Origin of the sequence: Paenibacillus sp. NPDC058071 (assembly GCF_042885235.1) — a bacterium.
In the GTDB taxonomy this organism is placed as follows: domain Bacteria; phylum Bacillota; class Bacilli; order Paenibacillales; family Paenibacillaceae; genus Pristimantibacillus.
Window position 1 is genome coordinate 115,344 of sequence record NZ_JBHVSK010000011.1, and the last position, 57,671, is coordinate 173,014.

Genomic DNA, 57,671 nt, shown 5'->3' on the forward strand with positions numbered 1-57,671 from the left:
GCCCGTTGCGATTCCGTAATATTTCACCTGCTCGAGCGGTTCGATCAGCTGCCGTTCGATGCCAGCTTCCGAGCCTATGTAAAGGGCGGTCCATCCCTCTTCGAGGAACCGGGGAATAAGGGCGAGATTGACCGTGACATGCCCTGCCGATCCGCCGCCTGTAAACATAATTTTACGCACGTCATTCACTCCTTGCTGTGCCTTGACTATCATCCCTATATTGTATGCCACCCTGCTCGCCTTTTTCCAGTCTTAATTGAAAAACGGTTTGGAGCTAGCGCTGTTGATGCTGTTGTTGGGGTTGGGGTTCACTCTGTGCTCACTCTAATGCTCGTGCCCATTCTGGTGTTCGTGCTCGTTCTGGTGCTCTTTCTGGTGCTCATGCTCGTTCTGATGCTCGTGCCCATTCTGATGCTCGTGCTCGTTCTGGTGCTCGTGTTCACTCTGGTACTCATGCTCGTTCTGATGCTCGTGCCCATTCTGATGCTCGTGCTCGTTCTGGTGCTCGTGTTCACTCTGGTACTCGTGCTCATTCTGATGCTCGTGCTCTTTCTGGTGCTCGTGTCCATTCTGATGCTGATGCTCGTTCTGGTGCTCGTGCTCGTTCTGGTGCTCGTGCTCGTTCTGGTGTTCGTGCTCATTTTGGTGCCGCCAACTCACTTCTGTAAGGTGCTTTCTGTACTTTCCTCGCAAACTTGGGGGATTATCCGCATCACCCTATCTCTCCGTTTGAGTAATAACTGCTTTTTTGCATTTATTTCGTATGGAAAAGCGGATTCTATCGAGAATAACTGCAAAAATGCAGTTATTCCGCCTAATTTTATCGATATTAGATCTTGGATAGAAAAATAAATGCTATTTGGCACTTATTTCATATAAACAGCAAAAAGCTGACCAAATAACTGCCAAAATGCAGTTATTTGCTCAGTGCATTTGGATGTGAAAGGCGAACGAGTCTCTTTCTTGTGACTCGTACTCAAACACTCGGCAACTCGCCTCATTTATTGGGTTGAGTTTACGTCACAAAAAGACATCCCGCCTCACTTATACCGTGAGACGGGATGTTTTCCTTGCTTTAATGTGGATAATCTCAATTCAAGCTAATCACAAAGCAGTCCTCTAGCTATCATCGCGATCGCGATGCGTTTCGGCAGGAGCGAGCTTCAGAGGAGGCGATTCCGTTGCCCGCTCCGGCCCTGCCGCATCAGCCGGCTCTTCCGCTTCCACGAAGCGTTTGAGCGCGTCCAGCTTATTTTCCCAGAAGCGTTCGTAGTACGCGAGCCAGCGCTTCAATTCACGCAGCGGCTCAGCGTCCAGCCGATAACGGGTTTCACGGCCAACCTTGCGTTCCTTCACCAGCCCAGCCTCGGCAAGCACTCGCAAATGCTTCGAAACGGCCGTGCGGCTCATCGGATAATTAACACTGATCGAATTGAGCGGCAGCTCCCGGTCCACGAGCAGCTCCAGAAGACTGCGCCTTGTCGGATCGGCAATTGCTTGAAAGACGTCATGCTTCGGCTCGCGGGCCGTTGGATCAAGCTTCGACATACTTTCGCAGCGCTTCCGGTAGTCTTGCCCAGCCTCCTGCCATTCTTTCGCGAACGATGCGGTGAGCTTCGCCAAATTCCGTAAACGAGTCTTCGTTCCAGCCGCCGTGAATGAGCGTAAACGCTGTTTTGCTGCCTTCCTCTTCCTTCAACTCGAACGTCAGCGTCCAATCCTTGCCCCAACTGAAAGATAAACGGTTCGGCGGATCAATGACCGTCACTTTGCATGGCGACTTGCCGAACGGCCCCGCCTCCAAATGAAACTCGTGTCCGACAACCGGCTCGAAATTGTTTGGCATAAACCAAGCTGAGATCCCTTCAGCGGTCGCCACCGCATTCCAAACCTTCTGAATCGGCGCATTCAGCACGATCGATTGGCGAATATCCGGCAATGCATTTGGTTGATTACTCATGGTGATGTTCCTCCCAGCTCTATTGAGAAACCAAAAGGTTTCCTTTTCACCACTCATTATAGGAAGCCTTTTGGTTTCATGTCAACCCAATAGCAGCAGTCTATCGTCGTCCTTACCCGGCGTACCGCGCCCGTCCGTATTATTTGTAATCACATACATTTTGCCGTTATGGATTTGTACGTCCCGCAGCCTGCCAACACCATCCAGAACCTTGTCTATTTTTCCCGTAGCAGGGTCAAATCGATACAAGCCTTCGCCGCGCAGCGCAGCAAACCAAATGCGTCCTTCATCATCAATCGCCATTCCAGAAGGAGCAAGCGCCGTCTCACCCGTTTGGTAGATTGGAGAAATCATGCCTTCCTTCTTTTCATCGCCAATAATATCCGGCCAGCCGTAATTGCCTCCCGGTACAATAAGGTTAATCTCGTCATGGCCGCCCGGGTCGCCGGAAGGCCCATGCTCCGTGCTATACATGACGCCCTGAGCGTTCCAGGCAATTCCTTGCGGATTGCGATGTCCATAAGAATAAACGTAAGAATCAGGGAATGGATTATCGGCCGGAACCGAGCCGTCCAGGTTCAAACGCAATATTTTCCCTGCCAGGCTGTCCAATTGCTGCGCCCTTTCCTCCACACCCGAATCGCCGGTAGTGGCATACAACTTCCCATCCGGGCCGATAGCGAGTCTTCCTCCATTATGGTATTGATAGCCTGGAATGCCTTCCAGCAGTGATTTGTCCTCGACCCATCCGCCCTTCGTCTGCTTCAGAACGACAATCCGGTTCAGCACTTGGTCGTTTTCCTTGTACGTATGGTAAGCGAAAGCTTTCGAGCTCGATTTGAAATCAGGCGTAAGCACCACGCCAAGCAGTCCGCCTTCCCCTTCTACATGCAGCGGCTTGTGCAGCTTCACGCTCTCCCTAGTTAATTTTCCTGTCGCATCTACTTTCACAATTGAACCTTCACGTTCGCTCATATAAATGTCGCCGTTATCGAAAGCGATTGACCATGGAATTTTCAAATCTTTAGCGATGACAGTGTAGGCCGGCGCACCGCCGTTCCCTTCGCTAATTGTCCCAGAGGTATGTTCATTCGCATTGTTCTTATCGCATGCAGCCAAAACAAGGAAACATACGAGGACCACAAGCATAAAAGCCTTCCGATTGTTTAACATCCTTTCAATCCGCCTCTCTAACTCAAATTATATGACTCTAGTATCGACGACGTCTCTTCCACATAAACGTTTCTACTAGAACTTTATACGAAATGCGGAACAAAAAGATGCTAGAACGCTCGAACGGCAGCCGCGAACCGAAAAAAACGGCTCCCGCACTTTGTAAGCGCGAGAGCCGTTACACTTTATTTTACTTATCCAACAATTCCAAATGCTGCAGAAGGCGCTTCAGGATGACAGCCGATTGCGCACGTGTCGAGTCCTGCTTCGGCGCAAAGCGGTTGCCTTCGATACCGTTAATGATGCCTGCCGCTACGGCCTGCTTCACCGCTTCCGTCGCCCATGCCGAGATCGACGCGGAGTCGCTGAACGATATCGTTCCTTCCGGTGCGCTGCCGAATTGCTTAAGTGCGTTGGATGCCATGACGGCCATCTCTTCGCGTGTAATGGTTTTGCTCGGACGGAAGGTACCGTCGCTGTAGCCCTTCAGCAATCCGTATTGAACGGCCAAGCGAACCGAAGGCGCGAACCACTCGTTGCCCTTCACGTCTTTAAACGTGCTTGCTCCAGCTGCCGCTGAATCCTCCGACAAACCGAGCGAACGAACGAGCATGGCTGCGAATTCAGCGCGCGTAACCGATTTGTCCGGAGCGAAGCTGTCTGGACCGGTTCCGTTAATGATTCGTTTCGCGGACAGCAGCTCAATATCCGCTTTCGCCCAATGCTTGGCAATGTCGCTAAAGGTTTTCGAGTAGGAAGCAACGACATAAATGCTATTGCTTGCGCTCTTAATCGTAGCGAGCGTTCCTTTATCATTGCTGCCGAACAATGCCGGTACGAAACGGAACTGCTTCGTTGCCGGATCATAAACGAGAGCGGTAGCTCCTGCACTCGTCAACGTGTCGCTTACTTGAATCGTACGCGTCACGAACGTCGTACCGAACTGGGTTACATTAATCGTTCGGCCGCCCGACGTGAGCACGATGGTAAAGTCGATCGGCGTGCCGTGGAGCGTCAGACCTTCTTCCGCTGCGCGTGTACGGATTTCATCCGCTTGTGCGCCTGTAACGGCACTCACTGCGAATGTCCATACCGCATCCGAGTCAGCTGCAACTCCTGCTTTTGTCAAAGCTGCGCTGACGAGAGCTACAGGGAAGCGGTATTCTGCGCTTCCATTTTGGATAACGAGCACTGCGTTTGGATGCGTTTTTGCCGCTTCGATAAGCGCTTTGACCGAGAACGACAGCTTGCCGTCCGCCGGCGTCGTAAACGAAGCTGTATCTCCCGCTTTCAGGGCGTCGCTCAGTTTAGCGTCGTTCGCCTTCGTATCGATTACTTCAGGCTTCGGCTGTTGCGGTGTGGAACCGCCGCCTGTTCCGCCTCCTTCACCAGGGCCGCTATCGATCACGATTGGCTTCACGGTGATCGTAAAGATTCGCGTCGCACCGCCGACCGAAATCGTCAGCGTCGTCGTACCTAACGTTTCACCTTTTATTTGATTGCCAGTGATGGAAGTAATCGTATTGTCTCCCAATTCTACGATTGCATCTGCTGTTGCATCGTCTCCATTGGCAAGCTGTACTTTTAACTCCGCTGTCGTGCCAGGAGCGATTGTAAATGGACTGTTTCCTTGATTACCCAATTGTACAAGGAATGGTTTTACCTTTGCAGCAAAACCTTCATTAATCTCATTAAAGCTAAAGCTAGCCGCAGTATTAGCAACGTCCTTCACTTTAGCATTACGGATAATCAAATTATCCACCTGAGCAAAGCCCGGAACTCCCCCAGCGACCTCTAAACCATTAGTTCCAGCGCCATCGATTACGTTATTTGATAGCTTAACGCCTTCGATTGAATAAGGAGCACCGTTCATTCGATAGAAGAGCAGTCCCGAATAGGTGCTATCCAGAATGATGTTATCTTGAACAATAATGTCGCCTCTCAAATCTTTGTTTTCAGCCATAATCCACAAGGCGCCAAGATTTTGTTCATAACCGCGATCGTAACTTCCCCCGCGGATAATCGTATTGCGTTCTACAATCGTCGTACCGCTGAACGGAACTGGGTTAAAGCGTGTAGAGACAGAGATACCGGAACCGTTCGTAACCGTATCTTTCGTTACATTATCTTGGATTTTATTGCCGTGGCCTCCAAATACGATAATGTTGTTTGCCAGCCATGGCAAAGTAACTGTGTTGAACCGAGCAGTATTATTGATGCTTGGGACAATGTTCGACCACATTGCAATGCCATCGTCGCCAGGATAACGAATATCGGTTTGCTCCATCATACTGTTCTGCGTACCTACGCAGAAGTTGATTCCGTCAGCCATTAAATTGCGCAAACGCAATCCGACCATATGCAAACCGTTCGTATACTCGTCGAAGTAATGATCACCTTCGCGAGAACGATCTTTCAACTTCGTCAGCCACAGTCCTGTTTTAGAATGCTCCACCCAAACGTTTTGAATAACTGATCCTTTGCCAAATGCGCCTTCAAATGCATGGGTAGAAGCTTCGTCATCCCGAACATTCAAATCGCCGTCGATCAGCAAATCGTACACTTGAATATTCGTTCCGAGACCAATAAAGCGCGCGCCGATTAAAGTCGTATGCCACATACCGGCTCCGCGAATGGTTACTTGATCAAGCGTAATATTGTCGCCAAGGAAATGGAACACGCCTTCTGGAATCCATACCCCTTTGTTTTGTGCTTTAGCTGCGTCGATAGCCGCATTCAAAGCGGTGGTATCATCGATTCCATCTCCGGAGAGCGCTCCAAAATCCGTTATGGAGAGATATCCGGCCGGTTGACTGAAGGCCAGTGCTACTTGCTCCATATCAACTAGATCAATCGTATAGTATTCTGAATTATCGCCCGCGTCTTTTTGCAATTTAATCTTAGCTCCTGCAGGCACATCTCCGATCAAGGCATGCGCTTCATCGAAGAAGCGATGAGGGCTTCCTTGCGCCGGATCGTTAGACCACGGATAGCTGCCATATTCCCAAGCATGTTTAGAAGTCAGTTGCAGTTTTTGCTTGAACTGTCCATTCACGTAAAGACTTAACGTTTCGTTGATTCCTTTACCGTCCGCGCTGTCCGGCATTGAGAAACGCAAGGTAAGCGCATTGGCCGGTTCGGCAAGCTCAAACTGAACGTAATCGCCTGTTTGTTCCAGCGTTACCGCTTGGCGTCCAGAGGCCTCAGCCGCTACATCCAAATATAAACGGGATGGTCCAATTAATGTTCCGTTGGTCGAGCTGTGCTCGGCCTCATATGTGATGTAAGGCAAAGTCGCACCGCGATAGGCTTTGGCAACGCTTGCTTTCACTTGCAGGAAGTCGATATCCGCTCCCCCAGATTCGTTGCTTACTTTCTGAAGGGTTACCGTATTGATTCCGGAACGAAGCTGCAGTTGCAGAGAAGCTGCTGACCATCCTGTCGCTTTCGAAAGCGAAATCGGAGCGCTCTGAAGACCGTTCACAGTTACATTATATACAAGCGTCTCCCCAGGATTACGATAATTCAGAAGAGCTTCATAGTTTCCTGCAGCTTGTGCGTTAACTGTAAATGTAATTTTGCTGTCGGCATTATCCAGACCGCTAACAAAACCCGAACCGGAGTAAGTTCCGCCTGTTGTGCTGACTGCCGCACCATCTGCAATAAACGCTTCTTCCGCTTCGTATTTCACATTGGAAACAATCGGCTTAAATTTCCATAACGAAGAATCGATACTGGAAACATCCCCGTACCCCGTTCCAAAAGCTGTATCGTACAGCTTACCTTCGGGTTGAATTGCGTTTTGAAGCGTTTTGTAACCAAGACGATCCTCGATTGTCCATTGTTGACTGTCGTCCCCTAGCGTCAAATCTGTAGTCTTCAATGCATCCGTTAAGTATCGTCCGGTACCGCGATTCTGGACAACCTTACGACCGTTAAAGTCCTGAATCAACCATTGTGCGCTAGGACTATCATCGCTTGCATGCATCGTGCTCACTGTGCCGCCTAACTCCACCAATTTTTCTCCCGTTTCTTTCGAAACGATCGTCACATAATTCGTGTCGCTGAACAGCGGCGTGGATGTATTATGGTTACGAGGCTCGCCCATTGCAGGTGTCTCGAAGTTTTCTGGGGCGACTTCCAACGCCCAGTGCAGCGATCTGTCCGTAACCGTGACCAATCCGCGTTCTACATAACCGCTCTTTCCTGCCACGTTGAGATACTCATCATTGAAGCTTGGATTTAACGTGCGAATCAAGTAGATATTTCCTGAAATATTCTCCAGTGCCCACTCGCTGGAAGGGCCGGCACCTGTTCCCGACGTAATATATTTATAGTCGTGAGGTGTCGTGAATGAATGACCTGTAACACGGTTTACAATCCGTTTCACACCATTAACATCTTCAATGGTCCAATGTGAATATCCGTTAGAAGCGTCTACCGGCCCATACATGACGACTCCGCTTTCGCTCTCATACAGGTATTGGCCGTTATCAGCATTCTTCAGCCGCACTGGCTCGCTAGGAATTGGCTGTTCTGGGCGATCGGTCGCTTCAACAGTAAATTTTGCAGAAGGAAGTGCCGCAACCTTATTGCTCATCTTTGTTATTCCGCCCCCGGCGGTATACAGGAAGTGCTCGCCAGTCCATCCACTTAGCAAATTAATCAATCCATCTGTATCGGATGGATTGAGCCTCCATAGAATTGATCCCCAGCTTGGATCAATATTACCTATAGTCTCCATCGGCTGAGTCGGTTCGTCCCCTGGATTTCCTCCTGTTGCTGCTGCAATATGTTCCATCGAGATGTAACGAGACGTAGCGGCATTTTTCAGCCTGAACGGACCGTTGGCAGCTTCCAAGTACCATACCGACGTCAAATCGGTTGCCGGAACATCTCCATATTTCACAAGCCCGACATTCGGATTATCGGTTGATTCATCGAGTAAATAACTGCCTGTTTCCTCGTTCTTCAAACGAATGAATTCAGGTCCTTCATCCCTAATAAGAGTGAACACCCATTTCGGGCTTGACCAGCCCGGATTAATAACTCCATATTCAGCATACTTAGTGAAATTCTGAGTATTGATGTATTTTTGCTGACCTTCGACATCATTTCGATCCTGTACATTATGAATCAATCGAATGCCGTTCTGGTCTTCAATAACCCATTTCGCTCCGATCCAATCAGCCGCCACATCGGATACAAGAATGCGGCTGCCGCCTTGCGGGTCCAAATTGATATAATGGCCGGTAGCGCGGTTCTTAATTCGCTTCCTGCCTTCATATCTCTCAATCTCCCACTGGCCTCTTTCATCTTTCGCTTTTACGTTTCCGTATTTTAAGAACCCATTTTCATCTTCATACAAAGACAACGTCTTCCAAAGATTTTGAATTTGATAGTACTGGGCTTCTCCAGATAAGTTAATCGTCAAGTCTTCAATAAGCCACTGCGCTTCATCGGTTTCTGGATTGTAATTTCCAGCAAGCACATCACCGCTGCCGGAAACCCCTCCCTTATAAGGATAGTAAACCGAGTCGACAACGCTTTTTATCGTTACGTAATCGTCATAAATAGTCGATTTTTCGATATTCCAACGAACTGGAGCTGTATCATCCACGTTGTTGATGGACTGCAATACGCCTCCTTGCGTGCCAGGCACAGCATATCGGCCAGTCTCCATATTGCGAAAACGCTTAGCTCCGTCAAAATCTTCCACAACCCACTGGTAGGCCAAATTGTTCAAATTTGAAGTACCCAACGGCCCGTACTTAACTGTTCCTTGGTCCTCGTACCAATAATCGACTCCCAACTTCTCCGTTGTAAAATTAACGATGCGAACCGGTCTGGTATCCGAAGCTTTAACTACCTTCCATTGAGCGCTTCCCCATTCTGGTTGAGCCCACTCGTTCGCTCTTATATTAACGTCATCAAACTGTGTATTTAGAACATTGGCAGGAGACTGTGCGGCTCTAAAAATTTTATTATTTGCATTAGTAGTGGCAGTCTCCAAGATCCATTCGCTATTAGCTCCACTGCTATCCGCGCTTGTGACCAGCGGTTTCCACACTTCGTCCGCTTGAACGATATAATGGCCGGTAGCGCGATTTCGCAGTCGAACAATGGAATTGCCGCCCGAGTCGTTGTCCTCTTCAATATACCACTGTGAATGCAAGTTTACAGCATCTGGATCATCGTTCGCTCCTGATGTAAAATGAATGGCTCCTTCTGCGGTTTCAAATAAATATTGCCCTGCTCTAAATTCATTAAAAATACGTACCGGTTCCTCAGCAGCTACGCTTTCCAGCGTCCATTGAGGGCTCTCGAAGCCTACAGGAATGTCTCTGCTCGCTTGCGCGAAGCCTAATTGATCCTCCACATGCAGAACATAGTTGCTCCCCATATCCGATGCGCTGCGGATAATCATAAAGCCGCTTCCCGCCATGTCGCTAATAATCCATTGATCGGTTAGTTTACTGTCAGTAATCGCACGACTCGTGACCGGATTGCGTCTTGCTCCTACCTCAGCCAGCGTCATATAATGTCCGGTTTGCCGATTTTTCAACCTTGTATTGCCGTTTTGATCCTCTAGTTGCCAATGAGAGGATTTATCTGAAATGTCCGTAAATCCGTAGCGGACAACTCCATTCGAATCCTCATACAAGTAATTTCTTTGCCACCTGCTCTTTAATCTGACATAGGTGCCGCTATCTGCCGCATTTATTTGCAGCAAACTGGCTGCAATCGCTTGATCATCATCCGTCCCGGCATTATCGGGCGGAACGCTGTCTGTCCCCGCCTCTTCAGGCTGGACGCTTTCCGTCCCCGCTTCCGTACCCGACTGGCCTGCTTCTGCGGCCGCGGCGTACAGCGGAACGCTGGTTAACAGCAGCATTACGACGAGCAAGCTCGACAACCATTTTATAGATGTCCTCCGCATGAACCGATCCCCCTCAAGGAATGAAATAATTGTCCTACCCTACCATGATAGGTTGCAACCGCTTTCAGGACGAGGTGTGTTTCTAAACGGACTAGGTGTATTTTTACGATGTTGACAATATGTAGCAACGTAAAAAAGACTCCTTTCTTGGCCTGTTTAGCACATAGCCTCGATTGGAGTCTTTCCTTGTCAAGAATGGTCGAATTAGCCCGCGGCGAACGGATACAGCTTTCCTTCGATGCTGAACGATGTTCTTCCCGTTTCTTCCGATACGACCAGTACGAGCGCGTCGCTCTGCTCTGTCATCCCGATTGCTGCGCGATGCCTCGTTCCGAGCTTCCGCTCTCCAGTTTCGACCGTCACCGCTCGCGCCAATGGCAGCACATTCCCTGCGGAGACGATTTTATCTTCCCTAATGTAGACCGCGCCGTCATGCAACGGTCCTCCAGGCACAAAAATCGTTTCGAGCAGGGAAGGCGTGAGCTCCGCGTTCAAATTAATGCCTTGCGTAATTAGCGGGAGTATTGGATCATTCCTCTGCACGACAAGCAGCGCCCCGTGCCTGCGCTGTGCCATATGCCGGATCGACATCGACAGCTCTGCAAATTTATCCGTATAGGAGGACAAGTAGCAGCGTAAGTAATAAGCGGCGGCCAGCGCTTCCGTCTCTGCGACCTTCTCTTTCACCTTCTCAAATTCCCCCAGCAAGCAGCTGTGATCGTCATCCAGCTTGTCCGACAAATGATTGACGGATTGCTTAATCATCTCAATCTCCGCCATCAATTCCTGCTTCAACGGCGAAAAATCGCAGCAGTTTTCAGGTATCATATAACGATCGCCATCTTTCCCATTCATTCCAGCATAATAATGCGTATTATATTGGTTCCCCACGAACGCCGCTTTTACCCGATTCGAAAAAAAAGGACTCCGCGAAGCCGCCGAACCGGTAACGGTTCGGAGCGCTGCTTGCGGAATCCAAACGGACGCAGACTGCGTCACGTAAGCCGTCATCTATCGCCTCCCAAGCGAGATGCACGCTGCCTGCCTTATATACTATGAAAGTTTAATAGAAAGGTTTGGACCGATTCTATGAATCTCGCTTCACGACGAGCCCGAACAATCCGGCGAAAGCCGCTGCCTGCAGCGGAGAAATAATGCAGCCCCGCAGATCGTCCAGCGTCGCCCCCAAGCTGTCAAATTCGCAATTGCTCAAATCGACTCCGTCCAGCTTCGTCTGGGAAAATTGCGCTTGATCCAGCTTTGTTTCGTCGAAATACATCTCGGTCATTTTGAACTGAAAAAAGTCCGCTTTCGCGAACGAGCCGCCCTCCAGCTTCACCCGTTTCGCATTTGCAAATCGGAAAACGGCATATTCCGCATAGCAATCAATAAACGCCGTATTTCGCAAGGTGCAGTCGGTCAAATCAATCCCGAGCAGCTTGCAGTCCTTGAACACAACGCGATGAAAAACCGACTGGTTTAGCCGCAAATTCGCTAGGTCGCAATTTTCAAAAATAATATCGATAAATTCGGCGCGGTTCAATACACTGCCCCGCAGATTGACATTTACGAACCGCATCCGTTCAAAACAAACCCGATCCGCCTCCTGTCCGCTCCAGTCGGCATCCTGAATCAAACAATCGCTGACGGATAATTCGTCCTCGATATACGCCGCCGTCACTTTTCCGAGGGATGCCGGCAATTTGGGCGAATCTAGCTTCTCTTTCGGCTTGGCCACTGCACTCACTCCATCCTATACTTTTTACCATTTTGGCTTTCTCTGCAACAATTTGATTCCTATGTTCGTTTTTAACTTTGTACCTGCTCGTACAGGACGGGCCGATTTCTGGAAACCGGCCAGCAGCATCTACCGTTATTTTACCAAAACAAACACCTGGGGGAACAAACATCATGAACAAAACAAAAACAAGTATCGCCGCACTTAGCCTCGCATTAACCCTCGCGTTAACCGCCTGCGGAAACTCCGCAGACAACGCCGGAACATCGAACAACACAAGCAACCAAGGTAATCAAAGCAATCAGAGCAACCAAAGCAACCAAAGCAACCAAAGCAATGAAAGCAACTCTTCGACCGACGGCAGCGCAAATAAAGAAGACAACACTCAGCCGCAAACGACGAAAGAAATGGTGGACAGCGTACTTGCCCAAATCGAGCAGCCTCGATTGATTGAAATGCAAAATGAGCAAGTAACCGACGCCTATCATTTCGATCCGGCACTGTTGGACGAATTCACCATTATGATGCCGATGATGAACGTTAAAACAAATGAAATCGCCGTGCTGAAGGTGAAAGACGCCAGCAACGTCGACGCGATCAAGAAAGGCGTCGAGCAGCGCGCCGCGGACGTTCAAAAGCAATTCGAGAGCTACCTGCCCGATCAATACGAAAATGCGAAAAACTTCAAGCTGATCGTAAAAGACTCTTATGTCATCTTTATCATTTCGGAAAATGCTGATGAACTAGAGAAAGCTTTCGAAGCCTTCTTCACGAAATAACCTGTCGTTATGGTTTTTAGCAGCCTGTTATTCCTATTTCTATTTTTGCCAGCTGTTCTGGCCATTTATTTCTTGTCGCCTTGGCGCATGAAAAATATGATCCTGTTCGCCTCGAGCCTGCTTTTTTACGCTTGGGGCGAACCGGTTTATATCGTTCTGATGCTGATATCTACAGTCACTGACTATGTATTTGGACTTTTGCTGAGTAAACCGGGGCTTTCGGAATGGAAACGGAAAATGATTGTCGCCAGCTCCATTTCGGTCAATATTGGCTTGCTGTCCTATTTCAAATATGCAGACTTTCTAATCGATAGTATAAATGCGCTGCTCGGCACGAGCATCCCGCTGACGGACTTGCCTTTGCCGATCGGTATCTCTTTCTATACGTTCCAGTCGATTTCCTATATCATCGATATTTATCGCGGAACGGCCAAAGCGCAGCGAAACTGGCTCGACTTTGCCACCTTCGTCGCCTTGTTTCCACAATTGGTGGCGGGACCAATCGTTCAATACAGTTCTGTTTCGGAGCAGATCCGCCATCGGACAGTAAGTCTTGAGCTGTTCGCCGAGGGGGTTAGGCGCTTCTCCGTCGGCCTTGCGAAGAAGGTGCTGCTCGCCAACAATATTGGTCTGCTGTGGGACAACATCTCGTCGGCCAACCCAGGCACGCTGCCCGTTCTTATGGCATGGATCGGTATTATCGCGTTTGCCTTCCAAATATATTTTGATTTCAGCGGCTATTCGGACATGGCGATCGGCCTCGGTCTGATGTTCGGCTTCCGCTTTAACGAGAACTTCAATCGGCCGTATGCGGCCAACAGCATAACCGACTTCTGGCGCCGCTGGCATATTTCGCTCGGGACATGGTTCCGGGATTATTTGTATATTCCGTTAGGCGGCAATCGGCGCGGCCTTGCCGTTCAACTCCGCAATATCGGGATCGTGTGGCTTTTGACGGGGATTTGGCACGGGGCGAGCTGGAACTTTCTGCTCTGGGGGCTCTACTTCGGAGTGATACTGGCGCTGGAAAAAACAGTGCTGCTCCGCTTGCTGCGGCGTCTGCCCGGCTGGATCGGACATCTTTATGCGTTGTTTTTCATTCTGATCGGCTGGGTGCTGTTCGCCTTCGAGGATCTGTCCGTCACAGGCTCTTTTTTCAAAGCGCTGTTTGGCTTCAACGGCCAGCCGCTCTGGGATCAAGAGACATTGTACCTGATGTACACCAATGCGGTTCTGCTCGTTATTCTCGTCTTTGCCTCTGTGATCAAAACGGGCAAAACCAACCTAGGACCACGAATGGCATTCATGAAGCTTGGCTGGCATGCCGCTTTATTGCTGCTGTCCGTCGCCTACCTCGTCGATGCCACATTTAATCCGTTTCTATATTTCAGATTTTAGCGGCTAAGGAGGAGAGAGTCTCTGCGATGAAAAACAAACTCGATTTCGCTTACGCCGCTGGATTCGCCGTCATCCTTTGCTCGCTCTCCTTCTTATTATTCGTGCTGCCGAAATCAAGCTTCTCCGATTTGGAGAATCGTCCTTTACAAGGAAAGCCCAAGTTGACGTGGGAAGCTCTCCGTTCAAAAAAGTTCGCCGAGCAAACGGAGCTCTTTATTTCCGATCATTTTCCGTTCCGCAACAGCTGGATCGCCGTCAAATCGGAATCAGAGCAGCTGAGGCTGCAGCAGGAGAACAACGGCATTTACCGGGGACGCGACGGCTACCTGTTCGAGAAATTCGATAAGCCGGACGAGGCTGCCTTGTCCCGCTATGCAGATGCAGCCGCCAAGCTGGCCTTCAATCACCCCGAAGCGAACATAACGTTCCTGCTCGCTCCGACTTCCGTTGGCCTGTACCCGGAGAAGCTGCCTTGGCTCGCTTACTCCTATCCGCAGCAAAACGTTAACCGGCTTATCGGTCAAACGGCCGAGAAGGCCGGCATTTCATTTATCGACGGATTCGATTTTCTTCGCCCGGCGAAAGTAACGGAGCAGGCTGACTCCAGCAGCAGACAGCTGTACTACCGTACCGACCATCACTGGACCACTTACGGCGCTTACTTGGCCTATCAAGCATATGCTGAGCAGATGGGCTGGCAGCCGCATGCCGAAACCGATTTTTCTATCCGCACTGTAACAGACCGGTTTTTAGGAAGCTTCCATACGCGCAGCCAGTTTGCCGGTTTAAAAGCTGAAGGCATTCAAGTTTACGAACCGGCCAAGCCGGTCGTCTCGGAGATTCGAATCGAGGATGACGGTTCCGTGATGAACGGACTGTACGATGAAAGCAGCTTGAACAAGAAAGACAAATACGCTTATTTTCTAGGCGGCGTTCACGCGGTCATGACGATTCATTCGAAGCTCGCTCCCGGCGAAACCGATATGAAAAAGCTGCTAGTCATCAAAGACTCCTATGCCCACAGCGTCCTGCCGTTTCTCACGCTGCATGTGCCGGAGATTCATGTCATAGATTTGCGTTATTACAACGGCAAAATCAGCGACTATATGGCAGAGAATGAGATCGGCGACGTTCTCTTGATGTTTAATACAGCCACGTTCGCCAGCACCCGAGACATGTTAAAGCTCGGCTACTGACGGTTTGAACGCTGTGCGACAAGGCCGTCCGTCGCCTTTCTTTTACTTGCCGTCCGCTCCATAGAATAGAAGATAATCCTCGATATGAGCCGCCCAATATTTGTTGTTATGGCCGCCTTGACCGGTGTGGAACTGATAGGGAACGCCTTGCCGGTCCAGTACAGCCTTCAGCGCATCGTTGCCTTCTGCAATCGCCGCATGCTCGCTTTGGCCATGATCGAGGTAAATTTGCAACCTGTCTGCATTCCCTTTGGCTGCTAGCCTAACGGGATCGACCTCGTCCTGCGAAATACCGCCTTCGTATAGCCAAGCCAAATAAGACGGCGTTTCCTTCCAGACCGCCGCGCTATGTCCGCCAACCCTGCTGAATTTATCCGGGTAGACAAAGGCAAGATGAAGCGCAGCGTAACCTCCCATTGAAATGCCGCCGATAAAACGGCCCTCTCTGCTTTTAACCGTATTGTAGTCCGCATCGATGGCCGGTATCAGATCCTGCATGACATAATCCTCATATCGGCCGAGCCTGTATTCCTTTTTTTCTTGTACCTGATCCGCTGAATTAACGCCGTAACTATTATCGAGCTGAGGCGAAACAATAAGCATCGGCTTTATTTTCCCTGCCGCCGCCAGCTTGTCCATTTTCCGGCCTATGTCGAGCCCGTTCGCGAAGAAACTGTTTTCGTTTCCGTTTTTGCCGTGAAGCACATAAAGCACCGGATAGGGCTCCGATCCGGAATAGCTTTTCGGTACATAGACATTTACCTTCATCGTTTTGCCAAGCGACCTGCTGTCGACGGACCAATGCTCCATATGCGAGCTATCCTTGGCGGCTGCTCCAGCGGACACGCTACCTGTTTCCCCACCCCCAAGCGGCGCTCGCGGAACCTCCGCTTTCCCGCAGCCTCCCAACATAAGCAGTGTGGCGCACAATACGGCAATCGCCGCCGTAATTTGTTTCAATCGGTTCCCCCCTTAATGGCATACCAAGATCGATAATAGACAATAAATTCCTTTCGTTATCAATATATAGACGCATAAAAAAGAGACCGGGTTGCAGGATTACGAATCTGCAATCGGTCTCTATTCGCTTGCTAGCGCATCTGCGCTTCGAACCATTCCCAACCTGTGCCTACCTGCTCTGGCTTATGCGAGTCCGAGCCGTATACGCATTCAATGCCTTGCTGCCGGCAAGCGGCAATAAACCATTCCGGCACGTACGGCTTGCCGCAAGTCGGTACGCGCAGACCGGCTGTATTGACGTCAACGCCGACGCCCGACTCAGCCAGCAGCGGAATAAGCCGCTCAAGACGGCGGCGAATTTGCGCCTCATCGATCGGCGGCAGCGCACTGGCGAATTTCTCGATCAGATTAATGTGGCCAATCCGTTTGCGCATGGGCAGCTTGGCGGCGTAGGCGATGGCGGCTTCCACATGATCGTAGTACTCGTCCGCAACCTTTTCCATCGTGCCGTAATAAGGCAGAATATGCTCCTTCAAATAGGCGGCTGAGAAATCGACGCAGCGCGTGCCGCCAATGCCGGGCAGAAAATGAACGGAGCATACGGCATCCTCCAGCTCTTCTCCCCACTGCTCTACCAGCTTATCGGTGAAATCGGTACGTCCCGGCAAGTAATCGAACTCCAGACCGACCGTTACCTCTATTCGGCCTGCGTATTTTCGCTTCATTTCTTTGGCGTAGGCAATATAAACCGGCAGCTCCTCAAGCGGCATTCCCAGCTCCTTGAACAGCGCTTCGTCCTCGATCCAGCCCGCCGGCAGCGGCGGATGCTCGCTCATTGTGTATCGTTCGAAGCCAAGCTCGATCGCACGGTCGATGTAGAGTTCCTCGGCCGCATCGCTCCCGTGATAACAATGCCGCGTATGCGTATGCCCGTCCCATTTCAATACCATGTCCACACTCTCCTCCGGCTTATAGCCATTCTCCATCCGATCCCATATCAAAGAAGCCGGCGCGGATTTCCCTCCGCAACTCCCGACATTAATAACACGCGGAAAAACCTATCGGCCGGTTACGCTTAATGCTGCTCAAAACAAATCCAACTGCTCGTAAGCCGGCGGCTTCGGCTCCTCCTTCGGTTCAAGCGGGTCGCCTCCGTCCGGACGCGACAGCCCGAGCAGCGCCATCATTTCCTTGGCATTGTCGGCCGCATCGCCCCCCGAATTGTTGTTGAAAACAACGCATACTCGCCGACTCTGCTGCTCCAATTGTTGAAGCATGTCCTTCCAATCCCGCAGTTCGTCGCCGCTATACCGGTACAAATAACGAACGTCCCGCCAATTCGGCGCACCGCTCTGATTCCAGCCCGCCGCATGACGGCCGTGAAAACGGACCATCGTCATCTCGGAATCGGTCGCTTGCAAGACGGTCGGCACGGAGCCCAATCCAACTTGCGGCTCATCGCAGACGCTATGTATCCAGCCCTCCGCCTTCATAAAAGCGAGCGTCTTCTCCCGGTACTCCGGCAAAAACCAGCTTTGGTGCCGAAACTCCAGTGCACACGGCACTCCATCCATAAGTCTTCTTGCTTCACGCAGAATGCCGACATTCTCGCGCGTGCAATCAAACCACGGCGGATATTGGAACAGCGCCGCCGCGAGCCGCCCCGCCTGCCGCGCCGGCTCGATCGATTCCCGAAACGCAGCGAACATCGCTTCCGTTTCCTGTTCCTTCGCCGCTGCAGGCCCGCGCTGATGTCCGGTCATGCCTTGATAAGCTTTCACAATAAAATGAAGGCTGTCTGGCGTCTCCGCCGTCCACTTCTCGAATCGCTCTTTCGGTTGAATGGCGTAAAAGCTGCTGTCCACCTCGACCAGCGGAAAATGTTTGGCATATTCTCGCAGCTTGTCCTTTGCCTTAACGCCTGGGCCATAAAGACGATCCTGATCGCCCCAGCCGGCGAGACCGATCTCGATCGGCATAAGCGGGGCACCTCCTTTCCGAACCTTCACCGCTCTATACTCGTATTTAGCATTATAGCACAAAAGCGCTTAACCTAAATGGGCCTATTCCTTCAACAAACAGTCCGTTTCCTGTCATTTGGAACAAACCGTACTCGCTCTCCCTTACCCTAATTCCGCCCCCCCTTTTTTGACCATTCTATTGCATTATGCTAGATTTAACAGAAATTACTATAAAGGAGTGTGACGATGCAAAATCCATCTCAGCCGTTAACGATTGAACTAAAAGACAAACGAAAGCTTGCCTATACCGAGTATGGAGCGGCAGACGGCTTCCCTGTTTTTATATTCCACGGAACCCCAGGCTCCAGACTTTGGTTTACAGAGGACGACGAGACGGCAGCCTCGCTTCAAATCCGGCTCATTAGTACGGACAGGCCTGGCTTCGGCGCCTCCGACAGGCTGCCCGGCAGGCGCGTGCTTGACTGGCCGAGCGATGTCGCGGCGCTGGCTGATGCCCTCGGCCTGGAACGGTTTGCGGTTCTCGGCGTTTCGGGAGGCGGCGTCTATGCAGCGGCATGCGCCTACGTAATACCTGAGCGGCTGACGAGCGCAACGATGGTCTCGAGCGCCGCTCCGTTTCCCGGAGGAAAACCGCCGAAATCGATGTCCGCAGCCAACCGTTTTGCCTTTACGTTAAGCAAAAGAGTGCCTTGGCTGCTGCGGCTCAGCTATAATGCGCAGAAAAAAATGATCGAGCAATCGCCCGATAAATTTCTGCGTTCGCTGCGCGGCGGCAACGGCCATCTGACGGATTGGGATCGCCAGTTCATGCAGACGGATGAGCATTTTAGCGAGTTCATGATGCATCTTGGCGAAGCTCTGCGCCAAGGGCCGGAGGAAGCTGCATCGGAGCCCGGACTGCTATCTCAGGACTGGGGCTTCGACCCGGCCGCTATTACCATCCCCGTTCTAATCTGGCATGGCGAAGCAGATCGCATGGCTCCTTTCGATGAGATCCGCAAGCTGGCCGCTAGAATGCCGACAAGCCGCCTGCAAACGCATAAAGAGGCAGGCCATTTTCTCTCCTCCGACGAGGCTAGCTGGAAAGAAATTTTGCAAGCTATTATCCAAAAGCCATCCTAAGCTAAATGAAATAGCAAAAAGGCAGCCTGCCAACAGCGAAGGAGTATGAACATTCTCCTTGCTATCGGCAGGCTGCCTTTCGATTTAAAGCTGACGGAGCCAGCGGTCCATTCGTTCCAGCGCCGCCTTCAAATTCGCTTCGGATGCCGCGTAGGAACAGCGGATGAACCCTTCGCCGCCGGGACCAAATACACTGCCCGGTACGGCAGCAACCTTCGCTTCGCGAAGCAGTCGCTCGGCAAACTCCTGCGAGCTTAATCCAGTCGAAGCGACCGACGGGAATACGTAGAAGGCTCCTTCCGGCTCATGGCAGGATAATCCGATGTCCCGCAGTCCTTGTACGAACATGCGACGGCGATGGTTGTAGGCATGCATCATTTCATCCTTCTCCGCCATGCCGTGGCGCAACGATTCGAGCGCGGCGATCTGTCCGAGTATAGGTGCGCAAATAATAGAATATTGATGAACCTTGCGCATTGCATCGATAAAATCGGGATGGCCGCAGACGTAACCGACCCGCCAGCCCGTCATCGCGAACGCCTTGGAGAAACCGCTGACAACAATTGTCCGATCCTTCATGCCGGGCAGCGAAGCAAGGCTCACATGTGTACGGCCGTAAGTGAGCTCGGCATATATTTCATCCGTTAGGACGATGAGGTCATGCTCTTCGACGACTTCCGCAATCGGCAGCCAATCCTCATACGTCATGATGCCTCCCGTCGGATTATTCGGATAGCTGACCATAAGCAGCTTGGAACGCGGCGTAATGCAGCTTCGGAGCGCTTCCGCCGTCAGCTTGAACCCGTCCTCAGCGTACGTCTCCACCTCGACCGCGCGGCCGCCGTTCAAATGGGTGATCGGTGAATAAGCGATATAAGTCGGAACAGGAACGATCACCTCGTCGCCCGGCGCGACCAGCACGCGAAGCGCCAAATCAATCGCCTCGCTTCCGCCGACCGTCACCAACACTTCGTCGACTGGATCATAACTGATCCCGAAGCTGCTGTCCAAATAAGAGGCGATCTCCTCACGCAGCTCCAATAAGCCTTCGTTAGGCGAATAAGTCGTCCGTCCTTTGTCGATCGCCTCTACGCAGGCTCGCCTCACCGCAAGCGGGGTAGTGAAGTCCGGCTCACCGACGCCTAAGGAAATAATATCCTTGCCGCCCGCCGCCGCGTTAAAAAACTTCCGGATGCCTGATGGTGGAATGTCGCGCGCTAGCGGCGACAGGTAATCGCTCTTCGTTATCATATCGCTTAACTCCTTACTTTTCTCGTTTTCTCTCCGTCAACGAATATTCAATAATACGGTCCAACAAATCACCGAACGAAATACCAGCTGCCGCCGCGCTTTTTGGCAGCAAGCTATTTTTAGTCAGCCCAGGCAGCGTGTTCGCTTCCAGCACATAGGGAACGCCGTCTTTAATAATCATATCGATGCGAGCGTAGACGCTGCATTTCAGCGCCTTGTAGGTGGCAAGGGCCGCTTGCTCGACGCGTGCGTGCACATCCGCCGGCAAGTCGATCACCCGTTCTTCCGCGCCGTTGTCGGCGTATTTGGACGTATAATCAAAAAATTCCGAATTGGCCTTAATAGCGACAACCGGCAGCATTTCGCCATTCAAAATGGCGCACGTAATTTCGTCGCCGCCGATAAACTGCTCGATCATAACGGACGCATCCCATTTCAAAGCGTCCTCAACAGCGGCTTCCAGCGCATCCTGCGATTTGACCAGCTGTGTTCCGATGCTGGAACCTCCGGAGTTCGGCTTTACGACGACCGGAAAACCGATACGACCTTCCACATCCGCCGCTGCCAGCTCTTCCATGCTGCCAACCTGCACCCAATCGCCAGTCGAAATGTTTTCGAAGCGCATCAGCTTCTTGGATAGCTCTTTATCCATGCTTACGCTGCTGGACAGCACTCCACAGCCGGTGTAGGGAACGCCTAGCGATTCCAACGTGCCTTGAACGGTTCCGTCCTCGCCGTATTTGCCGTGCAAAGCAAGCAGCGCAATATCGAGTCCTGCCGCTTTATCGATCAAATCGCGCTTGCTATTAATTTCAACGGGCACAACCTCGTATTTGGAGCGGTCCAAATTTTTGATCATCTCTTGTCCGGTCAACAGTGAAACTTCCCTCTCCGAAGATACTCCGCCCATAATAACGCCAACTTTCATTGTGCACGCTCCCATTCTTGTTTGTCTGTCGTATGATTCATTTCTCTTTAAACGGCGGCGGCTCCTCGCGGTCGCCTTAATAAAACAATTCCTTGGCCGTCTCGCCAATAATGCGAATGCCAGCCTCGATATCCTCGTCGGACACTCTGGAGAAGCCGAGCCTCATTGTATGTCCGCCTTGGCCTTCCTTTGTATAAAAAATATCGCCCGGCGTAAAAACGACGCCTTTCCGCTTGCAAGCCTCCAGCAGCTGCCGTGTATGAAACGTTTCCTCGAATGCAAGGAACAGATGCAATCCGCCGTCGCCCGATAGCGTTTGATACGGGACATGCGCTTTGATGCAGGCTGTAGCCAGCTCATACTTGCGCTTATACTCCGCTCTTGCTTTTTTCAAATATTTCTCGAAATTTCCGTTGCTCAAATATTGATAGAGAAGCGACTGATCGAGCGTCGACGTATGAATCGTGCGAGCCCGCTTCATGCTCTCCAGCAAGCCAATCAGCTCTTTGTCCGCCAAAATCCAGCCGACTCTCAGGCCGGGAAACAGAATTTTGGAGTAGCTGCCCAAATAGATAACGCCATTTCCTGCGCCGGCCGATGCGATGAGCGGAGCAACATGGGAACCGGAGTAGCGCAGCTCCTCGTTGAATCCGTCCTCGATAACTGGCACCTCATAGCCGGACAGCAGGCGAAGCGCTTCCGTTCTCTTCTCCGGCGCCATGACAATCCCGGTCGGATTATGATAGGAAGGGACAAGATAGGCGAGATCGAATGGCCTCGAGCCCAATTCCTTCTCCAACTGCCGCAGATCGAGTCCGTCTTTCTCCATGTCGACGCCGGTAATTCCGTAGCCGTGCAGCTTCATATTTTTGATCGCCGTTTGATGCGTCGGATTTTCACACAACGCGGCGCCGTAACGCTGACCGATCGCGGACAGCACCAGTTCGAATGCTTCCGTAAACCCGTTCGTAATGAGCAGATCCTTGCCTGTCAGATCGACGCCCTTGTTTTCCATATAGCGAAGCAAATAATCGATAAGGGGTTTATAGCCTTTAGCGTAGCCGTAATTGAGCAGCACTTCGCCTTCGATGGACATCCGATCGAGAAACGCACGTTTGACGTTTTGCAGATCGAACAGCTTCTCGTCGGGCGCAATGCTCGTGAATAAAATAGAGCCTTTTTCCGCGCGTATGCCATGCTTCATCAAATCCATCTGTTCCGCTTGGCGCGCGTAGTCGCTCGCACGCTGCCGCCAGTCCAGCCTTGCCGGCTCCCGTTCCGCTTGAACGCTCAACCGGTCGCTGGTTCCGCCTGCCGCTCCGGCAGCAACGAAGTTGCCTTTTCCGCGAACGGCGTATATAAAGCCTTCCTCTTCCAGCTCGGTATAGGCGGTAACGGCCGTATTTCGGCTAATATTCATGAGTACGCTTATTTCTCTGGTGGACGGAAGCTTCTGATCAGCCTGCAGCGCGCCCTTCCGGATCAGCTTTTTCATATAATCCTTCACTTGAATATAAACCGGACGGTCGCTTGCAAACGTAATATCCGAATACACTCCGTTCACCTCCTTGCCTTATCATGTCATATTTAGACGGTTAAAAAAAGAACCACTGCCTACGTTTTTGCGCAGGCATGTGGTTCCGTTAAAAAAAATCAGGCTTTAATGGCGATCGAAAGAACCCTCTGACCCGCAGCGCTTTCTCTCTCTTCAAGTCAAGCACTGCTTTCTCTTTTAATTTGAGCCCCCATTTTATTTAAAAACGTACCCATAATAACGCTCGGCATTGCGCAAACTAGCCCAAATGTCCGGACTCTCGCCGCCGATGTACCAATAAGCAGCTCCCGCAAGCTCTTGCGTAACGGCCACGCGGTATTTGCGGGCAAGCGACCGGCCGTCTTCCAGCCAAATTCGATGAGACGAGCCTCCACTGGCATAGTTGACCGTGTACTGGGCTAGCGGCTCGTTCCATAACGGCTTCAATTGACGCTTCAGCAGCAAATCATTTTGCTCCTGAAGCGAGAGTATACGCGACGACGTCGACTTTCCGCTTTCATCCAATATCCAATCCCGGTTATAGAACGGCAGCGCCAAAATCGTTTTGGAAGCTGGGACGCTCTCCAGCAGCTTGAACGTATAATCGTTAATATAAGGCCATGAAGCAACCGAGCCCGCAATCGGACTGCCGTCCCAATGCTCGTCGTATCCCATCAGCACAATATAATTAGCAAGCTTGCCCAGCTCTTTATAGTCGAAAGCCTCCGTCCAATCGCTATCCCGATCTGGGGAAACGTTGACGGAGAGGACGACTCCAAGCGGGCGAAGCTTCTCTGCCAGCGAACGGATGAATGCAGTCATGTCGTTCCGGTCCTTCGGAGCTACATTTTCGAAATCGATATTCAAGCCGTCGAGCTTATATTTGCGCGCTTGATCGGCGAGGTTTTGGACAAGCGTCTCGCGGTACTGCCGGTTAGAAAGCAGTTGATGCGTAAGCTCTTGGTTGGAGCGGTTACCGACCATCGCCCACACCGTTTTATGATTTGCTTTAGCCCATTGCAATAACGCCTGATCGGTGCCATCTTTAATTTTCCCTGCACTCTCGGTAAAATACCACCGCGGAGACAGCGTATTGACCGTCGACTGTTTGACGGAGCGTTCGAATTCGGCCGTTGATTGTCCGTACTGCCAGCCAAGCTGAATGCGCTGAGCCGGTTCCGTCGCAAGCTCCTCGGACCATTGCTTGTTCAACAATGCGCGGTCTAGCACTGCAGCGGTTTCCTGCCTGGTCAGCGAGTCCTTTGGACGGAAGCGTCCGTTACGGTCGCCTAGCATTAAACCCAGCTCCTGCATAGCTGCGACGGATGCTTCGGCCCATGACGCCAGCTCTTTACCATCGTTGTATGAAGCCGGTCCTTTCGCCGTTCCGTTCTGTTTGAGCGCCCGTCCGAGCAGCACCGCCGCTTCCTGTCTCGTCACAGGCTTGGACGGCGCAAACTGGTTTGGAGCGATTCCATCAGCCAAGCCTAACTGAACCGCAGCTTGCACCGATCCGTAGTACCACGCTTTCCGGTCAACGTCAGCAAACGGCGATACCGGACTGTTCGCTTGCTCGAGTCCTAGCATCCGGTTCAGCATCGTTACGAATTCCGCGCGCGTCACCGGTCTTGCAGGAGAAAACGTATTCGGCGATGTGCCAGCCAAAATCTGTTCTTGATAGAGTCGTAGAATCGAATCTTTGGCAAAGCTGCCTGCAATATCGTTAAAAGGCTGAGCCGCTCCCACTGCCGCGAACGCCTTCGGAATCGTCAGCGGTGCCGCAGACAGCACGGGCGTTGCCGTTGCCATTGTCGTCGCGGCGATTAAAATCGCCGACAGCGCGATAGTCACGGACTGCTTGTTTCTTTTCTTTTTCCACTTGCCTTGCATCGGATTGAGCCACTCCTTTAACTGGGTACACTCTCAATCCCTCTATCCTATCAAACGATTCGATAGACGGCATCGCAAAGATAATGGAAGGTTTTCATGCCACGGTACTCCTGGGACGGCTTATGACCACCACAAGAACAGCCATCTTTTTTTATAATCGACCGAAAACTCTTGAATAGGGAATACGTTCGATTCGTCCTCCTCGGCCTGCTGCATGGATGAATCCAACCGGACGCGAAGCTGCCCTGATTTCACTAAAGTTTGGCCGGCTTGTACTTTTTCATTCACGTCGATTCGATGATTGCCGGGCATCGCACTGCCCTGGAAATCCCCTTTGTATACCGGAATGACTTCCGTGATGAGCGCCGGTTTTTTACTGCGATTTACAATATCAATAGTGTAATTGATCGTTGCTTCCTTCTGTCCGTCTTCACCCTCCGCTCCTTCTTTCAGAGAAACAGACCAACCCGACACATAGACCTTGCCGTTCAACATTTGAAATTGTATGCCGTAAAAGCCGCCCAAGAGCATGGCTCCGATCAGCGCCACATTGAACCAAAGCATAAACCGTCTGACTTTGATTTTGAAAGTATGTTGGCGGAGCCACCGGGCGATGAAAAACAACAAAACGATGGCGAATAAAGAATAGTCCGAAAAAATAAAAAAGCTCAGCACAAAATAGACAAAACCGAAAACAACAAATGGATACAGCTTTATGAGCCATAACTTGGATGGTGACATAGCGAGCAAATTCCCCCTTCGGCAAGCGAATAAATCGATTCCAGCAATGATAGATGGAGAAGGTAACTACTATTTTTTACAATTGGATTCATTCTACCATATTCGCTATATCTCCCCAACCCAGGTCGGGGGCGCCGCACTATTCTATATGATAGACTAGTATGACAGAATCAAATTCGGGAGATTACTAGACTATGAATATACCGCCTAATCAAAATTGGCCGTCCGGCGATTCGTCCGTTTCACGAGGCTTGGTCCGCAGCAAACCGAAGAAAAGCCCTCTAATGACCTTTATTATTCTGATGCTGATGGCTCTCGTCATCTGGAGCGGCGTCGGCGGAGGGGCCGTATTGAACCGCCTGTTCCCTGATTTGCAGCGGGAGGAGAATGTGCCTGTTGTTGTGCAAGGCCTCCACCCCGTTGTCGAGGCGAAAAAAACCGAGCTTGTCGCCCGCGCGGCAGACAAAGGAATTCGGATACTAATTACAGACGGATTCCGATCGCATGAGGAGCAGAATGCATTATATGAGCAGGGCCGCAGCGCTGCCGGATCAATCGTCACGCATGCTAAGGGAGGCGATTCCTTTCACAATTATGGGCTGGCGATCGACTTCGCGATCAAAACCAAATCCGGCAAAGTTTTATGGGATTTGGAATACGACGGTAACGGCAACGGCAAATCAGACTGGATGGAAGTTGTAGAAATCGCCAAAAAGCTCGGATTCGCATGGGGAGGAGATTGGGAAGGCTTCCGCGATTATCCGCATTTTCAAATGGACTTTGGCTACACCATCCGAGAATTAAAAAGAGGCAAAATGCCCCCTGTCGATATCGACCTGACGCCGACCGGTTGAGCAGGCTTCGTATGCGAGAGATACGACGCAACGTTCGGCTAGAATTCAAACTGAGTAAGGCTATTGGTTACTATTGTTAGTCGAAGTGTAGGTTGGGCTCGTTGGTTGGTAACTAACGTTGGTTCGAGCGCTGACTGGGTTCGACGGATGATAACTAACTTTAGTCCGGCGCTGACTGAGCTCGACGGGTGATAACTAACTTTAGTCCAGTGCTGACTGAGCTCGACAGGTGACAACTAACTTTAGTCCAGTGCTGACTGAGCTCGACAGGTGACAACTAACTTTAGTCCGGCGCTGACTGAGCTCAACAGGTGACAACTAACTTTAGTCCGGCGTTGACTGAGCTCGACAGGTGATAACTAACTTTAGTCCGGCGCTGACTGAGCTCGACAGGTGATAACTAACTTTAGTCCGGCGCTGACTGAGCTCGACAGGTGACACTAACATTAGTCCGGCGCTGACTGAGCTCGTCGGGTGATAACTAACGTTGGTTCGGGCGCTAACTGGGTTCGACGGGTGATAACTAACTTTGGTTCGGGCGCTAACTGGGTTCGACGGATGGTTGCTGGGACGCAACAGGCTATCTACAATTTGTTTGTCAGTACGAATAACTGCGATTTTGCAGTTATTTTCTCGTTTAATTGCATCAAAAAGGGAAATAACTGCCGTTTGGCAGTTATTTCCCTTTTAAGCATATGGTTTGGCCCACTATAGGAGGAAATAACTGCATTTCAGCATTTATTTCTTCGTGAAGCGACTTTCGCTCTTGAAATAACTGCATAATAGCAGTTATTTCAAGAGCGACACATCAGATTGTCTTTGCTCGCCTCATCTAGTCTGCGTTATTGCGTTTTCGAAAGGCACCAACGTATCTAGTGAGTACATACCCCGTGTATATAATGACTAATCAGCTCGTCGACGTTCTAAGCAACTTCTGTGCGCCAAGTAAAAGCTCATAATAACCGCCGTAGCTTAACTCCGACAGTATACGAAGCAGCATCACACCAGCAGCTTATACCGACGAGACGCTCATACAAGTCGTCTTCATCCAAAGGCTCATTCCAAGCCGCTCACATGCGCGGCTTGAGCCGCGATTAACACTTCCAGCCGCCGCCAAGCCTCGCTCACCGCGCGACGGCGCTGTTCCACCGATCGGCGCTGCTCCGCGTGCCGTTCGCTTTGAACGCGCAGCGCCCGCTCCAGTTCAGTGCGCGCAGGACCGCCTGGCAAATCGCGGACCTGTACAAAATGGTCCGGGTCCAGCGCCTGCCGTAGCTCCGTCTCCGTAATTCGGAGCCTGTCGATTCCATTTGCTGCCGCCGCCTCACGCAAACGCTCCAGGCTCAACTCCGAAGGCGACCTGCCGCCCGCAGCCAATGCAGTCTCGACCAGCCTGCTAACGACAGCATGAGCCGTTCGGAAAGGCAAACCCTCTCGCCGTACAAGCGTATCCGCGAGCTCCGTTACGACAGCAAAGCTGTTCTCGGCGCGGCGGCGAAGCGTCTGCTCGTCGATTTCGAGCGTCGCAACTACGCGGGCGAGCAAACGATACACTGCCTCTAACGTGCCTAAGCTTCGCCACGCATAGGGCTGCATATCGTCTTCCGTATCGACGATGTCGCCGAACGGCGTATTGTGCATCATCGAAAGCACGGTCTGCGCGTCGCCTACGGCGCTGGACAGCAGCGACCGGGCATGCTCGACCGAGACCGGGTTTCGTTTTTGCGGCATGATGGAACTGACCTGCACATAAGGGGCTGCAACGCGGGCGACACCGAATTCTTGCATGCACCAGAGCAGCAGCTCCTGTACAAAACGTCCGAGACCGGTTGCGGCCAGCTGTACAGCCGATGCAGTCTCGCCGATATAATCGGAGCCGCTCACCGCATCGTAAGCATTCTCGATCAGCTCATCAAAACCAAGCAGATCCGCGATTCGTTCTCGGCTGATCGCAAAACCGGATGTCGTCAGCGCAGCCGCGCCCATGCTGCTCCGATTGCAGCCGTCATACGCAGCAAGCAACCGGCGTATATCGCGGGACAGCGAGTCGGCGACGGCGGCGATGTAATGACCGAGAGTAGTCGGCTGCGCCTGCTGCGTATGCGTATGGGCAATCATCAACGTCGAAACGTGCTTCTCTGCAAAAGAGCGGAGCGTCGCATGAAGCTCTAGGGCAGCGTCCAAAGCCGATAGCAGCTTCTCCCGCAGTACGATTCGGTAAATGGCAATGCCCATATCGTTGCGGCTGCGCGCCAAATGCAAATTGCCGGCCGCCGGGTCTAATTCGTACAACCGATGCTCTACTTCAAAAAATAAATCCTCGAATCGTCCGGTATACACACCTTCCTTCAATACCCGCAAGTTTAGCCGTTCCAATGCCGCTGCGATGCGTGCCGTCTCCTGTTCCCGAACAAGTCCTTGTTCGAACAACATAATCAAGTGCGCCTTGTGCACCGCCATCATCGGTTCCAACAGCTCGCGTTTCGCATTGTCGTACGCCGGCTGCAGAACAGCGGCTGCATAAACGGCGCCCGGAAACGACGTTTCCTCCGACAGCTCTGACCCGATTGACCTTCTCGCAGTCATCTCCGTCCACCTCCGATTTCTTTTTACTGTCCGCACCGTCAATCATGAACTATAAGTATCGTATTACAAGAAGCCGGACAGCGTTCTTCCCGTCCTCCCAACAAACAAAAAAGGCCGCAGACGATCGCTCCATAGCGATGGTCTCCGGCTGTCCGGCAGAACATGAAAGTATTAAAAAGAATAGCACGGGCAGCCGAAAATGTCCATTTCAGACGACAGCGCCGCAACATCTGTTTTTACTCCACTTACCTAGACTGGTATCGGGAACACAACGCTTCTCTTTCAGATAAATCCCATATAACTTTGAACCTACGTGCAAGCCATCACTCTCGCGATATATCCCAATCAATCTTGACGGCCCCTCGCAAGTTGTCCCCCCACAGCATAATGGAATACTCCCCCGACCGCTCCGCGCGAAAAGACAGCGAGCCGTCGCTATGCTCTTGCATGCTCACCGCTTTATCCCGTCCGTCTTTGACGCTCATTCCGTAGCCGCCATAGTTTCGATTCGTCCAGTTTATTTTAAAACGAATCGTCTCGCCTTCGCCTAGCTGAATCGGCACCGCGCGCTCTCCGCGGAAATATTCGAAGCTGGCTTCGTACCCTCGGTCCGTTTGCACTTCCGTCCAATTTTTCGTCAGCGACAAATCTGAGCCTGCCAGCACCAAATGCAAAGCAAGCAGCGTCAATCCAACCAATATTGAAAGCCGAAGACTCTTCCGCATAACCCCGTCCGCCACGGCGAAGAACAATGCGCAAATGCAGCCCAACGTTCCGAATATCACTACGAACGGAATAGAAACAATCGATTTATGGAAAAAGAAGAACGGAATATAGCCGCCCATGCCGTAGAGAGCATATCGAATGAAGGCTTTCGCCTTCGGCTCCGCCCGAATGAAGCGGACTACCACGTCCGCGGCCGCTGCATACGCAATGCCAAAGCCGTAGACCAAATACCAAATGAACAACGATTTGGCCGTACTCGACCATTCGTAAAGATCAAGCCCTGCGATGCACAGCAGAACCAACACATACAGACCGCCTGCCGCAGCAAGCTTGGCAAAGAAATAAGTGAGAACGGTCCTAACACCGTTTCGTAATCTCCCTCCGCCTTCCGGTTCCCCGAACTCATTGAGCGCTTTTTGCTCCGATACTGTCATCATCCGCCGCCACCTGCCCCGAAATGTTGATTGGAATGATCCTATCGTATCAAGACCGAAGGCAAGGCGGCAGTTCTAACTTTCTTAGTACCATTAAAGCGGCAGAGCTGCATAGAGTCAGGACGCAACACGATGACGACGACCGCATATCGTCTGCCCTACAAATAACGAAAATCGACAAACGCAGCAGCTTGACCGCAATAGTTCCCTTGCTCGTCGACCAAATTCCACACTGTTGCATTTACAATATAAAATCGCAGCCCCGACTTTGAAATTCGCACGCCCGTATAATTGTCGACATATCCGTCAGCGGTCACCCGTTCGAAAAAACGGTCCCGTTCCGCCCGCTCCATAGGCTCAGCAGTCAGCCTGGAAGGCGTGCTTGTCAGCTCGGTCCAGCTCATTTCCCATAGCCTTAGCGCCCGCTCATTTCCAAAATTCAGCACAGGATCGGTTTCCGTGCCATGCGACAATAGCACAAAAGGAGCAGCATTCAGTTTTTCTGCCAACTCCGCGTCCGAAGCGGCACAAGTCGCTCCTTCCGTACCGTAATCGCCGGCTAATGCAAGCAAATCCTGGCCTGTCCATCGTTTAAAGCTGTCTGCCAGCAAACGGCTGTGGGCTTCGCTGGCTCCCGTTCCCGTTCTTGCTGTTTCCGTCATGTCGACTCCTCCCCTCTATAAGCTCTGTCAAAAGTGGTCTGTCGCTAATCAGAGCAGCCCTGCCCCCTGCAAGCCTGCTGCAATACCTCATCTATACGCCTCGGTTGCACCTCGATCACAAAGAGCAGATCCAGCCCCCCATATTGCGGCCAAAACAGCGTCTCCGATTTAAATGGCGAAGTACCGCGCATCCGGGTGCGAAACGACAAATGCCGCTACCGATGCTTCCGGATCTAGCATGCAGCCTTCCGTAATTTCAATGCCGATATCCGCAGGCTGCAATAACGCATACAGCTGCTGCTGCCCATCCAAATTCGGACAAGCCGGGTAGCCAAACGAAAACCGTTGCCCCTTGTATTTCGCGGCAAACCGGTCCTGCATCGTCATTTCCATCGCATCGGGGTATCCGCAAAAATCGCGCATCATATGATGAATCCGCTCCATAAAAGCTTCCGCCGTCTCGATGGCGATCGCCTGCAGCGCATGACAGCGCAAGTAATCACCCTTCTCCTTCCACTCTTCGGCCAGCTCTCTTACACCAATTCCTGCCGTTACGATGCAGAAACCGATGCTGTCCATTTCCCCGCTTCCCACAGGCCGAATATAGTCGGCTATGCATCGATGCGGCGCTTCCTGCTGCCTCGGAAACGAAAACCGCTGCAGCACCTTCCCTTCCTCCGCAGGATCGTACACCAACACCTCATCGCCCGACGATTGCGCGGGAAAGAAGCGAAACATCCCGTTCGCTTGAATGATTCCGTCTCTTTTCGCTTCTGCGTACAATCCGTCAATCAGTTCCTGCAGCATGACCGCTTTCTCGTCGCCTTCCCGCAGGCGATCCGCCAGCTTGCTCCCAAGACCCATATGATAGCCGATCAGCGTCTGCATATTGACGTAAGGGTATAAATAATCGATCGGATAGTTACGAAATACATGCGGTTCGTAATCGACCGGTTTGCCTAGCGTCTTTATCTTCTCTAGCTCTATCTCCATGTTCATGAACAAACTCCCTTGCTGTCCGCGTTCCATTATTGGTTATTTGTCCATTTTACCCGGAAAAGGCCAGGTCGAACAGTCTCCCTTCAATAAACGACACGCCACTCTTCCGAGCATTCCGCCTCGACCTCGCCATGCCTACGGAAGTAATCGGCCACCAGCTCCGCCATTTCGACTGCAACTTCGCGCATGATCGGCTTGCCGCGAAACATGTCGTAGTCCCCGCCGCCGCCCGCGCGATAATTGTTCATGACCACCTCATACGACGAATCGTCCGTCACCGGCTTCCCATGCCGCTCCAGCTTCGTTACCCTTCTCCCGACTGGCATACGAATATCCAATTCGTACTCGATGCCGCTCCACATATCGTAGTTGTAATGTTGCGCTTTCGGCTCCGTATATGCCGGATCAATGCCCAGCTTGCCGTCCAGATGCAGCCGGAAATAACGGGCGCTCTGCTCCAGCGCCTCTCGGATATCGCGGCCGGAAAGCTTAAGTACCATAATCGTATTCGGGAACATGAAGTTGGCCAGCACGTCTCGCATTGTCACTACCGGTCCGAAGCCAGCGGTCCGCTCGCTCAACAGCGCCGCACACGAAAGCTGAGCTCCGCTTGCCTCCAATTGGACACGATGGACGAAGGAGATAAACGAATTGTCCCGGCTTCGGCAGGCAAGCGGATCTCCGACCGCCATGCCTCCTACAACCTTGCCGACCGGCAGATCGATCCAGCGCCCGGTCTCATCATGCACGGGACCCGCAGCTTCCTGAACGCGCTCGTCAGGCTGCGTAGCCGCCAGCGGATAGAGCAGCTCCGCTTCTCCCGCGCTTACGCTCCACTTGCTGTTCTCCGCTTCAACCAGCTCCAAAACAATTTTGCCAATCGCCATGCCATTGTTGCCGGGCTGAACGACCGGTATCCCGTAAATCCGGGTCGCCAGAAATCGGTGCTGATGTCCGGTAATAAGCGCGTCGATGCCAAGCTCCTTCGCCGCTTTGCAGATGGTGTATCCCTCATTTTCGCCCGTTTGCCGCTCCGCCTCCTCGCCGGTCTCCAAGTCTCGTTCGAAGCCGCCGTGATAGGCGACGATAAGTATATCGGGACGTTCCTCCCTATGGATATAGTCGGCCCAGTACGCCACGGCTTCCAACGCGCCGACAAATTGAAGACCTTCGATGTGCTCGGGACGCTCCCAATTCGGAATATAACCGGTCGTCGCACCGAGCACGGCCGCTTTGATCCGGCCGCCGTTCAACATCTTTATCTTATAAGGCTTGCCGAATGCAGGCACTCCCGACGCCTGTTCCACAACGCTCGCGGAGAGCCATGGAAAAGACGAATCGCGCACAGCCTTGCGAAGCAGTCCCATGCCGTAGTTGAATTCATGGTTGCCCGGCACCGCCGCGTCGTAGTCCAGTGCATTCATTGCCAAAACGACCGGATGCAGGCGCTCCGTATCCGTATTCTCTTCTCTGCCAAAAGCCGCAGCAGCATAATACGTCAAAGGGGTACCCTGCAGCGCATCGCCGTTATCGATCAGCAGCAGCTCTGGGCTCTCTGCTCGCTCCGCTCGGATCAGTGTCCCCAGCTTTGCCAGAGACGCGTCCTTCGGCTCCCCCGTTGCGTAATCGACCGGCATAATATGACCGTGCACGTCGCTTGTCGCCAGTATGACACAATGATAAGGATGCTCTCTATCTTTTCTTTCGCCAGCTCCCATTCTCGAATCCCTCTCTCCTCGCAAGCTGTTCAACAGTTCGCATTCTATCATTATAGTTTCATCTATAGTAACAGGTTATTATCCACTTTTTAACGAGAGGTTCCAATCTTTACAAAAGCTTATTTCTCCGTTAAAGAGGCGATAACATTCAATGCCTATATTGAACAAGCAAACAAAAATAGTAGTTTATGGAGGGTTTTAGGTTGAAAAAGATGACTGCACTTCTTCTGTCCCTGCTCGTTACCGTATCGATCGTCAGCGCATGCGGAGCGAAGACCGACAACTCGGCGAATGGCGGCTCGAACGGCAATGCCGGTTCCACGAATACGCCGGCCGAAACGAAAGCTCCAGCAACCGAAGAGCCAAAACCCGAAGGCTACGTACCGGAAAAGCTGACCGTACAATTCGTTCCTTCGCAAAACGCCGACACGCTCGAAGCGAAAGCAAAGCCGCTTGAGAAGCTGCTCGGAGACAAGCTGGGCATCCCGGTTCAAGTAAGCATCTCGACAGACTACAATACGATCATTGAAGCGATGGCTTCCAAAAAAGTCGACGTCGGCTTCCTCCCTCCTACCGCATATGTGCTCGCTAAAGAAAAAGGAGCAGCCGAAGTCATTCTCCAAGCGCAGCGCTTTGGCGTACAAGACGATACAGGCGCCCCGACGGACCAACTGGTCGATTTCTACAAATCGATGATTATCGTCAAAAACGATTCTCCAATTCAAAAGATCGAAGACTTGAAGGGCAAAAAAATCGCCTATCAAAACGTGACTTCCTCCGCCGGTTTCGTATGGCCAGCCGGCAAGCTGATGGAAGCAAGCCTCGATCCGCTGAAGGATGTTGTGCCGGTTACTGTAAAAGGCCACGATCAAGGCGTTATCTCGGTACTGAACGGCGACGTCGACGCGGCCGCTATTTTCCAGGACGCCCGCAATATCGTCAGCAAAGACTATCCGAACGTCTTCAAAGATACGCGTGTACTGACGTTTACGGAAAAAATTCCGAACGACACGATCTCCGTCCGTTCCGACATGAACCCAGAATGGTCGGCTAAACTCCAACAGGCGTTTATCGATATCGGCCAAGATCCGGAAGGCCATAAAATCATTAAAGAAATCTATTCCCATGAAGGCTACGTAAAATCGGAAGACAGCATTTTCAACATTGTTCGAGAGTATGGCGAGAAAGTAAAAACCGAGCAGGCCGCGTTCTAGCTTTATCTAACCTCATAGCGCGCGCATAGCAGGCTTTACCAGGCCAGTACGGCGATTTATCCGTACTGGCCGAAGCTGTTCTTATATCTTAAATCAAAGGAATGAATCGGCATGAGCATGATTGAAATCCGCAATGTGTCCAAAACGTATCCGAACCGGACGAAAGGCCTGAACGGCATCAACTTAACGATCGAGAAAGGCGAATTCATTGCGGTCGTCGGCTTGTCCGGCGCGGGCAAATCGACGCTGCTCCGTTCGATCAATCGGTTGCACGATATAACCGAAGGCGAGATTCAGATCGACGGCTCCTCTATTACAAGCGCCTCCGGCAAACGGCTGCGGATGATTCGCCGCGACATCGGCATGATTTTCCAAAGCTTCAATCTCGTCAAGCGCTCCACCGTTCTCCGCAATGTGCTTGCCGGCCGCGTTGGCTACTATTCCACGTTGCGAACCGTGCTCGGCCTATTTCCGAAAAAAGATATCGATCTTGCGTTTGAAGCGCTTAACCGCGTCGGCATCGTCGATAAAGCTTACGCCAGAGCCGATGAGCTGTCGGGCGGCCAGCAGCAGCGCGTTGCCATTGCTCGCGTACTGGCACAGGAGGCGAAAATTATTTTGGCTGACGAGCCGGTCGCTTCCCTCGACCCTTTGACGACAAAGCAGGTCATGGATGATTTGAAAAAAATCAATCAAGAGCTCGGCATTACGACGCTCGTCAATCTGCACTTTATTGATCTCGCCAGACAGTACGCGACGCGCATCATCGGCCTGCGCGCAGGCGAGGTTGTCTTCGACGGCCCGGTAGAAGAAGCGACGGACGAGAAGTTCGCAGAAATTTACGGCCGTCCGATTCACGCAGACGAATTGCTCGGGGAGCTGGCGGTATGAGCGGCAGCCTCTCTGCGAACGAAAAAGCCCGTCTCACGCAAAATCGGCCTCAGCCTCCAAGAAAGCTTAAATTATACTTCACGATTGCTTTGTTAGTCGCCCTGCTATGGGCAAGCGCGAAGGGCACCGACGCTTCCTTATCGGAGCTGATCGCCGGTCTTCCGAACATGCTCGATCTGTTGAAGGAAATGTTTCCGCCGAAGTGGAGCTATTTCGAAAAAATTACGGAAGCAATGCTAGACACGATCCGCATGGCGCTTGTCGGCACGACACTGGGGGCCATTCTTGCTATCCCGGTCGCGCTGCTCTGTGCCCGCAACATAATCGGCAGCGGCTGGATTTTTTATCCGGTTCGAATGCTGCTGAATTTGCTGCGAACGATTCCGGACCTGCTTCTCGCCGCCTTGTTCGTGGCGATCTTCGGCATCGGTCCTGTTCCAGGCATTTTCGCCCTGACGGTATTCTCGATCGGCTTGATTGCCAAGCTTGGCTACGAATCGCTGGAAACGATCGATCCCGGCCCGCTGGAGGCGATGACTGCCGTTGGCGCAAATGGCTTTCAGCGTATCGTCTATGGCGTCATTCCGCAGATCCGCGCTCATTTCATGTCCTTTACTTTATATACGTTCGAGATCAACGTACGGGCAGCAGCCGTACTTGGACTCGTCGGCGCAGGCGGCATCGGCCATTACTATGAGGTGACGCTCGGCTTTCTCCAGTACGACAAGACGAGCGTGATCATTTTGTTCACGCTGGCGATCGTTCTCGTTATTGATTACGCCGGCACGAAATTGAGGGAGAAGCTGTTATGACGACAAAAGCTTGGCATTCCATCGTTCCCAAACCGAAACGAAACCCGTATCGCTGGCTGATCTATGCAGCGCTGGCGGCTGTCTATCTATGGGCGTTCTCAGGCATCCCCTTTGAAGGCTTTAAAGAAACAGCGGGCCAAATTACAAAATCGATCTTCGCAGGAATCTTCTCTCCCGATTGGGATTATGTCTATTTGCCGGACGGCGAGGATTTGCTGAGGGGCTTGCTGGAGACGCTGGCTATCTCCATCGGGGGCACCTTCCTGTCAGCCGTCGTCTGCTTTCCCTTCGCCTTCTGGTCGGCAACCAATATGAGCCGTTACCGGGCCGTGTCTGGTTCCGGCAAGATGGCGTTAAGCTTCATCCGTACCTTCCCCGAGATCATTATGGCGATTCTGTTTATTAAAGCGGTCGGCCCAGGCTCTTTTGCCGGGATGCTCGCGCTCGGCCTCCATTCGGTCGGCATGCTCGGCAAGCTGTTCGCCGACGAGATTGAGAATATCGATCGCGGGCCAATTGAAGCTTTGACCGCAGCTGGCGCAAGCCGTCTGCAGCTATTGTGGTATGCCGTCATTCCGCAAGTACTGCCCGGTTTTCTGTCCTATACGCTTTACCGGTTTGAAATTAACATGCGTTCAGCGACCATTCTCGGCGTTATCGGCGCGGGCGGCATTGGAACGCCGCTTATTTTCGCGTTAAGCACGCGGAACTGGGATCGCGTCGGCATCATATTGCTCGGTATCGTCGTGATGATTGCCGCCATCGACATCCTGTCCGGACAAATTCGAAAACGGCTGGTTTAAAAGCTTTGTCCTTCGTCAGTCCTTCGTCAGCCCTTCGTCAGCAGTACTGTAGTCCTCCAATCGACCGGCGGTAAGCCGTTCAGGAGAAGGCTCTCGAAAGTGTGAAAAACGGATTGCTCCCCGCGCTTGGCAGTTCACCAACTGTGACCGCCGGTTCAACCAACCCGCAGATAAAAGCCGCCTACCCTATGCTTAAAGCATCGGATAGGCGGCTTTTCAGCTTTCTATTACTTCGTTACCTTCACAATGATCGTCTCGCTCAAGGTTACCCCTGCTGCATTCTCCAGCTCGCAGCGATAAACGTATTCGCCTGGTACTCGGCCCTCGACGGCAGTCGAAGCGCTTTGCGCGCTCGGCGTCTTGTCCGACAAGCTCTGCGAGTCGATTAGCGATCCGTTCTCATAGAGACGATACGCTGTTGCGTTTGTGCCCCACCACAAATTCATCGCTACGACATACCGGCCATCGCCATCCCAATTGTCATGGGAGAGAACTGGCTTGCCGGGAGCGGCGTCTGTAACTTTAACGGTCAGAGGAGCGCAGGCCGTCGTTCCGTAAATGTTTGTAAGTTCGCAAGTATACGTATAAACGCCGTTCTTCTTGCCGTTAATAATGGTTTTGGCCGTTTGAGCCGACGGCGAAGCGTCGGTCAAGCTTTGCTCGTCAACTAAAACGCCGTTCTCATACAGCTTGTACGAAGAAGCATTATTGCCCCACCACAGATTCATCGTTACCGTGTAGCTGCCTCCGCGCAACCCATTACCGTAGCCATTGTTATCCGATAGGACGCCCGCAGCGGGTGTACCCTTCGCATTCGGCTTCGAAGCTTCCTTCACATTGAAAGACGCTAGCCCTTCCACTTGATTGCCTGCCTGGTCTGCAACGGTATAGCTTACCATATGCCGGCCTACGCCCAGCTTGGACACATCAAGCAGCTGCCCGCTTGTAATCGGAGCGCCGTCCAGGCTCAGTCGTAAGCTGTTCCCGTCTACGCCGGATAACGCATCGGATCCCGTCAGTTCAAAGGAAAGCGATTCGGTAATCGCAATATCCTTCACCGGACCGCCGAATTGTGTCAGCTGTGGAACCGGAGCCGTCTTGTCCAGCTTCACGGTCAATGTCTTTGTCGCCTCGGCATTCCCTGCCGCATCGACTGCATGATAGCGCAGCTGACGAACACCCTCGCCGTTGATCGCAATCGGTCCGGCATATACATCGGCTGTTCCATCCAGCTCGTACCGGATAACCGGTTCGCCGGAGGAATCCTCGTCCTTCGCCGTCAGCGTGACCGTTACGTCGTGGTTCAACCAGCCGAACGCATTCGGTTCGGCCGACAACGCGGCCGTCGTTACCGGAGCAGCCGTATCCGTTCGTCCGGTAATATCCGCGATTCCTCGCGGCTTCAACTGATAAACGCCGCGAAAGATGGAGGCGACGCCCGTCACTTCCACTTTATCCCCTGCCTTGTATGGAAAAGATGCCTGCGTCAGACCCGTACGGGCGTCGACGCGAATATGCGTCGACCCGCCCGCCGCGCTCACCGCGTCGAACTCGAAGGAACCGGCAGGCGTCGCGCTGATCACATTCGCAATCGTGGCTTCGCCAAGACGTACAAGCTGCCCTTGATTTGCTTCGTTGACCGCTGGCGCAGCCGCAGGAAGCGGTAACTGCGCCGTACCTGTTTTCTCAATAGAGACAATATCGGCCAGCTCCAGCTCCGTGTTGTACACGGCAAGCGGGGCCGTTATCTTCACGCGGTCGCCCTGATGGAAGCCGCTTGACTGCTGAAAAACGTATATCCCGCCGGTCGCATCCTGCAAATAAAATGTTTGCCCGCCGAACGAACCCGGTTCGGTCGTAATAACGCCTTCGACCGTCACCTTCGTTCCTTCCGCCTTGCCGCGAGCTTCGGCGATCGGAATTAGAGCCGGAATCGGGTTCTCGATTTCCGGCAGCGGCTCCGCCGGCACGTTCGCAATCGTAACCGCGTTCGTAATCAGATTGTTGCCGTTTAATCGCAGCCGCAGACTGGCTGCGCCGCTAGTACCCGGCTTGATTCGAACGGTCAAGTCCTTGTACGCTTTGCCGTCGGCTCCTGCAGTTGCGCTGAAGTTAGCGCTGTAGCCATACGTTGTCGGCCAAGTGCCGTCCTCTTTCTGGAAGAGCGCGACCTGCGTTCCGCCCGCCAAATAGATGCCCGCTCCCAGTCCCGATACCGTTGTATTTGGCGCCAAATTGGCGACAACGACGCGGATTTTGAAGTCCTGCGCATTCGGCAGCTGCGCCTGATGAACGAAGCTGTAAGCCGGATTGGAGACAACGCCGGCAGCGCCGTACGAGCCTGGCTTGAACGTCGAACTGTCATACCATTTATAACCGGCCGCCGGAGCGGACCATGGCTCCGCCTGCGGCTCCGTCGACAGCGCCGGCGTTTCGAACGAGTGAAGCTGCGTCGCTTGATCGAGCTGCAGACCGCTTACTTGGTTCAATGCGGTATAGCTTTCCTTTTTGGACAGCCAGTTGACCACATTAACGAGCAAGACACCGTCGTCCTGTTCCTTGAAGCCGTCATAGGTCGTTTTCTTCGCGCCCGTTTCTTCGCGCAAATATTTCGGCGTCGCATCCTCGACCGGCGAAGAATCGCCGATGAAGGCCGCTTTGCCCGCACCCTTTTTAGCGACCGCTACATATGGACCTTCCGCAATTCCACCGCCATTGTAGACGCCCTGATCGACCGCGCTTCCCCAAGCTTCGTTCGTCTCAGGCAAGTAAACGATCCCTTTTGCTTTCGCTGGATCGGTAATCGCCAGGGTCGAGCCGGCATGCATCGCAACGGCCGATACGCCCTGCGTAATGCCGAGCGCTTGCGCCGGAGCAACAATCCGATTAGCCGTAATATCGCCAAGCGCGTTATACCGGAACCGGACGCCGAAGTTGTCGCTCAGCCAATCGGAGCTGGCAACGCCTTGCATCGCCGCCGAATTGCGCTCGTCAGCGCTCATTCCTTTCGCGGGATCGGTCCAGGCGCCACGGCGGTAGCCGTTGATTGCCTCCGAGCCGTCCCAGCGATTTTTATTGCGGTCAGCATTATAGTGATCTCCGATAAAGAAGATGCTTCCTCCGCCTTCCACATATTGCGCCATCGCCGCTTGCTCGCTTTGCTTGAACGGAATGTTCGGCTCCGCGATGACGAATACGTCGTAGCCGCTTAAGTCCGCCAGCGTGAAAGCCGTCGATTTGCGCAGTTCTTTTACATCATAACCGTTGTTCGCCAGCGCATTGCCAAAGTCGGAGAAGCCGCCGTCGATAACCCAGTCGGCCGCACCTGCCGTTTGCGCATGCGTGTTGTCAAAAAGCACCTTTTTGCCTGCGTTCTCATTGACGACCTTCGCCGCAATAAACGGAGCCGGGTCTGCCGGTCCTTCCGCGTTCACCGCGTTGTAGCCGTCGATCAAAGCCGTTTGAAGCAGTAGAGCGAATACCAGCATGATTGCAAGCTTCAGCTTGTTTCTCCTCAATCCTGCCAACCTTCTCATCAACTATCCCTCCATTGCAAGACTATGATTTCGCTATTAGCTTATCATGGAATTTTTTCTAGAAGTGATAGGGTTTTGTAAACTCTCTTGAAAGCCTCGAGCCGTGAGATTCAGTGAGATTCAAGTAGATAAAGCATCGAAACGCCTGTGGGCCTGTATAAAGCTCGAAGTGAGGGGAAGCGCTGCGTGGCAGAGGGTTCTTCCGATCGCCATTAAAGCCTGATTCCTTTAATAGATAGAGGTTTGCGGTAGGAATCAGGCTTTAAAAGCAACCACTACCGTTTCTCCAGAATCCCTCTGCCCCTTCGCTGCCCTCGTCTTTTCCGTCAAACTCTGATACTAAAAAAGGAAAAGCTTCAGCAAGCCCATATAGGCTTACTGAAGCTTTTGCAATCCTTCTTGAACGACGCGCAGCATATGCTCGCGGTGATCAGGGTGACAAGCGATTAAGTACGGCTCGTTCTTCATTCCTTCAAAAGGCTGGCCCTCGAAATCGATGACAACAGCTCCCGCTTCCTTCGCCATCAGCAAACCGGAATACAGATCGTCGCCTTCCGAGTTGTATAGAACAATAGCGTCCAGATCGCCTTTAGCCAACATGCACCATAGCAGCGTCGGCGCCCATAGTCGGAGCATCCGTTTAAAGCTCGCGTCGATATGCTGTCGCAGTTGTAGTGCTTGAACGTCCTTCCTCTGTACCACATGGCCTTGAATCCAGCCGACGTTTCCTCGCTCGATGCGGTCGGAGGCTCTTGTGTTAATCGCGATCCCGTTGCAAAAGGCGCCTTGCCCCTCCGTAGAGACGAACATCCTGTCCGTCATCGGCTCATATACGACGCCGAGAACAGGCCGACGATGATACATTAACGTAATGGAAACGGCAAATAGCGGCAGGCCGATCGCATAATTATTAGTTCCGTCAAGCGGGTCGATCAGCCATAGCCATTCGTCTGGATCTCCGCTGCCGATGCTGCCTGCTTCTTCGCTATGAATGGAATGGCTGGGAAAAGCTTCGCATATGCGGTCTAGAATCAGCTTCTCCGCCAAGTAGTCGACCTCCGTCACCACATCGCCGGAGTCGTCCTTCCATTCTACTCCCGCCGCACGGTCAAATCGCTCTTTAGCCAGATGACCGGCCTTACGAGCCGCTTCCGTTGCGACAGCCTTCGCTTTTTCCAAAATCGATATATCCATAATCCAGCCCCCTGTCCATATGTTTCGATTAAGTATGATTCGATTAATTGAAAGCACTATGATCTATCCGTTCATCCCGGCCGTTTCGTACTCTCGGCGCAGCATGGACATCACGATCAATGAATCGTACCCTTCTTCGGCAGCAATACATTCCCGAAGCAAGCCTTCGGTCACAAACCCGGCCGACTCGTAAAGCGAACGGGCGCGAACGTTATGCTCCTTCACGTCCAGCCACAGCCTGTGCGCTTGCAGCTGTTCGAACGCCAGCCGCTGCACAAGACGCACCGCTTCCCTTCCGTAGCCTGCGCCTTTCTTGGAAACGACGATCCTGACCAGTTCGACGCTTCGATGTTCGTTTTTCAATCCGGCTATAATTAGATAACCTACCCGCTTGCCGTCCGTTGTCTCAATCACAGCATGCAGCAATTCGCTGCTTTCCAGGACAGCAAGCTGCCTTTCCTTGGTCCAAGGGATAATAAACGGTCGGTTATCGGGATGATGCTCGGTCTCCCAGACGCAGTCGATATCTTCCCTGCTTGTCCGGCACAGCCGCAGCAGAGCAGACGAAAGTAAAATGCCATTATTCATGAACGGGCCGCTCCTTATCACAAGCGAATATTAAAGTCCCTGTCTTTCGATAAAACCGGCTATCTGAGCGGCATGATGCCGGTTATGCCATACAAATCGCTGCAGAGCCGTATCGAGCGTAATAATGCCAAGCGGCCCAGTCCGCAGCGTTCGCCGATAAGCGGCCGGCTCGAGTGCTCGCAATAGCGTTGCTAATCGGCTGTGCAGCAGCTCGAGCAACAATATCGATTGCTCCAGCGGCAGTTCCTTGTAATCGGCCATTTCCGCCCATAGATCTTCCCGGTAAGAAGATCCCGTCGGCTCGTCCTCCGTCAGCGCCCGTTTAAACCTCAAATACGCATTCATATCGTTATCGGCCATGTGATGAACGATTTGCGTGACGGTCCATCCGTCCGAACGATAAGGAATATGTACTTGGTCCGGCGCCAGCCGATTCAGCAAATGTCTAAGATGACCCGTCAAACCGACAAGGCAGTCGATTTCCGCTCGGCGAGCGGCCTCCGACAGTTTGGGCACGGCATCGAAAGAACCGATCGGAAACCGGATTGGATCGTTCATCACTAAACAGCCTCCTTTATCCGTTGGAGTCTGACAGCCACCCGAACTGCGGAAACTGCCATATCAATCGCTCGGAGTCGCATCTATTCCGGCTGACTGAACAGGCTGCCCTGCTTGATGACCTCCTCGATGGAGTAGTCATCCAGAAAGCTTTGAAATTGCTGCTCCGCCTTTGAAATCAACAGCGAAATAAAGGGCTCGGTACCGGTGGAAGGCACCGACCAGAAAGGCGTGCTGTGCGAGCTGCCGAGCACCCGATACACTTCCCCGACCGTAATTTTGCCTGGCGCTTTCGCGAGCGCGTAGCCGCCGTCTCTTCCTCCGAAAGTCGCAACGATCTCCGCTTTCGATAGCGCCGCCAATATTTTTCTCACATAGCTCGGCTCGGCTCCAAGCGCTCCGGCGATGTACTGGCTTTTTAATAGGGAGCCTTGTTCGGCTTTAGACAGCAATACTAGCGCGCGCAGAGCTACATGGAACCACGTCGGGCCAAGCTCGCCGGATTGAATTAGTAATTGCATGTTTTCCTCCTGAATGCTTATAGACCTAATATACAGGAAACTGGGATTGACATCCATGAAAAGCCATGCTATTTTAATTGTGAAATAAAAATCACAATTAATTTTGAAAGCGTTTACTACTATTCTGAGGAGGTCTTTGTGATGAGTTTCATGAATCGTGTAGACCCGCAGTTGAGAGTCGGCCTTCAGCTTTTTCCAACGTTTGAGTTGAACGAGCAGCAGCTTGCCATGGTCAGAGGGATCACTTTTCCGCCTCAGCCAAGGTCCGAGCACGTGCTTACCACTTCCCGAATGATCGTCGGCGCAGGCGGGCAGGATATGCTGGTTAAGATTTACGAGCCGATCGAACGGAAACAGCAGTCGTTGCCAGGTCTGCTGTGGATACACGGCGGCGGCTATCTCATTGGCCATCCCGATATGGACGACGCTTTATGCGAAGCATTCGTCGATGCAGCGCACTGTGTCGTCGTGTCCGTCGACTACCGTCTCGCTCCCGAGCATCCCTATCCGGCGGCGATTAAAGACTGTTATGCAGCATTACAATGGACAGCGGCGTCTGCAGATGAGTTGCGTATCGATTTGTCCCGGCTCGGCATCGCTGGCGCTAGCGCAGGAGGCGGGCTGACAGCCGCTCTCGCTTTGATGGCGCGAGATAAAGGCGGTCCGGCGCTTTCGTTCCAAATGCCGCTTTATCCAATGATCGACCACCGCAATACAACGCCTTCAAGCCATGAAATAACGGATGAACGACTGCCTTGGAACCGGCAGAAAAATATAACAGGCTGGCGCCTATACTTGGGCGATCATGCAGAAGGCGAAATCTCGCCATATGCCGCCGCTGCGATGGCCGACGATTTAAGAGGCCTGCCTCCAACTTACACCTGCGTCGGGCAGCTTGATCCGTTCCGGGACGAAACGATCGATTACGTGGCCCGGCTGGCACAAGCCGGCGTCGACGTAAAATTCGAGCTGTACCCCGGTTGCTTTCACGGCTTTGAAAGCATCATGCCCAACGCAAAAATTAGCCAACAGGCTCGCAATGGCTATATCGGCGCCGTTGCCAGAGCGCTTAACCCCGAAGAGACAGTGATGGCAGCCGACTGATAGGCGGTTCCGTCCTGAAGCAAAAGCAGCCTGCAGCGGCATTATTGTCCGCAGCAGGCTGCTTCTTTTTATCAAATTACAAATCAATCCAAAACCGCCTTACCGCTTCGCCGTTCTCGGGGATGTAATCGCGGTCCGGCACTCCGCCGTTGATCCGAATCGTCCGCTCGGAAGCGACATTGCTTTCATCGCAAACGACAAGAGCCTTATCAATACCGAGCTGCTTTGCTTCGACCAGCGCTAATTGGAGAAGCTTCGTAGCATATCCCTTTCTCCGCTCAGACGGACGAATGCCGTACCCGATATGGCCTCCCTCGTTCAGCAGAAACGGCGTTAATCGATGTCTTATATTGACGACGCCGAGCACTTCTCCCGTATCCGTCGTCAGCCAGAACGTCGAATCCGGCACCCATCCTTCGGGAAGATTGACTCCGCTCCCATGATCGGTCAGCCACTGTACCATTTCCTCGAACGGCTCAGGCTCCCGCTCGATTACCCAGGGCACCGCTTCTTCACCGCTATCCATCCACTCTTTATAAAACTCCAGATAGCCCTCTTTTAGCTCCAAGGAAGGCTTCGATAAATAAACGTTCGTCATGCGGACGACCCCCTGTCGATGAAAGAAGTTTTCGCCATTGTAACACATCACTCCCCATGCAGGGACAGGCCGGCTTTAAAAATGCATATTTTTGGTTATAGAGGGAAATATAACGCAGACTCTTCCTATCAAAAATTCATTTTCGAATCGGGTGATCGCGAGCATGGTTAATCAATCGGCAGCAGACAGCGGCTCCACTTTATCCGGCAATCTCAAGCAAGACAAACAAAGGATTAGCGACGGCTTGGGCAACAGCCAAGATCTGTTCCTTCGGCCGTTTCAAGCCGATTTGGCCGGTTCTGGAAAAGCAGAAGGCGCCGTGCTGTATATGGAAGGCTTGTCCTATTCCAATAACCTCCTCCAATCGTTGCTCGCAAGTCACGATGCATCAGCGAAGTTTACCAGTACCGAACAACTGCTTGCTCATTACCAGGAGAAAGTCATAGCCGAAGGCAGCGTCATTCAAAGCGCGTCCATAGATGAAATTTTTGATAAGCTGCTGACGGGACACAGCATAGTGCTGCTGGACGGGTGCCCGCAAGCGCTTATTGTCGGCACCGTCGATTTACAAGCTCGCCCGGTTGAGGAGCCCAACGTCCAATCCGTCGTTCGCGGACCGCGTGAAGGCTTCACGGAGCTCATCAGCCAAAATATCGCCATGATCAGGCGAAAAATCAACAGCCGCCACCTGTGGATGGAGAGCATTCAAATCGGACGTATTACGAAGACGAAGGTCACGATCGCTTATATCGATACTATCGTCAATGAAAATGTGCTCGCAGAAGTTCGGAAGCGGCTGCGGCAAATCGATATCGACGGCATTCTGGAAAGCAACTACATCGAAGAGCATATTCAGGACAAAAAATATTCGCCGTTTCCGACTGTATTCAACACGGAGAGACCCGACGTCATCGCGGCTGGACTGCTTGAGGGGAGGGTCGCCATATTGGTCGACGGGACTCCCTTTGTGCTGCTTGTCCCTGCGTTGTTCACCCAATTTTTCCAATCAAGCGAAGACTACTACGAACGAGCCGACTTCAGCACGTTAATACGTCTGCTTCGCTTTCTGTCGTTTCTGCTAGCCACGATTACCCCGTCGTTCTATATCGCCATCACGACGTTTCATCAGGAGATGCTGCCGACTACGCTATTGTACAATTTGGCCAGCCAACGGGAAGGCGTTCCTTTCCCGGCGTTTATCGAAGCGCTAATTATGGAGATCACCTTCGAAATATTACGCGAAGCAAGCGTGCGCATGCCGAAGACGATCGGCCAGTCCATTTCCATTGTCGGCACGCTTGTTGTGGGGCAAGCAGCAGTTGAGGCTGGGTTGGTCAGTGCGGCGATGGTCATCGTCGTATCGATAACCGCTATCGCCAACTTCGTGCTTCCGGCCTTCAACTTAGGCATCGCTGCCCGGCTGCTTCGGTTTATGCTCATGATGATGGCTGCATCCTTCGGCTTATACGGCATCTTTATCGGCATTCTGCTGATCGTGCTCCATCTGTGCACCCTATCTTCGTTTGGAGTTCCCTATACGGCTCCGCTCGCCCCTTTCAAAAGCGAAGATCAGAAGGATACCTTTTTTCGCTTTCCTATTCCATTCATGCTAAAGCGGCCGGCAAGCCTCCGTCCGCAGCAGCAGGTTAGGCAGAAACGAAGATGAGGAGCGGAACGTTCGTCCGTATCCTTCTCGTTACGGCCCTTTTGCTTTCCGCAAGCGGAGTGCTGTCTGCCTGCTGGAGCCGCCATGAATTAAACGATTTGAGCATCGTCGTTGGGCTTGGCATAGATAAGCAAGGCAAGAAGTATAAGGTAACGGCCCAAATTGTAAATCCGGGCCAAGTCAGCACAAGGCAGGGCGTATCCAACAACTTTAGCCCCGTCATTACCTATGAAGCGATCGGGAAAACGGTGCCGGATGCTCTCACCCGAATGACGGCAAAAGCGGCAAGACAGCTCTACCTCTCCCATTTGCGGATCTTGATAATCGGAGAGGAAGTAGCGCGGGAAGGCATCGGCAAGCCGCTCGACTTTATGGCGAGAGACCGCGAGCTTAGGACTGATTTCTTTCTTGTCGTTGCCAAAGGCTCTTCTGCGGAAGAACTATTGAACATGTACAGCCCCATAGATCCAATTCCTTCCAACAACTTTTACACGAAGCTGGAAACTTCGGATCGACTTTGGGCGGCAACAGGAAAAATTACGCTTGATATGCTTATTCAAGAGTTGTATCGGCCGGGAAAATCGCCGGCGCTAACCGCTCTTGAAATTGTCGGAGATTCGAAAAAAGGGGATTCCATAGCGAGCGGGCGCGCTATCGATCCGGTCGTTATCTTGAAATATAACGGGATGGCGGCTTTCGTTTACGACAAAATGGTGGGCTGGATGAATGAAAATGACACGAAAGTGCTTAATTATCTCCAGAATACGATTGTTCAGACGAACTTCGTAATTAATTGCCCGGACGGCAGCGGTGAACAGCTAACGCTTCAGGTCGTCAATTCCCATTCCAAAACGTCGGTATCTTACGAAAACGGCGAGCCGGTATTCCACGCCGTCATTCGAAACGAAGTTAATATCCAGGACATTAATTGCCCGATAGACATCATGGATGAAAAAACGATTAAAAGCATTACCGAGCTCGCCAATAAAAGAGTGGAACAATTAGTTATGACTTCCGTCAAGAAAGCTCAAACCGAATTAAAAGCAGACATTTACGGCTTCGGCGAGGTGCTTCACCGCAAGAATCCGAAATTGTGGAAAACGATACCGGACTGGAATAAACGATTTGCGACCGTAAAGGTAACTGTTCGAGGAGACAATCATATACGAAGGATCGGCAGCACCGTGCAGTCCATCGAGAAGGAGACCAAGCGATAAGGAGAGGTTAGGTTCGTCATGTGGATGTGGATAAGTATCATAGTGGTATGGTTCTGGGCGGGCTATGCCGATATCCCCCTTCTCGCACGCGAGCAAAGGTGGAAAGGGCTTGTCGTTCAAGTTATACTGCTGCTTCTGTTTACGGCTAGCAGCATTCTGCAAATGTATACCGCCGTTTTGCCTAACCCGCTAAAGTGGATCGGTATCGTCATATCCCCTTACGTCAACGCCTTCTATCGATTACTGTCCTGAAGCTAGAAAGGAAGAAAAGGATGAACTCCAACTCCATAAGCGTCCGGGCATTCATGGTGCTCGTCATCATGTTTACAATAGGGACATCCATTCTCATTGCGCCGGCCGGTCTTGCTCTGCTAGGGCATCAGGACGCTTGGATGTCATCCATAATCGGAATCGCCGCTAACGGCGTGTTCCTTGTGCTCTATATCGCCTTGGAAAAACAGGGCAGGGATAAATCGATCATCGAGCTTTCCCTGAGCGCCTTTGGCAAATGGATCGGTGGTCTGTTAGGGTTTGCTTTTATTGCCTTTTTTCACCTGCTTGCCGCTTTGATGGTCGGCGATCTCGGCTTTTTTTTGACAACCCAAATCGTCCCGGAAACCCCTATTGAAGTCCTGCAGTTGCTCTTCGTCATCGTCGTGTTGTTCGCTGCGCGGGCAGGCGCAGTCGTGTACGCCCGGGCGGCGGAAATATTTTTCCCGCTGCTTGTATGCATGTTTATATTGCTAATACTGTCCATGATTCCTATTATGGATCACCGCAATTTCCTGCCCATGCTTGAATTCGGCGTAAAGCCAGTGCTGAAAGGCAGCTTCTCTTATATCGGCCTGCAGGAAACGGTGGTATTGCTTATGTTATATCCATACGTGAATAAAACGGGCGGGAGAAATAAAGCGATGGCGATCGGCTTATTGATCGGGGGGATCTTCCTGGTCGTGACAACCGTTTGCTGTATCGGCGTCATGGGCGCCTCCGTCACGGCTAATCAACAGTTTCCCGCCTACGTGCTGGCTAAAAAAATAAGCATCGGACACTTTCTGGAACGCATCGAAGGCGTTATGATGTTCATCTGGGTGCTCACGATCGCCGTAAAAGTCATTATCACCTTCGACGCGGCGGCGCGAGGGCTAGCCCAGTTGACCCGTGCGAAAGATAGCAGACCGTTCATTCTCCCGATGGGGTTTGGCCTTATCGTATTATCGCTAATCTGCTACCCCAATTCTGTCTTCGTAAACAACTTTCTTGCTAAAAACTGGACGCCCTTTGCGCTCATTTTTATGTTGTTTATACCTCTATTGCTCCTTGTGGTACTTGCGGTCAAAAACCATTTCGAAGAGAGCAAGCTGTCGAATCCAACAGCGGAAACGGAAGACTATTAAGCGGATCGGGTCAATGATATCTTTTCACAACGCCGTCCATTTCAAGCTCTATCGGTACGTCGTTGGAAAAGCCGGAGAACCCGCTTCCTTCCGGCATTTGACCTATGAACTGAACATTAACGTTCATCTTCTTATGTGAGAAAAGCCCGATTTCTTTCGGTTTAAACGCCAAATCGGTATTAAAGGGATAGAGCAATTTAACTGTTGCACTATCGGCCTTGCCGTAGTTATAAATCGTCAGGTTGCAATCCGCCCGAACTACGCCGTTACTAGTCGAATAGCTGCACCCGCTTTTCTTGGGCGAAAAATCGACCGACGCCACTCCCTGCGCTCCGCGCTTAATAACAAATAAACTTTGCTCGATCGCTAAAGGGCTGATTAATAGAAAAGCCAGGCCGCCCAGCAGCAGCCATCTTTTTAGCTTCGGAACCTTCTCGCTAAAATAATACGTTGTCCCCGACAAGCCGAATATGATAAGAATAATTCCTGTAATAACAGGGGTGTGAAGGCCGTTACGGTTCCCTTCCGTCCAGACCGGAATACCTAGAGCGCCGAAGATATAATCGCCAATTGAACGCCCGGTATGATCCGGGGCTAGCAAAATTAGGCCTAATGCAAATAAGGCTGCAAAAACAATTCCTCTATTTCTTCGTTGTTTATCCTTCTCGTTCAATGCTGTCTCTCCCCTTGCTTTGTTGGCTTATGCTCGAAAATCGATCGTTCGGCCGTCTGGCTCTACTCCTGCTTCCGATTCGCCGACTCTAACGTCGACATGGCCGCCTCCCCCGCCTTTAGGGGAATGCCAAGCCGACTTGGCGGCTTTCCGGCACAAGAAATAAACGGCAAGCAGAACCAGAAATTGAACCAGACCGGCGACAATGGCTGCCGTTACGAACTCCACACCAGCATTAAGAATGAATGGTATCGTCAACATGTACACCGCCGATGCAATGACATACCACAATCGCCTGCTGTCCGCCGAATCGGCAAGTACCCGGTGTCCAGCCTCACGCGCATGCTTCGCCAATTCGAACATGAACCGTTCCAGCAGCAACAGTTGGCAAATACCGGTGATGCATCCGTATATCAAGCTGCTGATCGGCAGCTCCGACGCCGAGTTCCACGAGACGGTCTGCCATAAAGGAAGCAGCTCCGTCAAAGCGGCGAGCCCTAATAGCATTGCAAAAGGTTCCGCTTTCCGGTAGCCTGCGTGTTTCTCTCCGAGCGTCCGCAGCGCGCTTAACATCATGAAGTAGCCGATGAAATCCGGCAGGATATCGAAATAGATGATTTTAATATCGAGCAGGACGAGAAGCAGTCCGATCGACATGCGGCGAAATGCGATATTCATGAGCCGGACACCGCCTTTCTCTGCTTCACGTAATGCTTCAAATCGCCTCCATAAAGCTGCGGTTGAATATTCATATAATCCTGCGCTACCACGCGTCCCTGATCGTCTTTGAGCGCCAAGCGGTTCCAATAGGCATGCCGCCTCCGTTCATCTGTTTTGGGCAGATACACGGTAATGGAGGTGCTGAACGAGTTCCCCTGCTTCAAGTCTAATCCGACCACCCCGTTCTCCTGAACAGCCGCGCCGTTGATTTCCACAGTTGCAGCACCGTCCAGCACATCTGTAAAGCCAAATTCGGCTGCGGCAACGGTGACTTTTTCATTGACAGAATAGCTTGTTTTATTCTCATAGGTCCAATTGCCGCTTGACCCGCTGGACATCGTCGCGCTTAGCCGTCCAGCGATTTCCTGATCCATGTCTGGGTAAATACGAATTTGTCCAAGCGTTACATGCATGGAGAACCCGTCCGAGAAAAAAGCTTTCCCTTCACTCGCCTCGTTGACCTCCTTCAGGCCTTCCTCGGACGACCCTGGCAGCCTCTGCATCAGGAACGCCTCAACCAATTCCAGTCGGCCCTTTCGGTCTCTGGAAGCGATGTGCTGGACGTACCAGGCTTGACCGTCCAACTGCACCGACACAAGATCACGTTTGGAGTCGGCATTGCGAATATAGTAAATCGAAAATGTACCAAGTGAAGCCGGGATCTCATAGTAATGCTCTAAAAAAAGCGGAGCTTCGAGCTTCTGCGAATGATAATAGGTTAAATTGCCAATCCAAGACAACGCGATTGCAAGCAGTACTCCTCCAAGCCAATAGTTGCGCAAATGTATTCCCCCCGATTAATGGCTTATGTAAAGTAAACGCAGTCTGGCGCCATTGGTTTCGAAATTTTCCAAAAAAGGAAAAACCCGTTCGCGTGAGACGCGAACGGGCCCTCCTGTTTACTATGGAATAGCAGCTTCTGCATGCGACAGCGCTACCATGTCAAATTTATCGTTCCAGAGCGGCAAGACCAAGCGCGAGCGAACCGCTTAGTCCGGCATTGTCGCCGAGTCCAGGCGGTACGATATAGCTGTCCAAGCCGCTTGCGATTTCCTCGGCGCTTACATAGCCGTTCAGCTGTTTACGAACTTCCTCGCGGATAAGCGGGAACAACTGCAGCTGATGCATAACGCCGCCGCCCAAAATAATTTTTTTCGGCGACAACAGCAAGATTGTATTCGTAACAGCTTGTCCGATATAGTAGGCTTCCATTTCCCATGCCGGATGATCAACAGACAGCTCGCTTCCTTTCACCTTCCAACGCTTCTCCAGCGCCGGGCCAGCGGCTACGCCTTCCAAGCAATCGCTGTGATACGGGCAGAAGCCTTCAAACGTATCTTCGGGATGCCTTCTAGTTATAATATGTCCACCTTCCGGATGAACAAGACCGTGAACCGGTTTGCCCTCGACATAGACGCCAACGCCGACGCCTGTGCCGATTGTATAATAAACGCAGCTGTCGAGTCCTTGTGCCGCGCCCCATTTCGCTTCGCCGAATGCTGCTGCATTGACGTCCGTATCCCATCCGTACGGCACGTCGAACTTTTTCTTCATTGCGCCCAAAAAGTCGAAGCCGTTCCAGCCTGGTTTTGGCGTTGTCGTTACGTAGCCGTACGTCGGGCTTTCCGGGTTAATGTCAATCGGGCCAAATGATCCGACGCCGATCGCTTCTACCTGTTTATCTTCAAAATAAGCCAATACATTAGCCATCGTCGCTTCCGGACGCTCTGTGGGAAAGCTGACTCTGTCTATAATGCGTCCCGTCTCGTCTCCATAGCCGCAAACGAACTTTGTGCCTCCGGCTTCAATTGCTCCAATACGTGTCATAGATGATTCAATCTCCTCTCGTTCTACTCTACTATGTTCCAACAACCGAGTCAGAAAATCAATCCGCTTTCTGACATGATCCCAAAAAAGTAGGGCTTAAGAATCATTTTTCACATTTTATTCATACAAGCGACCCATCCATTATGTTACAATTTTAATACAATCATGCATGCGATAAACGTAACAAGCGAGTCGTAATACCCTGTTAACAATGATAAGACGAGAGGAACAACGACATCATGAACAACAAAAAGTCGCATTTCTACAAAGTAACCGGTGAACTGAACAATGGCGAGCTAAGCTTTAACGTCGCCAGCTGGAAGCTGCTGATCGAGACGAATCGCTACTATGAAATCAAACATGAGGACGGGACCGTCAAACGCCTCTACAAAGAAAAGCTCAATGTCGTCACCGACGAAACCAAGCATTACGCCGGAGGCTATCTTTGCTGCTCCGCCTTCTGCTTGCACGAGGACATCGATGATCTTCAGCTATGCATCATTCAGCAGTTGGAAACCTGCATCGAGGGCTACCGCTGCAAGCTTGAACTGAACCAGAATGCAATCAACAAGCAGTATCTCAAACGGAACATTGCCAATCAGGAGCCGCAGGCTTCAGCTCTAGGATCCATGTAACACTTTCATTTACATACAAGCGAAAAAGAGGCTCGGGCGTACGCGTCCCAAGCCTCTTTGTTCTTGATGGAGCGTTACGCGCGATGGCGCGGGCGAGCGCCTCAGGCTGACAGAAGGCGACTCAAGGCGTGTGCTGCAGTCCAACATAAGACGAATGTCCGATAGACAGCAGGCGGTGCAAGTTGCAGTCCAACAAAGTTAGATGGTGTCCAGCTCCAGCTACTGTTTTTGAATTTTGGACGGGTTGTTGATTTTGTACGGTACAGGATGCTTGGTCAGTTTTTTCGCTACGATCTTCGCCTCGAAGCTGATCGTATCGCCGACCTCAAGCTCCAGCTTCTTCATCGTCGCGCTGTGGCTCGACCAGATATCGCCGACTTCCGTCTCTGTATCAATCAGCCTTGCTCCTTCATAAACAATAACCTCATCCTCGCCCTCGGTAAAATGATTCGGCACAGTTGTAAATTCTTTCACTGTCGCTATCATTTTCACTTTTTCCTCTGGCAATTGCAGCTTCGGCGCTTTTTCCTTCTTCGGCTTTGCTTTCGCTTTCGAAGCGGTTTCTGCAGGTGCAGGGTCGGAATCGCTTAACGTTGCCGACTCCAAGTCAGCTTGAGACGTTTTCTTTTCCTGAGCAATGTCCGCTGTTTCCCCGCTCGCCGCCGATACTCCCTCGGAAATGGCCGATCCTTCAATCGGGCCGTCCGCCGCAGTCGCTGCTCCCGCTTCCGCCGATACCGGCGCCTCTCCCGCTGCTGGCGTTTCCGCCGCCTCAACCGCTACAGCCCCGCTTCTTGCTCCAAAGCCGGAAGCCTGCATTTCTTTTAAATACGAAGGATGAACGCTATGCTTGTCTCCGTTCTCGAATGCGATTACGGCCGTATAATCGTCCGCGTAACCAATTATGCTGCACGTCTCGTTCAAACCGTGGCCTTTATAGTAGAACACTTTCGTCTTGACCGCTTTTTCCGACAGCAGTCCCCACTCTTTACACTTGTCGATTTGCTCCGTCTCATCTTCGAAGGCCGTGTACTCGGCCGGTTCAATCCGAAAAGAATAGGCCATGCGATATTCGCCTCCATTTATCATCGATTCATCAATTCATTTGTCATATGGTATCGGTTTGATCCGTTCTTTCGTTCGTTGTTCCGACATGCCTATTCTAACATAAATACGCCTTGCATTTCTGCCGCTAGTTTGTTTGAAACAGTGGCATGCGGCGCATTTTTTCGGTATAGTCTCTTTAAGAAATGAAAGATCCGCTAGCTATCGTAATGGAGTGATTACTGACTTGGACCAACAAATATGGCTCGCTTTCGGGCTGACGCTGCTGGCTGGCCTTGCCACCGGTATCGGGAGCTTGATTGCCTTTTTCACAACGACGACCAATACCCGGTTTCTGTCCTGGAGTCTCGGCTTCTCGGCAGGCGTGATGATTTATGTATCGTTGATCGAAATTTTCGTAAAAGCGAAGGACGCGCTGACCGCCGCCAAAGGCGAACAGCTTGGCAGCTGGCTTACTGTGGCCGGTTTCTTCGGCGGCATTCTGCTAATCGCCTTAATTGATAAATTCGTCCCGGAACGAAACAATCCGCATGAAGTGAAAAAGGTGGAAGAGATGAACGGCAAATCCGCCGCGCCTGACTCTTCCTTACTCAAAATGGGAACGTTCACTGCGCTGGCGATTGCCATTCACAACTTCCCTGAAGGGATCGCGACCTTCATCTCAGCGCTGGAGGACCCCGCTCTCGGCATCGCAATTGCTATAGCAGTCGCCATTCACAACATTCCGGAAGGCATCGCCGTCGCTGTTCCGATCTATTTCGCTACAGGCAGCAAGAAGAAGGCGTTCAAGCTTAGCTTCCTTTCCGGTCTGGCGGAGCCCGTTGGAGCGATTATCGCCTTCCTCGTGCTCATGCCGTTTCTGAACGATTTGATGTTTGGATTGATTTTCGCAGGCGTCGCCGGCATTATGGTGTTCATCTCGCTCGACGAGCTGCTGCCTTCCGCGAAGAAGTACGACGAAGGCCACTACTCCATCTACGGTCTTGTCGGCGGCATGGCGGTTATGGCAGTAAGCTTATTATTATTTATTTAATATAAACATCCCTTTGACCTCATTTCATTATGGGCAAAGGGATGTTTTTTGGCGTAACAACACGATTATAAAGTTATAGTAATTGTAAAATATAATCATTTTGAAAAAATTCCCGATATAAATAGAGAATTGCCAAACAAGCGAGAAAGGTGGAACATCATTTTGAGAAAATTCAGTTTAGCCGCAATTGCCTTCCTACTAGCAAGCACATTGCTGGTACAGCCGGCTCAGACTCATGCAACTTCGACTCCTTTTGATCAAGGAGCCGGCTATGGCCAAGGAGGATACGATACCAGCGCCGATCAGCCGACCGATTTTAACTGGACAAGACACTCCCGGTTCAACGGTGTAAACGCTAATTTGCATACGAAATGGACTTTCCCGGTGTTAACCAACTTTTTTCGTTACGACCCCTCTATCGGTAGCGATGGCACTATTTATGTAGCCACCGAGCACCTTCAAACACCTAAATTGCTTGCCATAAATCCGAACGGTACTTTGAAATGGGAGTACCCACTTAAATACCCTGCGGCATCCGCTCCTAGTATCGGTGCAGACGGGTATGTATATCTTACAGCCGGCGCGTATGTTTACGGTGTAAATGCAATTACAGGCCAGTCCAGATGGAGCACTGCTTATTTCGACCCTAACGTAGCGAGCTTAACTTCGCTTGCCATAGGGCAAGACGGAACGCTTTATTTCGGAAATGCCCGTAGGCAGCTGTTGGCTGTAAATCCTTCCGCTCCTAGTATCAAATGGATCACCAATATCGGCCATACAATGAGTCAACCGTCGATCGATAGTAATGGCGTTATTTATGTCCAAAGCATTATTGAATTGAAAGTACAATTAACTGCTATTAATCCGAACGGCTCCATTAAGTGGTCTAACATTTATCATACCAGCAATACTTACGAGACCCTCCAGTACAGCAGCGCTCTTCTTGACGAACTAGGCAATATCTATATTGGCGGCAATAGCGGAAAAAAACTTTATAGCATTAAAGCAAGCGACGGGACGATCAATTGGACTAAGGATTTGCCTGGCGTAATGAATGCCTCTCCAGCTTACAATACAATTGAGAAGACCCTTTATATTGGTATTAATGGGTTAACCACTCACTTGATTGCCTTAAATCTGGATGGAACGGAGAAATGGAATACAAAATTGCTAGGAACAGTTCGAACGTCTCCAATTATTGATGCAAAGGGTAATATATTTGTCTATAGTTCTACCGTCGGAATAAATGTTGTTTCTAAAGAGGGGCAAGTAATAACAACTTTCATACCTACACCTAGTCATGCCGGAAATAACATTGCTATTGGCTCTGATGGCACTTTATATTTTACATGCCAAAACAAATTGGTTTACGCCATCGGCGGCGACATTGTTTTGCCCGAGACTCCAGGGACGCCCGAACCAGTTAATGGGCTCAAAGGAGAGTACTTTAACAATGATGACTTGACTGATAAGAAATTTGAACGCGTAGATTCGCAAATCGACTTCGATTGGGGCTACGGTTCGCCCCATGAACTTATCGATCCAGAAACCTACTCCGTTCGTTGGACAGGGAAAATCCAGCCTGCCTATACAGACTACTATACTTTCCACGCCACAGTGGACGATGGCGTTCGGCTGTGGATCAACGATCAACTCATTATCGATCGTTGGGACTTATCGGATATTGCCGAATTCACAGGATCCATTCATTTAAATGCTGGCCAGAAATACGACATTCGAATGGAGTACTTTAACCGTCCCGGCTATGGGTTCTCCCGCCTCGAATGGTCCAGCGAATTACAGAATAAAGAGATCATTCCCACTAGCGCGCTGTTTTTAGAGTAAAAGGAACCGGCTTTGTCCGGCCGGAGGCTAGCTGAATAACTGCGAAAATGCAGCTATTTCTCCTCTCTTTCAGGAGATTCAAGGAAATAAATGCTAAATTGCATTTATTTCGAACAAGTTGCTCCAAAATAGGAGATTCGGTGAGTAATAACTGCCGAAATGCATTTATTTCTCGTATTCCGAAGAAACGAGAGGAAATAAAT

Annotated in this window: 49 protein-coding genes (1 of these 49 only partly in view); 18 read left to right on the top strand and 31 right to left on the bottom strand. The window is 51.6% G+C overall.

Annotated elements, in window-relative coordinates; all coding sequences use genetic code 11:
• A protein-coding gene (locus ACFVTB_RS18710; RefSeq protein ID WP_387752347.1) for an undecaprenyldiphospho-muramoylpentapeptide beta-N-acetylglucosaminyltransferase crosses the window boundary here: on the bottom strand, nt 1-213 show its beginning. It extends 894 nt beyond the left edge of the window; 213 of the gene's 1,107 nt are visible here — the first part of the coding sequence; its start codon is at nt 211-213; its stop codon lies beyond the left edge, outside the window.
• A 102-nt stretch (nt 214-315) separates the two neighbouring features.
• On the opposite strand from ACFVTB_RS18710, the gene ACFVTB_RS18715 reads away from it, so the two are divergent.
• Entirely contained in the window at nt 316-852 is a 537-nt protein-coding gene (locus ACFVTB_RS18715; protein ID WP_387752350.1) for a hypothetical protein, read from the top strand.
• 267 nt (nt 853-1,119) lie between these two features.
• Here ACFVTB_RS18715 and ACFVTB_RS18720 read toward each other — a convergent pair whose 3' ends face one another.
• From ACFVTB_RS18720 to ACFVTB_RS18745, 6 genes are all read right to left on the bottom strand, one after another.
• Nucleotides 1,120-1,548, bottom strand: a complete 429-nt coding sequence (locus tag ACFVTB_RS18720) for an ArsR/SmtB family transcription factor (protein WP_387752352.1) — start codon at nt 1,546-1,548, stop codon at nt 1,120-1,122.
• A complete protein-coding gene (locus ACFVTB_RS18725; protein WP_387752353.1) occupies nt 1,535-1,960 on the bottom strand; it encodes an SRPBCC family protein in 426 nt (141 codons plus the stop codon). The genes ACFVTB_RS18720 and ACFVTB_RS18725 overlap by 14 nt, the downstream gene beginning before the upstream one ends.
• 81 nt (nt 1,961-2,041) lie before the next feature.
• Nucleotides 2,042-3,133, bottom strand: a complete 1,092-nt coding sequence (locus ACFVTB_RS18730) for a PQQ-dependent sugar dehydrogenase (RefSeq protein ID WP_387752356.1) — start codon at nt 3,131-3,133, stop codon at nt 2,042-2,044.
• Nucleotides 3,134-3,323: 190 nt separating this feature from the next.
• A complete protein-coding gene (locus ACFVTB_RS18735) occupies nt 3,324-10,073 on the bottom strand; it encodes an S-layer homology domain-containing protein (RefSeq protein ID WP_387752357.1) in 6,750 nt (2,249 codons plus the stop codon).
• 204 nt (nt 10,074-10,277) lie between these two features.
• On the bottom strand, nt 10,278-11,084 hold the full coding sequence (gene cdaS, locus ACFVTB_RS18740) for a sporulation-specific diadenylate cyclase CdaS (RefSeq protein WP_387752360.1): 807 nt from the start codon (nt 11,082-11,084) through the stop codon (nt 10,278-10,280).
• 76 nt (nt 11,085-11,160) lie between these two features.
• A complete protein-coding gene (locus tag ACFVTB_RS18745) occupies nt 11,161-11,811 on the bottom strand; it encodes a pentapeptide repeat-containing protein (RefSeq protein ID WP_387752363.1) in 651 nt (216 codons plus the stop codon).
• Between the two features lie 173 nt (nt 11,812-11,984).
• Between ACFVTB_RS18745 and ACFVTB_RS18750 the strand changes: the two genes are divergently transcribed.
• Genes ACFVTB_RS18750 through ACFVTB_RS18760 form a run of 3 tightly spaced genes read left to right on the top strand, consistent with a single transcriptional unit; the run spans nt 11,985 to nt 15,184 of the window.
• Nucleotides 11,985-12,590, top strand: a complete 606-nt coding sequence (locus tag ACFVTB_RS18750) for a DUF4358 domain-containing protein (RefSeq protein WP_387752365.1) — start codon at nt 11,985-11,987, stop codon at nt 12,588-12,590.
• A gap of 9 nt (nt 12,591-12,599) precedes the next feature.
• Nucleotides 12,600-13,988, top strand: coding sequence for an MBOAT family O-acyltransferase (locus tag ACFVTB_RS18755; protein WP_387752367.1), 1,389 nt, complete (start codon nt 12,600-12,602; stop codon nt 13,986-13,988).
• A 26-nt stretch (nt 13,989-14,014) separates the two neighbouring features.
• A complete protein-coding gene (locus tag ACFVTB_RS18760) occupies nt 14,015-15,184 on the top strand; it encodes a DHHW family protein (protein WP_387752370.1) in 1,170 nt (389 codons plus the stop codon).
• Between the two features lie 42 nt (nt 15,185-15,226).
• Here ACFVTB_RS18760 and ACFVTB_RS18765 read toward each other — a convergent pair whose 3' ends face one another.
• From ACFVTB_RS18765 to ACFVTB_RS18775, 3 genes are all read right to left on the bottom strand, one after another.
• A complete protein-coding gene (locus ACFVTB_RS18765) occupies nt 15,227-16,144 on the bottom strand; it encodes an alpha/beta hydrolase (RefSeq protein ID WP_387752373.1) in 918 nt (305 codons plus the stop codon).
• A 131-nt stretch (nt 16,145-16,275) separates the two neighbouring features.
• Complete coding sequence (gene hisJ / locus ACFVTB_RS18770) at nt 16,276-17,094, bottom strand: histidinol-phosphatase HisJ (protein WP_387752375.1); 819 nt, start codon at nt 17,092-17,094, stop codon at nt 16,276-16,278.
• A 135-nt stretch (nt 17,095-17,229) separates the two neighbouring features.
• On the bottom strand, nt 17,230-18,123 hold the full coding sequence (locus tag ACFVTB_RS18775; protein ID WP_387752378.1) for a DUF72 domain-containing protein: 894 nt from the start codon (nt 18,121-18,123) through the stop codon (nt 17,230-17,232).
• A gap of 228 nt (nt 18,124-18,351) precedes the next feature.
• On the opposite strand from ACFVTB_RS18775, the gene ACFVTB_RS18780 reads away from it, so the two are divergent.
• Nucleotides 18,352-19,248, top strand: a complete 897-nt coding sequence (locus tag ACFVTB_RS18780) for an alpha/beta fold hydrolase (protein ID WP_387752381.1) — start codon at nt 18,352-18,354, stop codon at nt 19,246-19,248.
• A gap of 84 nt (nt 19,249-19,332) precedes the next feature.
• Here ACFVTB_RS18780 and ACFVTB_RS18785 read toward each other — a convergent pair whose 3' ends face one another.
• The 5 genes from ACFVTB_RS18785 to ACFVTB_RS18805 form a co-directional block, all read right to left on the bottom strand.
• Nucleotides 19,333-20,499: an aminotransferase class I/II-fold pyridoxal phosphate-dependent enzyme gene (locus ACFVTB_RS18785; RefSeq protein WP_387752384.1), complete on the bottom strand. Its 1,167-nt coding sequence runs from the start codon at nt 20,497-20,499 to the stop codon at nt 19,333-19,335.
• A gap of 13 nt (nt 20,500-20,512) precedes the next feature.
• A complete protein-coding gene (locus ACFVTB_RS18790) occupies nt 20,513-21,427 on the bottom strand; it encodes a D-alanine--D-alanine ligase (RefSeq protein ID WP_387752386.1) in 915 nt (304 codons plus the stop codon).
• Between the two features lie 76 nt (nt 21,428-21,503).
• Nucleotides 21,504-22,982: an aminotransferase-like domain-containing protein gene (locus tag ACFVTB_RS18795; protein ID WP_387752389.1), complete on the bottom strand. Its 1,479-nt coding sequence runs from the start codon at nt 22,980-22,982 to the stop codon at nt 21,504-21,506.
• Nucleotides 22,983-23,177: 195 nt separating this feature from the next.
• A complete protein-coding gene (locus tag ACFVTB_RS18800; protein WP_387752392.1) occupies nt 23,178-24,851 on the bottom strand; it encodes an S-layer homology domain-containing protein in 1,674 nt (557 codons plus the stop codon).
• 120 nt (nt 24,852-24,971) lie between these two features.
• A complete protein-coding gene (locus tag ACFVTB_RS18805; protein WP_387752394.1) occupies nt 24,972-25,592 on the bottom strand; it encodes a hypothetical protein in 621 nt (206 codons plus the stop codon).
• A 194-nt stretch (nt 25,593-25,786) separates the two neighbouring features.
• On the opposite strand from ACFVTB_RS18805, the gene ACFVTB_RS18810 reads away from it, so the two are divergent.
• Nucleotides 25,787-26,446, top strand: coding sequence for a M15 family metallopeptidase (locus ACFVTB_RS18810; RefSeq protein ID WP_387752397.1), 660 nt, complete (start codon nt 25,787-25,789; stop codon nt 26,444-26,446).
• 1,056 nt (nt 26,447-27,502) lie between these two features.
• Here ACFVTB_RS18810 and argH read toward each other — a convergent pair.
• From argH to ACFVTB_RS18835, 5 genes are all read right to left on the bottom strand, one after another.
• A complete protein-coding gene (gene argH / locus ACFVTB_RS18815) occupies nt 27,503-29,032 on the bottom strand; it encodes an argininosuccinate lyase (RefSeq protein WP_387752400.1) in 1,530 nt (509 codons plus the stop codon).
• 323 nt (nt 29,033-29,355) lie between these two features.
• On the bottom strand, nt 29,356-30,195 hold the full coding sequence (locus ACFVTB_RS18820; RefSeq protein WP_387752402.1) for a hypothetical protein: 840 nt from the start codon (nt 30,193-30,195) through the stop codon (nt 29,356-29,358).
• 155 nt (nt 30,196-30,350) lie between these two features.
• Complete coding sequence (locus ACFVTB_RS18825; protein ID WP_387752405.1) at nt 30,351-30,854, bottom strand: MEKHLA domain-containing protein; 504 nt, start codon at nt 30,852-30,854, stop codon at nt 30,351-30,353.
• 168 nt (nt 30,855-31,022) lie between these two features.
• Nucleotides 31,023-31,853 carry a vitamin B12 dependent-methionine synthase activation domain-containing protein gene (locus ACFVTB_RS18830; RefSeq protein WP_387752407.1) on the bottom strand — a complete coding sequence of 277 codons (831 nt, stop codon included), beginning with the start codon at nt 31,851-31,853 and terminating at the stop codon, nt 31,023-31,025.
• An 83-nt stretch (nt 31,854-31,936) separates the two neighbouring features.
• The gene (locus ACFVTB_RS18835) at nt 31,937-33,571 is read right to left on the bottom strand and encodes a bifunctional metallophosphatase/5'-nucleotidase (protein WP_387752410.1); all 1,635 of its coding nucleotides are present in this window, start codon (nt 33,569-33,571) and stop codon (nt 31,937-31,939) included.
• 212 nt (nt 33,572-33,783) lie between these two features.
• Between ACFVTB_RS18835 and ACFVTB_RS18840 the strand changes: the two genes are divergently transcribed.
• The 4 genes from ACFVTB_RS18840 (at nt 33,784) to phnE (ACFVTB_RS18855) (ending at nt 37,291) form a co-directional block, all read left to right on the top strand.
• Nucleotides 33,784-34,785: a phosphate/phosphite/phosphonate ABC transporter substrate-binding protein gene (locus ACFVTB_RS18840; RefSeq protein ID WP_387752562.1), complete on the top strand. Its 1,002-nt coding sequence runs from the start codon at nt 33,784-33,786 to the stop codon at nt 34,783-34,785.
• 117 nt (nt 34,786-34,902) lie between these two features.
• Nucleotides 34,903-35,676 (top strand): phosphonate ABC transporter ATP-binding protein, encoded by a 774-nt coding sequence (gene phnC, locus ACFVTB_RS18845; protein ID WP_387752565.1) that lies wholly within the window; start codon nt 34,903-34,905, stop codon nt 35,674-35,676.
• Nucleotides 35,673-36,488, top strand: coding sequence for a phosphonate ABC transporter, permease protein PhnE (gene phnE, locus ACFVTB_RS18850; RefSeq protein WP_387752413.1), 816 nt, complete (start codon nt 35,673-35,675; stop codon nt 36,486-36,488). The genes phnC and phnE (ACFVTB_RS18850) overlap by 4 nt, the downstream gene beginning before the upstream one ends.
• On the top strand, nt 36,485-37,291 hold the full coding sequence (phnE, locus tag ACFVTB_RS18855; protein ID WP_387752415.1) for a phosphonate ABC transporter, permease protein PhnE: 807 nt from the start codon (nt 36,485-36,487) through the stop codon (nt 37,289-37,291). Before phnE (ACFVTB_RS18850) ends, phnE (ACFVTB_RS18855) begins: the two co-directional genes overlap by 4 nt.
• Nucleotides 37,292-37,518: 227 nt before the next feature.
• On the opposite strand, the gene ACFVTB_RS18860 is transcribed toward phnE (ACFVTB_RS18855), so the two are convergent.
• The 5 genes from ACFVTB_RS18860 to ACFVTB_RS18880 all read right to left on the bottom strand — a co-directional run bounded on the left by ACFVTB_RS18860 (nt 37,519) and on the right by ACFVTB_RS18880 (nt 43,688).
• Nucleotides 37,519-40,827, bottom strand: coding sequence for an OmpL47-type beta-barrel domain-containing protein (locus tag ACFVTB_RS18860; RefSeq protein WP_387752417.1), 3,309 nt, complete (start codon nt 40,825-40,827; stop codon nt 37,519-37,521).
• 375 nt (nt 40,828-41,202) lie between these two features.
• On the bottom strand, nt 41,203-42,021 hold the full coding sequence (locus ACFVTB_RS18865; RefSeq protein WP_387752420.1) for an inositol monophosphatase family protein: 819 nt from the start codon (nt 42,019-42,021) through the stop codon (nt 41,203-41,205).
• Nucleotides 42,022-42,084: 63 nt separating this feature from the next.
• Nucleotides 42,085-42,609 (bottom strand): GNAT family N-acetyltransferase, encoded by a 525-nt coding sequence (locus tag ACFVTB_RS18870; protein WP_387752423.1) that lies wholly within the window; start codon nt 42,607-42,609, stop codon nt 42,085-42,087.
• 30 nt (nt 42,610-42,639) lie between these two features.
• On the bottom strand, nt 42,640-43,167 hold the full coding sequence (locus ACFVTB_RS18875; RefSeq protein ID WP_387752426.1) for a YfiT family bacillithiol transferase: 528 nt from the start codon (nt 43,165-43,167) through the stop codon (nt 42,640-42,642).
• Nucleotides 43,168-43,250: 83 nt separating this feature from the next.
• A complete protein-coding gene (locus tag ACFVTB_RS18880) occupies nt 43,251-43,688 on the bottom strand; it encodes an RrF2 family transcriptional regulator (protein WP_387752429.1) in 438 nt (145 codons plus the stop codon).
• A gap of 141 nt (nt 43,689-43,829) precedes the next feature.
• On the opposite strand from ACFVTB_RS18880, the gene ACFVTB_RS18885 reads away from it, so the two are divergent.
• A complete protein-coding gene (locus ACFVTB_RS18885) occupies nt 43,830-44,792 on the top strand; it encodes an alpha/beta hydrolase (protein WP_387752431.1) in 963 nt (320 codons plus the stop codon).
• Nucleotides 44,793-44,868: 76 nt separating this feature from the next.
• Here ACFVTB_RS18885 and ACFVTB_RS18890 read toward each other — a convergent pair whose 3' ends face one another.
• Nucleotides 44,869-45,390: a GNAT family N-acetyltransferase gene (locus ACFVTB_RS18890; RefSeq protein WP_387752434.1), complete on the bottom strand. Its 522-nt coding sequence runs from the start codon at nt 45,388-45,390 to the stop codon at nt 44,869-44,871.
• A gap of 163 nt (nt 45,391-45,553) precedes the next feature.
• On the opposite strand from ACFVTB_RS18890, the gene ACFVTB_RS18895 reads away from it, so the two are divergent.
• The 4 genes from ACFVTB_RS18895 to ACFVTB_RS18910 are packed head-to-tail and all read left to right on the top strand — an operon-like array spanning nt 45,554 to nt 49,670.
• A complete protein-coding gene (locus ACFVTB_RS18895; RefSeq protein WP_387752437.1) occupies nt 45,554-47,056 on the top strand; it encodes a spore germination protein in 1,503 nt (500 codons plus the stop codon).
• The gene (locus ACFVTB_RS18900) at nt 47,053-48,273 is read left to right on the top strand and encodes a Ger(x)C family spore germination protein (RefSeq protein ID WP_387752440.1); all 1,221 of its coding nucleotides are present in this window, start codon (nt 47,053-47,055) and stop codon (nt 48,271-48,273) included. Before ACFVTB_RS18895 ends, ACFVTB_RS18900 begins: the two co-directional genes overlap by 4 nt.
• A gap of 18 nt (nt 48,274-48,291) precedes the next feature.
• Nucleotides 48,292-48,525: a hypothetical protein gene (locus ACFVTB_RS18905; RefSeq protein ID WP_387752443.1), complete on the top strand. Its 234-nt coding sequence runs from the start codon at nt 48,292-48,294 to the stop codon at nt 48,523-48,525.
• A 20-nt stretch (nt 48,526-48,545) separates the two neighbouring features.
• On the top strand, nt 48,546-49,670 hold the full coding sequence (locus ACFVTB_RS18910) for a GerAB/ArcD/ProY family transporter (protein WP_387752446.1): 1,125 nt from the start codon (nt 48,546-48,548) through the stop codon (nt 49,668-49,670).
• A 10-nt stretch (nt 49,671-49,680) separates the two neighbouring features.
• On the opposite strand, the gene ACFVTB_RS18915 is transcribed toward ACFVTB_RS18910, so the two are convergent.
• From ACFVTB_RS18915 to ACFVTB_RS18930, 4 genes are all read right to left on the bottom strand, one after another.
• A complete protein-coding gene (locus ACFVTB_RS18915; RefSeq protein ID WP_387752448.1) occupies nt 49,681-50,343 on the bottom strand; it encodes a hypothetical protein in 663 nt (220 codons plus the stop codon).
• 27 nt (nt 50,344-50,370) lie between these two features.
• Nucleotides 50,371-51,021 (bottom strand): hypothetical protein, encoded by a 651-nt coding sequence (locus ACFVTB_RS18920; protein WP_387752451.1) that lies wholly within the window; start codon nt 51,019-51,021, stop codon nt 50,371-50,373.
• Nucleotides 51,018-51,845, bottom strand: a complete 828-nt coding sequence (locus tag ACFVTB_RS18925) for a hypothetical protein (RefSeq protein WP_387752454.1) — start codon at nt 51,843-51,845, stop codon at nt 51,018-51,020. The genes ACFVTB_RS18920 and ACFVTB_RS18925 overlap by 4 nt, the downstream gene beginning before the upstream one ends.
• Before the next feature lie 166 nt (nt 51,846-52,011).
• The gene (locus tag ACFVTB_RS18930; RefSeq protein WP_387752457.1) at nt 52,012-52,890 is read right to left on the bottom strand and encodes an ROK family protein; all 879 of its coding nucleotides are present in this window, start codon (nt 52,888-52,890) and stop codon (nt 52,012-52,014) included.
• A gap of 239 nt (nt 52,891-53,129) precedes the next feature.
• On the opposite strand from ACFVTB_RS18930, the gene ACFVTB_RS18935 reads away from it, so the two are divergent.
• Nucleotides 53,130-53,525 carry a hypothetical protein gene (locus tag ACFVTB_RS18935; protein ID WP_387752459.1) on the top strand — a complete coding sequence of 132 codons (396 nt, stop codon included), beginning with the start codon at nt 53,130-53,132 and terminating at the stop codon, nt 53,523-53,525.
• A 219-nt stretch (nt 53,526-53,744) separates the two neighbouring features.
• Here ACFVTB_RS18935 and ACFVTB_RS18940 read toward each other — a convergent pair whose 3' ends face one another.
• The gene (locus tag ACFVTB_RS18940; protein WP_387752462.1) at nt 53,745-54,590 is read right to left on the bottom strand and encodes a hypothetical protein; all 846 of its coding nucleotides are present in this window, start codon (nt 54,588-54,590) and stop codon (nt 53,745-53,747) included.
• Nucleotides 54,591-54,816: 226 nt separating this feature from the next.
• Here ACFVTB_RS18940 and zupT point away from each other — a divergent pair, with 226 nt between their 5' ends.
• Together zupT and ACFVTB_RS18950 are read left to right on the top strand one after the other, a co-directional pair.
• Nucleotides 54,817-55,623, top strand: a complete 807-nt coding sequence (gene zupT, locus ACFVTB_RS18945) for a zinc transporter ZupT (protein ID WP_387752465.1) — start codon at nt 54,817-54,819, stop codon at nt 55,621-55,623.
• A 162-nt stretch (nt 55,624-55,785) separates the two neighbouring features.
• Nucleotides 55,786-57,468: a PA14 domain-containing protein gene (locus ACFVTB_RS18950; RefSeq protein ID WP_387752467.1), complete on the top strand. Its 1,683-nt coding sequence runs from the start codon at nt 55,786-55,788 to the stop codon at nt 57,466-57,468.
• The last annotated feature ends 203 nt before the right edge of the window (nt 57,469-57,671 follow it).

Bases quoted from the DNA above. Each gene is read 5' to 3' on its own strand.
- ACFVTB_RS18720 (WP_387752352.1), bottom strand. From the start codon at position 1,548: ATGTCGAAGCTTGATCCAACGGCCCGCGAGCCGAAGCATGACGTCTTT.
- ACFVTB_RS18725 (WP_387752353.1), bottom strand. From the start codon at position 1,960: ATGAGTAATCAACCAAATGCATTGCCGGATATTCGCCAATCGATCGTG.
- ACFVTB_RS18730 (WP_387752356.1), bottom strand. From the start codon at position 3,133: ATGTTAAACAATCGGAAGGCTTTTATGCTTGTGGTCCTCGTATGTTTC.
- ACFVTB_RS18735 (WP_387752357.1), bottom strand. From the start codon at position 10,073: ATGCGGAGGACATCTATAAAATGGTTGTCGAGCTTGCTCGTCGTAATG.
- cdaS (WP_387752360.1), bottom strand. From the start codon at position 11,084: ATGACGGCTTACGTGACGCAGTCTGCGTCCGTTTGGATTCCGCAAGCA.
- ACFVTB_RS18750 (WP_387752365.1), top strand. From the start codon at position 11,985: ATGAACAAAACAAAAACAAGTATCGCCGCACTTAGCCTCGCATTAACC.
- ACFVTB_RS18755 (WP_387752367.1), top strand. From the start codon at position 12,600: ATGGTTTTTAGCAGCCTGTTATTCCTATTTCTATTTTTGCCAGCTGTT.
- ACFVTB_RS18760 (WP_387752370.1), top strand. From the start codon at position 14,015: ATGAAAAACAAACTCGATTTCGCTTACGCCGCTGGATTCGCCGTCATC.
- hisJ (WP_387752375.1), bottom strand. From the start codon at position 17,094: ATGGTATTGAAATGGGACGGGCATACGCATACGCGGCATTGTTATCAC.
- ACFVTB_RS18775 (WP_387752378.1), bottom strand. From the start codon at position 18,123: ATGCCGATCGAGATCGGTCTCGCCGGCTGGGGCGATCAGGATCGTCTT.
- ACFVTB_RS18780 (WP_387752381.1), top strand. From the start codon at position 18,352: ATGCAAAATCCATCTCAGCCGTTAACGATTGAACTAAAAGACAAACGA.
- ACFVTB_RS18785 (WP_387752384.1), bottom strand. From the start codon at position 20,499: ATGATAACGAAGAGCGATTACCTGTCGCCGCTAGCGCGCGACATTCCA.
- ACFVTB_RS18790 (WP_387752386.1), bottom strand. From the start codon at position 21,427: ATGAAAGTTGGCGTTATTATGGGCGGAGTATCTTCGGAGAGGGAAGTT.
- ACFVTB_RS18800 (WP_387752392.1), bottom strand. From the start codon at position 24,851: ATGCAAGGCAAGTGGAAAAAGAAAAGAAACAAGCAGTCCGTGACTATC.
- ACFVTB_RS18805 (WP_387752394.1), bottom strand. From the start codon at position 25,592: ATGTCACCATCCAAGTTATGGCTCATAAAGCTGTATCCATTTGTTGTT.
- ACFVTB_RS18810 (WP_387752397.1), top strand. From the start codon at position 25,787: ATGAATATACCGCCTAATCAAAATTGGCCGTCCGGCGATTCGTCCGTT.
- argH (WP_387752400.1), bottom strand. From the start codon at position 29,032: ATGACTGCGAGAAGGTCAATCGGGTCAGAGCTGTCGGAGGAAACGTCG.
- ACFVTB_RS18820 (WP_387752402.1), bottom strand. From the start codon at position 30,195: ATGATGACAGTATCGGAGCAAAAAGCGCTCAATGAGTTCGGGGAACCG.
- ACFVTB_RS18825 (WP_387752405.1), bottom strand. From the start codon at position 30,854: ATGACGGAAACAGCAAGAACGGGAACGGGAGCCAGCGAAGCCCACAGC.
- ACFVTB_RS18830 (WP_387752407.1), bottom strand. From the start codon at position 31,853: ATGAACATGGAGATAGAGCTAGAGAAGATAAAGACGCTAGGCAAACCG.
- ACFVTB_RS18835 (WP_387752410.1), bottom strand. From the start codon at position 33,571: ATGGGAGCTGGCGAAAGAAAAGATAGAGAGCATCCTTATCATTGTGTC.
- ACFVTB_RS18840 (WP_387752562.1), top strand. From the start codon at position 33,784: ATGACTGCACTTCTTCTGTCCCTGCTCGTTACCGTATCGATCGTCAGC.
- phnC (WP_387752565.1), top strand. From the start codon at position 34,903: ATGATTGAAATCCGCAATGTGTCCAAAACGTATCCGAACCGGACGAAA.
- phnE (WP_387752413.1), top strand. From the start codon at position 35,673: ATGAGCGGCAGCCTCTCTGCGAACGAAAAAGCCCGTCTCACGCAAAAT.
- phnE (WP_387752415.1), top strand. From the start codon at position 36,485: ATGACGACAAAAGCTTGGCATTCCATCGTTCCCAAACCGAAACGAAAC.
- ACFVTB_RS18860 (WP_387752417.1), bottom strand. From the start codon at position 40,827: ATGAGAAGGTTGGCAGGATTGAGGAGAAACAAGCTGAAGCTTGCAATC.
- ACFVTB_RS18865 (WP_387752420.1), bottom strand. From the start codon at position 42,021: ATGGATATATCGATTTTGGAAAAAGCGAAGGCTGTCGCAACGGAAGCG.
- ACFVTB_RS18870 (WP_387752423.1), bottom strand. From the start codon at position 42,609: ATGAATAATGGCATTTTACTTTCGTCTGCTCTGCTGCGGCTGTGCCGG.
- ACFVTB_RS18875 (WP_387752426.1), bottom strand. From the start codon at position 43,167: ATGAACGATCCAATCCGGTTTCCGATCGGTTCTTTCGATGCCGTGCCC.
- ACFVTB_RS18880 (WP_387752429.1), bottom strand. From the start codon at position 43,688: ATGCAATTACTAATTCAATCCGGCGAGCTTGGCCCGACGTGGTTCCAT.
- ACFVTB_RS18885 (WP_387752431.1), top strand. From the start codon at position 43,830: ATGAGTTTCATGAATCGTGTAGACCCGCAGTTGAGAGTCGGCCTTCAG.
- ACFVTB_RS18890 (WP_387752434.1), bottom strand. From the start codon at position 45,390: ATGACGAACGTTTATTTATCGAAGCCTTCCTTGGAGCTAAAAGAGGGC.
- ACFVTB_RS18895 (WP_387752437.1), top strand. From the start codon at position 45,554: ATGGTTAATCAATCGGCAGCAGACAGCGGCTCCACTTTATCCGGCAAT.
- ACFVTB_RS18900 (WP_387752440.1), top strand. From the start codon at position 47,053: ATGAGGAGCGGAACGTTCGTCCGTATCCTTCTCGTTACGGCCCTTTTG.
- ACFVTB_RS18905 (WP_387752443.1), top strand. From the start codon at position 48,292: ATGTGGATGTGGATAAGTATCATAGTGGTATGGTTCTGGGCGGGCTAT.
- ACFVTB_RS18910 (WP_387752446.1), top strand. From the start codon at position 48,546: ATGAACTCCAACTCCATAAGCGTCCGGGCATTCATGGTGCTCGTCATC.
- ACFVTB_RS18920 (WP_387752451.1), bottom strand. From the start codon at position 51,021: ATGAATATCGCATTTCGCCGCATGTCGATCGGACTGCTTCTCGTCCTG.
- ACFVTB_RS18930 (WP_387752457.1), bottom strand. From the start codon at position 52,890: ATGACACGTATTGGAGCAATTGAAGCCGGAGGCACAAAGTTCGTTTGC.
- ACFVTB_RS18935 (WP_387752459.1), top strand. From the start codon at position 53,130: ATGAACAACAAAAAGTCGCATTTCTACAAAGTAACCGGTGAACTGAAC.
- ACFVTB_RS18940 (WP_387752462.1), bottom strand. From the start codon at position 54,590: ATGGCCTATTCTTTTCGGATTGAACCGGCCGAGTACACGGCCTTCGAA.